The following is a 57,671-nucleotide window of genomic DNA, read 5'->3' as shown; positions in this document are numbered from 1 at the left end:
TCGTGACGATGTGGTGCACGTCGTCGATGGCGAAGCCGGAACCGGTCGCGCTCTTGCCGCCGCCCTCGACCATCACCGAGACCACCCCCGGCACCACCTGTGCGGCGGCCGCGACCAGGTCCGGCGGCACGGCGGCGGCGCTCGCCTTCCCCTGCCCGGCCGGCAACTCCCGGCTGGCGACGTAGCCGCCGGCGAGACCGCCGGAGGCGATGGAGAGCGCCACCACCGCGAGTGCGGCGAGCAGCGCGCGACGGCGACGCGACGCCCGGGTCAGGGTCGGCCCGCCCGGTACGCCGAGGACGTCGGGCCTGCCCGCCTCCAGGTCCGGTGAGATGAACCATGGGCCGCGCGGTTCACCCAGTCCGGTCTGCGTTGCCATAGTCCACTCCTCGTCGAATCGGGTCATCCCTCGTCAACGGGTCTGTCAGGGCAGGCGGGAGAACCACGCCATCGAGCCACCCGCCGCCGCCAGGGCCAGCAGCAGGCCGAAGCCGATGAACCTCGCGGAGATGTCCTGCTTCTCGGTGCGGTAGCCCACGGAGGTGCCGATGTTCTCGTAGACGTCCCGCAGCTCGGCGCTGGTGCCCGCCTCGTGGTAGCCGCCCCGGGTCTGTTCGGCGACCGCCCGCAGGGTCTGACCGTCCACCGGTACCCGGATCGGTCGACCGCCCCGGGCCACGTACCCGGAGGCGGTGCCGAACGAGATCGTGTGCACCGGCACGCCCACCTGCACCGCCTCGTCCGCCGCCGCCAGCGGATCCCGGCCGGAGGTGTTCGCCCCGTCGGAGAGCAGCACGATCCGGGCCGGCGGCGGGTCCTTCTGCGCCTGTACGTCGAAGGTCCGGATCGCCTCCAGCGAGGTGCCGATCGCCTCGCCGATCGCGGTCCCCTGCACCCCCGTGCTGCCCTCGGCAAGCCGCTTGATCCCGGAGTGCAGCACCGGCCGGTCGGTGCCCGGTGGGACCAGTACCGCGGCACTGCCGGCGAACGCGACCAGTCCGACGTTGAACTCGTCGGGCAGCGTGTCGACGAACTTGCGGGCCGCGGTCTTCGCCGCCGCCAACCGGTCCGGTTCCACGTCCGTGGCGAGCATCGAGGTGGAGACGTCCACCGCCACCATCACCGTGGCCCGTTCCCGGGGCACCCGGACCTCCGACTCGGGCCGGGCGAAGCCGACCACCAGCAGCGCCAGCATGCCCAGGAAGAGCCCGGCGGGCAGGTGCCGCCGCCAGGCCGGCCGCTCCGGCGCGACCCGGTCGAGCAGCCGCAGGTTCGTGAACCGTACGGCGTAGCGGCTGCGGCGCCGCTGCAGGAACAGGTAACCGATGCCGAGCGCCACCACGCCCAGCAGCAGCAACAGCCGCTCCGGAGACTGCCACGTCATGCCGTGCCTCCCCGTCTCGCCCCGGCGGGCACCCGCGCCGCCCCGGCCATGCGTCGCTGCATCCGTACGTGTCGCACGATGTCGGCGGTCCAGTCCCGGTCCGTACGCAGCGGCAGGTGCGCGGCACCACTGCGCCGCACCGCCTGCCGGACCAGCTCGCGCTGCCCGGCGGCGGCCGCGGCGAACCGCTCCCGCAGCCGACGGTCCCCTGTGGACACCTCGCGGCGGTGCCCGGTCTCCGGGTCGACCAGGGTGATCAGGCCGACGTCCGGCAGTTCCAGCTCCCGGGGGTCGACCACCTCGACGGCCAGCACCTGGTGCCGGACGGCCAGCCGACGCAACGGCTGCTCCCAGGCCGGCACGCCGGCATCCCCGTCGGGTAGCCCGTCGAGGAAGTCAGAGACGACCACCACCAGGCCCCGGTTGGGCGCGGCACGGTGCAGCGAGGTGACCGCCTCGGCGAGCGTCGGCGCGGCCCCGCCGACCGCGCCCCGGGGTGTCGCGAGCAGCGTACGCAGCAGCCCCAGCAGGTGGGTGCGCCCGCTACGGGCCGGGAACCGCCGGGTGCCGCCGGCGTCCACCAGGTACGCCCCCAGCCGGTTGCCGACCCCGGCGGTGAGGAAGCCGACGGCCGCCACCGCCGCCACGGCCAGTTCCCGCTTCTCCAGTTCGGCGGTGCCGAAGTCCATGCTCGGGGACGAATCGACCAGCAGCCACGTGGTCAGTTCCCGGTCGGCGTCCACCTCCCGCACGTGCGGCACCGTGGTACGCGCGGTGACCGCCCAGTCCATCCGGCGTACCTCGTCCTCGCCGGGCCGGTACTCCCGGCTGCCGGTGAACTCGCTGCCGGTTCCGGGGAGCAGGCCGAGGTACTGGCCGTGGAGCAGGCCGTCGAGTCGGCGGGTCACGACCAGCTCCAGCCGGCGCAACCGGTCTTCCGGCGCGAGCTGGCGCAGGGAGATGTCGCCCGGTCCCGGGCGTTCCTCGGGCCGGCTCACGCGACCGCCAGGCCGGCGCGGCGCTGCTGTTCGTCGCGGGAGGGCGCGATCCTCGGCGGCGGTACGGCGGCGACCAGCCGCGCCACGACGGACTCGGCCGGCACCCCGTCGGCGATGGCGTCGAACGAGAGCACCAGCCGGTGGGCGATCACGTCCGGCGCCAGCTCCCGGACGTCGTCGGGGAGCACGTAGTCCCGGCCGCGCAAAAGGGCCTGGGCCCGGGCCGCGGCGACCAGGCCGAGAGTGGCCCGCGGGCTCGCCCCGTACGCCAGCAGTGGAGCCACCTCCGGCAGCCCGAACCGGCCGGGATCCCGGGTGGCCAGGATCAGCCGCACGACGTACTCGGCGAGGGCGTGGTGCACGAAGACCCGGGAAGCCCGCTCCTGCAACGCGCGCAGCCGCTGCGGGTCGAGGATCTGCCGGACGCGGGGCCGTTCCGCGCTCATCCGGTAGAGGATGGCCAGTTCGTCGGCGTCGCTCGGGTAGTCCACCAGCACCTTCATCAGGAACCGGTCGCGCTGTGCCTCGGGGAGCTGGTACACGCCCTCGGACTCGATCGGGTTCTGGGTGGCCAGCACCATGAACGGCGCCGGGACCGGATAGCTGCGGCCGGCGATGGAGACCTGCCGCTCGGCCATCGCCTCCAGCAGCGCCGACTGCACCTTGGCCGGGGCACGGTTGATCTCGTCGGCCAGCACCAGGTTGGCCATCACCGGGCCCAGCTCCACATCGAAGTTCTCCTGCGAGGCCCGGTAGATCCGGGTGCCCACGATGTCGGAGGGCACCAGGTCCGGGGTGAACTGGATCCGGCTGAACTCGCCGCCGACGGTGGTGGCCAGGGTCTGCGCCGCCAGGGTCTTGGCGACCCCGGGAACTCCCTCCAGCAGGCAGTGGCCGTCGGCCAGCAACGCGGTGAAAAGCCGCTCGACCAGCCGGTCCTGCCCGACGATGACGCGTTTCACCTCGAAGAGCGCCTGCTCCAGCTCGGGGCGGGCCGACGAGGTGTCGGCCGGCCTGGGGCGGCTGGCCACGGTGTCCGAACTGTCCGTCACGTTGCGAACTTCCCGTGGTGGCCCCGAGCAAACCTCAGCTCCGCGCCGCACCCCACGGTCGCGGTGCCTGGCCCGCAAATCCCGCATCAGGGGACACGACGGGTATCCGAAATCCCAGTCGCCCCAATAAAATCGGCGCACCACAACCACCGGCCCGACGCGGTCGGACCGATCCGGGGGAGACAGACGGTGGCGCTGCGACGGTGGTTGGCGATTCTGGTGACGGCGGCGACGCTGGGCTACGCGACGCCGGCCGTCGCGGCCCCGGATCCGCTGCCCCCGCCGAGCTACGCGGCGTTCCGGCTCGTCAAGGCGATCCCCGGCGAACCCAGCACGCCGCAGGTCACCCTGCCCGCGGGTTACGAGTTCGTGCCGGGCGCCCAGCACCACGTGGCCAGTCGGGCGGAGTACTACTCCTTCGTGCAGGGCCCCCGCGGCGAGGGCGTGGCCGTCACGGTCCGCTGGCCGGGGGTGTGGATCGGCTCGGTCGTCGCCCACGACACCCGACTGGCGCTGCACCGGCACGCCGGCGACCCGTACCGGGTCAGCTTCGTGCTGCCGGTGCTGCGGGCGACGGTGAACGCCAACCAGCCGACGCTACAGGTGTGGAGCATGCTCAACGGCTCCACCGCGAGCGGGCTGCACTGGCGGATCGAACACAACGATCCGGACCGGGCGGCGGGGCCGTGGTTGACCGTGCCGTGGCCGGCCGTCCAGGCGGCGTCGGTGATCAACTATCTGGTCGCCTCCGAGGCGGTGCTGCGGGACTCGGGGCTGGTCGCGGAGGCGCGCCGCAAGGGCCACTTCTTCTCGCTGATGGGCTTCGAGACCAACAACACCCTGCACACGGACAACCCGCCGCACTGGCACCTGGCCTACTACCCCGGTGCCGACTACAGCGCGCCCGGGGCGCACGTGCCGCACTTCTGGGTCGACGCCCGGGGCGCCACCTACTACAACGGGATGGACATCCAGGGGCAGGGCCGCAGCCGCTTCTACCCCGGCGACCCGGCCCAGATCCACGATCCCGAGGGCAATCTCGTCGTCACCCTCACCATCCGCTCCGACGGCGGCCTGGACATCGACCCGCCGGCCGGTCCGCGCTACTCGATCGTCGCGCCCGACGGGGACTTCTCGCACGGCGTGCACGTCTCCCGGGCCGGCGTCCCGTGGCGCTCGGTCAGGAGCCAGGACCACGTCCGGATCGGGGTGCTGGTCACCCAGGTCCGCGACCTCGGTTCCACGGCACCCGACCGCACCACCGTCTACCGGTACGACGCGCTGACCGGGGTGCTCACCGACACCTGGCCCCCGGCGCGGTAACCCCGGGGGACGCGGTCGGTCCCCGCGTCCGGGTGGACACGGGGACCGACGACGAGGTGACGCCGCTCAGGGGAGCAGCACCCCGAGGTGGAAGCTCCGGTTGGCCGGCTGGCCGGACTGGTTCCAGGTCTGCACGAAGACCCCGTTGGCCAGGTTGGTCCGGCCGACCACCGAGATGAACCCGGTGGGCGAGACGCCGACGTTGCCGGTCAGACCGATCGTGCCGAGGTACGCGCCGGTGTTCACGGGCGCGTTGAAGACCACCTGGTACTGGCCGAGGCCCAGCAGGGCCACCGAGACGGCCCCCTCGCCCCGGACCAGCCCGCCGTTGGCGCTGACGACGGCGAAGAGCGCGGTGGCCTGGAGGACTCCGGCGTCGTCCGGTGCGGCCAGCGCCGCCTTGGCCTGCTCGATGTCGGCCTTGCTCACCGGTGGCTGCTCGACCAGCCGACCGTCCACCCGCACCGCGCCGGGGTCGACCCCCGGGCTCGGCGCGGCGATGGCAATGCCACCGCCGACGAGGCTCAGCGCGAGCGCTCCGACGGCGAGCAGCATTGTCTTGCGCCCAAAGATTTTGGCCATGACAACATCTCTTCTTTCTGCCTGACGGTGATGGTCTTACTAGGCCCCGCTGATCGCGACGTCCGTCCGGAAATGAAATCACCAACGCAATTCAAGAACGCGCCCGGCGGCGAGTCGCTCGTAAATCGGGGCTGAGTGGATTAGGTGTTGCAGCATGATCTGCCACCTGCGAGAGCGGGTCGATCGGCGCCGATCACATCCGCTCTCACCTACAAATACTACTTAGAGTGGCCACTCCGGAACCATGAGGGAACATAGCATTCGACAAAGCGCCAGGTCAATAGCGTCCTGGGCGGTCAGGCGTGGCCGCAGCCGCGTGTCGCGTCAGCGCCGAATGCCCGGCCGCTTCCGCGGATATGAATGTGCACGCCTTTCGGATCTCGCATTTTTCGGAATACCTGCCGACGCCGGGACACCTCCCGCCGGCCGGCAGTCGCGGAAATGCCGAAGCCCCGTCCACCGCGAGGCGCGGCAACGGGGCTTCGGCCCGACGCGAGGAGCGGCCCGGTCAGACCTCGGCCGGAGCGTGCGCCACGCCGTAGGTGAGGGCGTCGACGAGGGCGTGCCAGCTCGCCTCCACCACGTTGGGGTGCACCCCGACCGTGGTCCAGTCCCGGCCGGCGGAGTCCGTCGTCTCCACCAGCACCCGGGTGACGGCGCCGGTGCCGTGACTGCCCTCCAGGATCCGTACCTTGTAGTCGGCCAGCTCGAAGCCGCGCAGCTCCGGGTAGTGCCGCAGCAGCGCCACCCGCAGCGCCTCGTCCAGGGCGTTGACCGGGCCGTTCCCCTCGGCGGTGGCGATCACCCGCTCACCCCGTACCCGGATCTTGACGGTCGCCTCCGAGACCACCGCGCCGTCCTCGCGGTGCTCGACCTGCACCCGGTAGGACTCCAGGGAAAACGGCCGGGGCGCGCTCATGCCCGGCAGTTCGGCGCGGACCAGCAGCTCGAACGAGGCGTCCGCCGCCTCGAACGACCAGCCGCCGGCCTCCAGTTCCTTGACCCGCTTGGTGACCCGGGCGGCGGCGTCGGGATGGTCGGCCAGGTCCAGCCCGAGCTCGCGGCTCTTCAGCTCGATGCTGGCCCGGCCGGCCATCTCCGTCACCAGGATCCGCATGTCGTTGCCGACCACCGCCGGGTCGACGTGGTTGTAGAGCAGCGGGTCCACCTTGATCGCGCTCGCGTGCAGCCCCGCCTTGTGGGCGAAGGCGGCGGCCCCGACGTAGGCCTGGTGGGTGTCGGGGGCAATGTTGGCGATCTCCGCGATGGCGTGCGAGACGCGCACCATCTGTTCCAGGCACCGGTCCGGTAGGACGGGAAGCCCGAGCTTGAGTTGCAGGTTGCCGACGACGGCGAAGAGGTCCGCGTTGCCCGGCCGCTCGCCGTAGCCGTTCGCGGTGCCCTGGAAGTGCCGCACCCCGGCCTCGACCGCCGCGATGGTGTTCGCGACCGCGCAGCCGGTGTCGTTCTGGGTGTGGATGCCGAGCCGGGTCGGCGGGACGCCGAGCCGTCCGGTCAGGTCGCTGATCGCGGCGGTCACGTGGGACGGCAGCATCCCGCCGTTGGTGTCGCACATGACCACGATCTCCGCACCGGCCTCCAGCGCTGCCTGGACCACGGCCGAGGTGTACGCCGGGTCGTGCCGGAAGCCGTCGAAGAAGTGCTCGCAGTCCAGGAACACCCGCCGCCCCTCGGCGACGAGGTGCGCGACGCTGTCCCGGACCATCGCCAGGTTCTCCGCGCCGGTGGTGCGCAGCGCCCGTTCGACGTGCCGGATGTCGGACTTGGCGACCAGGCAGACCGCCGGCGTCTCGGCGTCGAGCAGGGCGCGCACCTGCGGGTCGGCGGCGACGGCGAGGCCGGCCTTGCGGGTGGCGCCGAAGGCGACCAGGATCGCGTGCCGGAGGTCGAGCTCGGTACGGGCCCGGCGGAAGAACTCGGTGTCCTTCGGCATCGCCCCCGGCCAGCCACCCTCGATGAAGCCGACGCCGAACTCGTCGAGCAGCCGGGCCACCGCCAGCTTGTCGACGACCGAGTAACTGATCCCCTCGCGCTGCGCCCCGTCGCGCAGCGTCGTGTCGTAGACCTGGTACGTCATCTGATTCCCCTTCGGAAGCGACACGGCCCGTGCTCCGCTGTCTCCCCTGGCCGGGCGAACACCGCCGGGCCCGACAAACAAAATGACCCCCCGCGGATGCGGGAGGTCTGCGCGCTCGGCCTGAGGGATGCCGGCGCGCTAGTTGCCAATAATGAGTACGGAGTGGGTCACAGACCGTACTGTGCCACCCCGGACCGCCTTGTGGGAGGAAAAATCCACATCTCGGGATCGGGTACCGCTCGGGGCAGCCGCAGGTGAGCGGCCCGTGACATGGCGTGAGGTCGATGGGGTGCCCCGGTGTAGGAGTCGACGGGGCCGGGTATGGCTCTGTGGGACAGCGGAGAACGCTCAGACGACAGCTGAGGCGGACATCTATGACCGTCACAACGAGCCGAGCGGAGAAGTGATGGCCGTGGACAGACTGGACCCCCAGAACACCCCGAGCCAGGAGCCGACGTCGGCGCTCGACGCCCGCGACGGAGCCTTCGAGCGGGGCGCCCTTTCGGGTGCCTTCGATCCCTGGCGTTACCGGGACGACGTCGCGGTGACCGGCGGCGACCTCGTCGGCTACAAGGTGGAGGCGAGCGACGGCGGCATCGGCAAGATCGACCGCGCCAGTTCCGACGTCGACGCCAGCTACCTGGTGGTCGACACGGGCCCGTGGATCTTCGGCAAGAAGGTCATGCTGCCGGCCGGCGTGGTGAACGACATCGACCACGACGAGCGCAAGGTGTACGTCGACCGGAACAAGGACCAGATCAAGGCCGCCCCGGAGTACGAGGACACCGTGCACGACGATCCGGCGTACCGGGAGCGGCTCGGTGGCTACTACGGCGGGACGTACGGCGCCACGGGGTGGGCGTCCCCGCCCGGCCGGGTGATGTAGCGCCGGGGCGAGTGGTACGGCCGGCGGGACACCTTCCCGCCGGCCGTCGCGGTGCACGCCGCTCACCGTGGGACATCGGACGGCTACTCTTGTCGGGTGGACGTGACCCCCCTGACCCGCCCGACCACCTTCACCACCCTCTTCAACTTCCGAGATGTCGGCGGCCACCCCGGCCTCGACGGCCGTACGGTCCGCCGGGGGCGCCTCTACCGCTCCGACTCCCTGCACCGGATCGACGGGGCCGACCTGGAGGCCTTCACCGCCCTCGGCATCCGCACCGTCGTCGACCTGCGCCGGCCCCACGAGGTGACCCGCGACGGCCGGGTCCCCGCTTACGAGGGCCTGATCTACCAGCACATCCACCCGGACCATGCGGAGTGGACCGAGGCCCGGGAGACCGAGGGCGGCCCGGCCCGCTACCTGGCCGACCGCTACCGCGACCTGGCCGAGACCGGAGCCGCCGGCCTGGCCGCCGCGATCGAGGTGATCGCCGACCCGGACGCCGCGCCGGTGGTGGTGCACTGCGTGGCCGGCAAGGACCGCACCGGGGTGGTCTGCGCGCTGACCCTCGCACTGCTCGGTGTGGCGGACGAGAGGATCGCCGAGGACTACGCGTTGAGCAGCGAGGGCTCGGCGCGGTTCAGCGCGTGGCTCCGGAGCACCCTGCCGGCGTCCGAGCCGCTGCCCCCGCCGTTCCTCACCTCCCCGGCGGAGGCGATGGCGCTGTTCCTCGCCGAACTGCGGGAGCGGCACGGCTCGGTGGAGCGCTACCTGACCGGGGCGGGCCTGCCGCCGGAGCGCGTCGACGCGCTCCGCGCCCACCTGCTGGGCTGAGCTGCCGCCCCGGCACCGCGACCCGTCCTCGGGCCGCGGCACCGGGGGCGGGTGTGCTCAGCCGATGCGGTGGATCCAGCCGTGGGCGTCGGCGACCCGGCCCCGCTGGATGTCGACCAGGTTCTGCCGCAGGCCCATCGTCACCTCGCCCGGGGCGCCGTCCGCGATCGTGAACTCCCCGTCCGGGGAGCGCACCTGCCCGATCGGGGTGATCACGGCGGCCGTACCGCAGGCGAAGACCTCGCGCAACCGACCGCTGGCCGCGTCGGTACGCCACTCGTCGAAGCTGACCGGACGCTCCAGCACGGTACGGCCGGCCTGCCGGGCCAGGGTCATCACCGACTCCCGGGTGATGCCGGGCAGGATCGTGCCGCCCAGCGGCGGGGTGACCAGCGACCCGTCGTCGTAGACGTAGAAGATGTTCATGCCGCCCAGCTCGTCGACGTAGCGGCGCTGCACGGCGTCCAGGAAGACCACCTGGTCGCAGCCGTGCTCGATCGCCTCCGCCTGGGCCGCCAGCGAGGCGGCGTAGTTCCCCCCGCACTTGGCCGCGCCGGTCCCGCCCGGGGCGGCCCGGGTGTAGGTCGGGGAGACCCAGACGTTCACCGGCTGGACGCCGCCGGAGAAGTACGACTCGACCGGCGAGGCGATCACCAGGTAGAGGTACTCGTTGGCGGGGCGCACGCCGAGGAAGACCTCGCTGGCGTACATGAAGGGGCGCAGGTAGAGGCTCCCCTCCGCGGTGGTGGGCAGCCAGGCCCGGTCGATCTCGATCAGGTGCCGCAGCGAGTCCAGGAAGGCCTGCTCGGGCAGGGCCGGCATGGCCATCCGCCGGGCCGACTCGGCGAACCGGGCGGCGTTGGCGTCCGGCCGGAACATCGTCACCGCGCCGTCGGTGGCGTGGTACGCCTTCAGCCCCTCGAAGATCTCCTGCGCGTAGTGCAGCACCGCGCTGGCCGGGTCCATCGGGATCGGCGCCCGCGCCTCCACCCGGGCGTCGTACCAGCCCTTCCCCTCGGCGTACCGGATCGTGACCATGTGGTCGGTGAAGACCCGGCCGAATCCGGGGTTGGCCAGCAGCGCCGCGCGGTCGGCGGCGGGTACCGGCTGGGGATTCGGACGAATCTCGAAGTCGAGCTTGTCACCACCGCTCATCGCGCTGGACCTCCGTGGGAGAAACCGGCACCCGGAGACGGGCGGCCGGGAGTGGAATCGTGCCTGAAAACTTACCCCGAACGGTCGTTCAACCTCGACCCTCCGGGTCACCGACAAAGCGCGCCACCCGCACGTTCGCGCAGATCCGACCCGGATCACGGCGAGCGGGCGTGCCGGGAACCGGCGCGGGACCACGGTCGGACCGGAGCTCGTCCGGACGGACCGGTCCGGCGGTGCCGCCGGAGCCGGTGGCGCGGCAGCGGTTCCCCACGCAGCCCCGGGCAGGGTGACCGGGACCGCTGCCGACCTGACCGGCCGGCGTCCATGCCGGGCGGGTGCGGCCGCGCCGGGCCGCGCCCGGGGCGTCACGGGCGTGGGCGGTCCGGCTCAGGCCGCCGCGTGGGCGGCGAGCCGGTCTCCGACGTCGGCGGTGCGCCGCGGCGTGCCCGAGGTGCGGGACGCCAGCTCCGCGGCGACCGCCTCGGTTACTCGGCGGGCGGCCTCGGGGTGCCCCAGATGGTCGAGCAGCAGTGCGGTGGAGAGCACCGCGGCGGCCGGATCCGCCAGACCCTGGCCGGCGATGTCCGGCGCGGACCCGTGCACCGGTTCGAACATCGAGGGATGGGTCCGCTCGGGGTTGATGCTGCCGCTGGCCGCGAGCCCGATCCCGCCGGTGACGGCGGCGGCGATGTCGGTGAGGATGTCGCCGAACAGGTTGTCGGTGACCACCACGTCGTACCGCTGGGGCTGGGTGACCAGGAACATCGCCGCGGCGTCGACGTGCTGGTACTCCGTCTCGATGTCCGGATGCTCGGCGGCGACCGCGGCGAAGGCCCGGGACCAGAGCGAGCCCGCGTGGGTCAGCACGTTGGTCTTGTGCACGAGGGTGACCTTGCGGCGTTCCCGGCGGCCGGCCCGGGCGAAGGCGTCCCGGATCACCCGCTCGACCCCGTGTCGGGTGTTCAGGCTCTCCTCGGTGGCCACCTCGGCGGGGGTGTCCCGGTGCAGCGCACCGCCGGCCCCGGCGTACAGGCCCTCGGTGCCCTCGCGGACCACGACCAGGTCGATCTCGCCCGGCTTCACGCTGGCCAGCGGGCCCGTGGTGCCCGGCCACAGCCGGGACGGCCGGAGGTTGACGTACTGGTCGAACTCGAAGCGCAGCTTCAGCAGCAGTCCGCGCTCCAGCACCCCCGGCGGGACGGTGGGATCGCCGACGGCGCCGAGCAGGATCGCGTCGTGGCCGGCCAGCTCGGCGAGGACGGAGTCGGGGAGCACCTCGCCGGTGCGGTGGTACCGCGCCGCGCCGAGGTCGTACTCGGTGGCCTCGATGCCGGGCAGTACGGCGTCGAGCACCTTGCGGGCCTGCGCGACCACCTCAGGTCCGATGCCGTCACCGGCCACCACCGCGATCCGCGCCACCGCCACGTCCAGCTCCCTTGCCTCGACCTGTCCTAGGGAACGTTAAGGGAGTGTCCCGCTGCCCGGTACGGCGCTCCCACATGTTGGAAAACCAACCGCACAGGAGCTTCTCAGGGAGCATTCATGGGGCAGCCATCTTCGCTGCTTATGGTGAGCCACGGTGGCCAGACCACCCCGCCGGCACGGTGGGGGCGAGGGGGCGGGGCGACGATGCGGATCCAGGGGGCGGGCATGTGGATCCAGGGGGGTTACCGGGGACGGGGCGGCCGGGGGCTGCGTCCGCCGCGCGGTGCCGGTCGGGGCCGGCCCGACCTGCGGCTCGGCGCCGGCTGGCGCAACGAGCGGCCGGGCACCGCCGCGCCGGACCGGGTGGTGGTGGGACACACCGTGCAGACCTCGATCGGCGACTACACGTTGCTGCTCAATGGGGCCGACCGGATCGGCTGGCGGGATGCCGGTAACGCGCTGCGGGACGCGGTCGCGGAACTGCGGGCGATCGACCTGACCTACAGCCCGGCCAGACCGGCCAGCCTGGTCTCCCGGCTGCGTCGCGCCGAGATCTCCGCCGACGCGTACCCGCCGCTGGCCGACATCGTGGCGCGCTGCGCGGCCATGCGGGCGGCCACGGACGGCTGGTTCGACGCCTGGGCGGTACCCGGCGGCTTCGACCCGGGCGGCCTGCTCGGCGGGTGGGCGGTCGAGCGGGCCGCGGCCCGGCTGCGCGCCGCCGGCATCGAGGACTACGCCGTGGTCAGCGGCGCGGACCTGGCGGTACGCGGGCACGCGCCGCACGGCGGGCCGTGGCGGATCGCGGTGCACCACCCGACGGACGGGCACCGCCCACCGATGCTGCTGGAGATGACGTCCGGAGCCATCGGCACCTCGGGCGTCGCCGGCCGGCGGGACCATGTGGTGGACCCGCACACCGGCGACCCCGCGGACCGGCTGTTGGCGGCCACGGTGACCGGCCCCGACCTCGCCGTCGCGGACGGGTACGCCACCGCGCTCTTCGCCGCCGGCCGGGTCGGCCTCGACTGGTTCCCCACCCGGGACGGGTACCGGGCGCTCTTCGCCGCGGCACGCTGACCAGGGATCGCCCTCGCCGGGCCGGAAAGCTCCACGATGGCCGGACGACGCGATCGACCCCCGCGGTCTCGGCAACGATCGCGGGGGTCGATCAGCGACGAGTGCGCGTGGCTCGCGCACACGGGGGTGCAGGTTACCCGGCCGGCGCGACGCCTCATCACCCGAAGACGAGCCCACGCCGAGGAACTCACCGGGTATCCGCGTCAATACGCTAGCGAGCCGACGTGAGTCCCCGCAAGAGCCGTCCGCCCGCGTGTCGTCCGGGGCATACGGCAAAAGGTGAACGACTGATGGCACCCTGTACCCCCGTGAGTTTCGATCTGGTCGTGTGGGCCCTGGGACAGGGCGCCACCTCAACGGACGTACGGGCCGCCCACGAGCGGTGCCGCCAGGGTGACCACGCCGCGGGTGAGCCGGTGCGACGGATCTCGTCGTTCTACCGGGCGGTCACCACCGAGTATCCGGACCGGCCCGGGCCGAACAGTCCGTGGGAGGTGGCTCCGTTGCACGTCGCCCGGGACCACGTCGAGATGCGACTCGACGAGGGTTGCGCCGACGAGGTCCTGCTGGCCATCGAACGGCTCGCCGCCGAACACGGGCTGCTGCTGCTGGATCCCCAGGACGGCTCCGTCTACCCGCCGCCCGCCCCGGTCACCGGTTGACCGGGGCGGGGCGGGGTGACCGACGGTCGACCCCGCCCGCCGTCCGGACGGGACCTCGGCCTCAGATCTCGTCGCGCAGGTCGGCCGTGCTCGCCGCCACCGCGCCGATCGAGCCCGCCGCCGAACCGAGCAGGTCCGCACTGATCGCCGAGTCCACGGTGAGGGTCATCAGCGCCTCGCCACCGGCCTCCCGGCGTGCCACCTGCATCGCCGCGATGTTGACGCCCGCCTCGCCGAGGATCGAGCCGACGGTGCCGACCATGCCCGGCCGGTCCGCGTAGCGGAAGAAGAGCAGGATGCCGTCCGCGCCGAGTTCCAGGTCGAAGCCGTCCACCTCGGTCAGCTTGATGACGTCGCGCGCTCCACTGTGTACGACGCTGCCGGAGACGCGTACCGTCCGGCCGTCCGGCAGCGCCCCGTGCACGGTCACCAGGTTGGGGTGGTCGATGGTCTCCGCGTGGGTGGTCAACTCCACCGTCACGCCCCGGTCGGCGGCGAGCAGCGGCGCGTTGACGTAGCTCACCTGCTCCTCGACCACGGAGGTGAACAGACCCTTGGTCGCGGCGAGCTTGAGCACCGAGACGTCGTTGGCCACGATCTCACCGCGTACCTCGACGGTGACGCTGGCGGCCACCCCGCCGGCCACGGCGGTGAAGACCTTGCCCAGCTTCTCGGCGAGCGGCAGCAGCGGCCGGACGTCCTCGGCGACCACCCCGCCGGCCTGCACGTTGACCGCGTCCGGCACGAACTCGCCCTGCAGCGCCAGCTTGACGCTGCGGGCCACCGCGAGGCCGGCCTTGTCCTGCGCCTCGGCGGTGGAGGCACCCAGGTGCGGGGTGGCCACCACGTTGTCGAAGGCGAACAGCGGCGAGGCGGTGCAGGGCTCCTTGGCGTACACGTCCACGCCCGCGCCGGCGACCCGTCCCTCGGCGATCGCGTCGGCGAGGGCCTGCTCGTCCACCAGGCCGCCGCGCGCGGCGTTGACGATCCGTACGCCCGGCTTGACGAGCGCCAGCTCCTTCTCGCCGATCAGCCCGACCGTCTCCGGCGTCTTGGGCAGGTGGATCGAGATGAAGTCGCTCTCCCGCAGCAGCTCCTCCAGCCCGACGAGCCGCACCCCGAGCTGGGCCGCGCGGGCCGGCTGGACGTACGGGTCGTAGGCGATCAGCCGGGTGCCGAAGGCGGCGATGCGCTGGGCGAAGAGGACGCCGATCCGGCCGAGCCCGACCACCCCGACGGTCTTGCCCTGGATCTCCACCCCGGTGTACTTCGACCGCTTCCACTCCCCCGCCTTCAGCGCGGCGCTGGCGCTGGCGGTGTTGCGCGCCACCGCGAGCAGCAGGGCGAGCGCCTGCTCGGCCGCGGAGACGATGTTGGACGTCGGCGCGTTGACCACCATCACGCCACGGGCGGTGGCCGCGGAGACCTCGACGTTGTCCAGCCCGATACCGGCCCGCGCGACCACCTTGAGCCGCGGGGCGGCGGCGATGGCCTCGGCGTCGACCTGGGTGGCGCTGCGCACGATGATCGCGTCGGCCTCGGCGAGCGCGGCGAGCAGGGCGGGCCGGTCGGTGCCGTCGACGTGGCGTACGTCGAAGTCGTGCGCGAGTACGTCGATGGCGGCGGGAGCGAGCTCTTCAGCGATGAGTACGACGGGAGTCATTGATCCTCGTATGTGTCGTCGGGGCGAGGTCTGCGGCGAGTGGACGCCGCTCTGCGTCCCGCGCTCCACCACTCGGTCGTCCCCATGGTCGACTTTCCATGGGTGCGGACGCACCTACCCGCGATGGTAGGCGCCCCGCTCCGTACGGTGGGCCCGCGGCGCGCGTGAGCGCCCTCACAAACCCGACCTAATGCCCCTCACCGGCGCGGACCCGACCGGTGAGTACGCTCACGGCCGGCCACGCCCACCCGACGTCGGCGCCCTCACGGCCCGGTCGAGTTCAGCACCTCCGGGGTCACCTGGCGGGGCAGCAGCTGGCCGACCTGCGCCGGGGTGCCGAGCTGGCGGAACGTGCCCGCCTCGGCCTCCAGTACGTCCCGGAGCAGGTCCAGGGCCAGCGACCCGACGGGCGGGTAGATGCGCTCGCGGGGCGGCTCCTCGCCCGGGGCGAGCGCCTTCTGCGCCACCATGAACTCGAGGATCGCCTCCCGGACCGCCGGCAGCGACACCGGCGAGTGGTAGAGCACGTTCAGCGCCTGCATCCGCATGCCCTGCACGTGGTCCTCGCCCTTGTTGTCGTGGAAGTGCGGGTTACGGGTCTCGATCTGCAGCACCGGCACCGAACTGGCCATCACCTCGGGGTGGATGGTCTCCAGCACCCCGCCGAACTGCTCGAACAGCTCGACGAACTCGAACGGCTCCACGGCGAACCCGCCGGCGAGCCGCATCCGCAGTCCCAGGTCGAGGCTGAGCGCGTGCTCGCCGGCGTTGCCGGTGGCGATCACCTCGGTGCCGAAGCCGGAGTACTCCGCCACCAGCCGGTTCAGGAACTCGTTGGTGATCTCCGAACTGCGGCCCCGCCGGCTGAAGAAGAGCCGGCCGTCGCGCAGCTTCGGCTTGGAGTGCCAGGAGATCCGGACCATCGCGTACGGGTTGGCCGCGAGGTGCAGGCCGGCGGCGTAGACCTTGACGTACTCGTGCACGGCCCCCGGCACGTAGTTGTCGGCGTCGATGTAGCCGAGGTACTTCCGCCCGGTCAGCGCGGCCACCGCCATGCCGATCAGCATCGCCTCGCCCTTGCCGGTCCGGACCAGCCCGTCGTCGCCGGTCAGCTCGGGCATGCCGGCCGCCTTGAACGCGGCGGCGAGGCCCGGGTCGCGCTGGTGCACCACGATGGCCGGCCGCTCGGCCGCCCGGCAGTGCTGTTCCAGCGTCTGCACCTCGATCTCGTAGCGGTCGACCGGATGTCGGGCGCTGTTCGAGACGAGCACGATCAGACAGTCGTGCGGAATCCCCGAGAGCACGCCTTCGATTACTCTGCGTGTCTCGTTCATGCAGGGAATGACGATGACCATCTCGCGCTCGATGGCCCGCATCGCCTCCGCCGAGACGATGCCCTCGCCGGTCGCCCCGGTGGCATCTCCCGAGTCCAGCTGTATGACACGCTGAAGTTCGTGGATGCGAACGGCGCCGAAACGCTCGGTGCGGTGCGATTGCTCCAGTCGCATGCGGCGACAGTACCCGAGCCAGCGCATTAACCACGCGTAACCGCCGGCCAATTCATGGTGGCGAGATCCGACACCCGGATTCGACGCCGAATGGCAATCCCGGGGTAACGCGATGATCGTCTGTCGGCGGCGACGCCCCGGACCGGACCACCGGCCCGATCGGGGACGTCGCCGCCGTGACGGGTGCGACCGCACCCGTGGCCCCCGCAGGAGCCGCGACGCCTCGCTCAGGCGGTCTCGGTGATGGGCCGATCGACCCAGCTCATCATGCCGCGCAGCTGCTTGCCGGTCTCCTCGATCGGGTGCGCCGCGCCCTCGGCCCGCCACTTGGTGAAGTTCGGCCGGCCCGCGTCGTCCTCGGCGATCCACTCCCGGGCGAACTCCCCGGACTGGATCTCCGACAGGATCTTGCGCATCTCGTCCTTCACCCGGGCGTCGACCACCCGCGGGCCGCGCGAGTAGTCGCCGTACTCGGCGGTGTCGGAGACGCTGTAGCGCATCCGGGCGATGCCGCCCTCGTACATCAGGTCGACGATGAGCTTCAGCTCGTGCAGGCACTCGAAGTAGGCGATCTCGGGGGCGTACCCCGCCTCGGTCAGCACTTCGAAGCCGGTCTGCACCAGCGCCGACGCGCCGCCGCAGAGCACCGCCTGCTCACCGAAGAGGTCGGTCTCGGTCTCCTCCTTGAAGGTGGTCCGGATCGCCCCGGCCCGGGTGCCGCCGATCGCCTTGGTGTAGGCCAGCGCCAGCGGGAAGGCCGACCCGGTGGCGTCCTGCTCCACGGCGACCAGACAGGGCACGCCCTTGCCGTCGACGTACTGCCGGCGGACCAGGTGACCCGGGCCCTTCGGCGCGACCATCGCCACGTCCACGTCCTCCGGCGGGGTGATGAACCCGTACCGGATGTTGAGGCCGTGGCCGAAGAGCAGCGCCTTGCCGGCGGTCAGGTTCGGCGCGATCGCCTCGGCGTAGAGCGAGCGCTGGGCGGTGTCCGGCGCCAGCACCATGATCACGTCGGCCTCGGCCGACGCCTCGGCCGGGGTGAGCACCCGCAGCCCCTGTTCCTGTGCCTTGGCACGGCTCTTCGATCCCTCCGGGAGACCGATCACCACGTCGACGCCCGAGTCGCGCAGCGACAGCGCGTGGGCGTGGCCCTGGCTGCCGTAACCGAGCACGGCGACCTTCTTGCCCTGGATGAGGCCCAGGTCGGCGTCGTCGTCGTAGAACACCTCAGCGGTCATGACTTTCCTTCTCTCCTGCGGCGCCCGTGCGGGCCACCGTTGACATCGGGCCTGCGCCCGCCGTGTTCAGGCGGCACGCAGCGCCGAGCCGGCGGTGATCGACCGGGAGCCCCGGCCGATGGCCACCAGGCCCGACTGCACCATTTCCTTGATTCCGAACGGTTCGAGGTCGCGCAGCAGCGCGTCCAGCTTGTCGGCCGTGCCGGTCGCCTCGATGGTGAGGGTGTCCGGCGCCACGTCGACGACCCGGGCCCGGAACAGGTTTACCGTCTCCAGCACCTGGGCCCGCTGGGCCCGGTCGGCCCGGACCTTGACCAGCAGCAGTTCCCGGGCCACCGAGACGGCCGGGTCCAGCTCGACGATCTTCAGCACGTTGACCAGCTTGTTGAGCTGCTTCGTGACCTGCTCCAGCGGTGACGTCTCGGCGTTGACCACGATGGTGATCCGGGAGACCTCCGGGTTCTCGGTCTCCCCGACGGCGAGCGAGTCGATGTTGAATCCGCGGCGGGAGAAGAGCCCACCCACCCGGGCCAGGACGCCGGGCTTGTTCTCCACCAGCACGGAAAGCGTGTGCGTGCTCATCTGCGCAGGACCCTCACAGCTCGTCTTCGTCGAAGGCCGGGCGAACTCCCCGGGCGAACATGATCTCGTCGTTGCTGGTGCCGGCGGCGACCATCGGCCAGACCATGGCGTCCTTGCCGACCACGAAGTCGATCACCACCGGGGCGTCGTTGATCGCCATCGCCGCCTCGATGGTGGCGTCCACGTCGTCCCTGCTCTCACAGCGCAGCCCGATGCAGCCGAGCGCCTCGGCGAGCTTGACGAAGTCCGGGATGCGGTGCTTGTGCGTGCCCAGGTCGGTGTTGGAGTAGCGCTCGCCGTAGAAGAGCGTCTGCCACTGCCGCACCATACCGAGGTTGCCATTGTTGATCACGGCCACCTTGATCGGGATCCCCTCCAGGGCGCAGGTCGCCAGCTCCTGGTTGGTCATCTGGAAGCAGCCGTCGCCGTCGATCGCCCAGACCGTCGTCTCCGGCATGCCGACCTTGGCCCCCATCGCCGCCGGCACCGCGTAGCCCATGGTGCCGAGACCGCCGGAGTTGAGCCAGGTGTACGGCTTCTCGTACGAGACGAACTGGGAGGCCCACATCTGGTGCTGGCCGACACCGGCCACGTAGACCGCGTCCGGACCGACGATCGCGCCCAGCCGCTCGATCACGTACTGCGGGGCGAGGGTGCCGTCGGTCGGCTCGTCGAAGCCGAGCGGGTACCGCTCCCGCAGGTCGTCGAGCTGCGCCCACCAGTCGGTCCGGTCGACCGGGTCGCCGGACTGACCGGCCAGCGCCGCCCGCACCGCCTCGATCAGCTCGTCGATCACGTACCGGGCGTCGCCGACGATCGGCACGTCCGCGGCGCGGTTCTTGCCGATCTCCGCCGGGTCGATGTCGGCGTGCACGATCGCCGCGCCCGGGGCGAACGAGTCCAGCTGGCCGGTGACCCGGTCGTCGAAACGGGCCCCCAGGGCCACGATCAGGTCCGACTTCTGCAGCGCGTAGACCGCCGCCACCGTGCCGTGCATCCCCGGCATGCCGAGGTGCTGCGGGTGCGAGTCCGGGAAGGCGCCCCGGGCCATCAGGGTGGTCACCACCGGGATGCCGGTCAGCTCGGCCAGCTTGCGCAGCCCCTCGGTGGCCCGGGCCTTGAGCACGCCGCCGCCGACGTAGAGCACCGGCCGGCGGGAACCGGTCATCAGCCGGGCCGCCTCCCGGATCTGCTTGCCGTGCGGGTGCAGGGTGGGCCGGTAGCCGGGCAGGTCCAGCGTCGGCGGCCAGCTGAAGGTGGTCTGCGCCTGGAGGACGTCCTTGGGGATGTCGACCAGCACCGGGCCGGGGCGGCCGGTGGAGGCCAGGTGGAAGGCCTCGGCCAGCACCTGCGGGATCTCCTCCGCGGTCTGGATCAGGAAGTTGTGCTTGGTGATCGGCAGGGTGATCCCCTGGATGTCCGCCTCCTGGAAGGCGTCCGTGCCGATCGACGGCCGCGCCACCTGGCCGGTGATCGCGACCATCGCGACCGAGTCCATGTACGCGTCGGCGATCGGGGTCACCAGGTTGGTCGCGCCCGGACCCGAGGTGGCGATGCAGACCCCGACCCGGCCGGTCGCCTGCGCGTAGCCGGTCGCCGCGTGCCCCGCACCCTGCTCGTGCCGGACCAGGATGTGCCGCACCGACGAGTCGTAGAGCGGGTCGTACGCCGGCAGGATCGCGCCGCCGGGAATGCCGAACGCGACCTCGACCCCGAGCGCCTCCAGGGACTTGACCAGCGAACCGGCGCCGGAGACCTGGACCGGCACCACCACCCGACCGGCCGGCGCCGCGGCGCGGGCCGGCTCGGCGAGCTGGCCGCCGGCGGCGGGTGTGGCCGCGCCGGGCCGGACGCGGCGGGGGAACTGGTCCACGGAGTCGTTCGCGCCCTCGGCGGCGGGCCGGTGCCGGCGCGCGCTGTTGGCGAGGGTCTCTGGCGTGGGTCTCGTCATGACGATTCAGGCCTTTGGCTCGGAGCAGTGTCTTTCACGAACGGGGAGGGGCGGTGCCGCCGGGCGCCGCACCCGGCGGACCGGCTGGCGTACGGACGGGCGGGGGCGGAGCGCGGATTTCCGGTGGCCCGCCCTGCCAACGACGTACGCGGCCAATAAAAACGGCCCACGTGCTGATGCACGGGGCCTGCGCACTCTCGGCGAGGAGAGTGCGCTCAGATAAGTACTCGGAAGGACCTGGTCGGCGACATGGGGCTAAGCCTGACGCATCTCACGCGATGAGTCAACTGATCCCACATTCTGGGCCGGCCCCTGACGGGGACCGGGCGTGACCCGGGCTCCGGGCGAGGTGGCGGCCTCCAGCATCGCCTCCAGGTGCTCGGCCGGCACCCCCCAGCCGAAGAGCTGGCCCTGCCCGAACCGGCACCCCGCCTCGACCACCGCGGCCAGCTCGGTCGGGTTGGTCACCCCCTCGGCGATGACCTCCAGCCCGAGCTGGTGACCGAGCCGCATCACCACGTCGACCATCGGCGCGGAGACCCGGCCGGCCCGATCCGCCGACCGGCCCGGCTCCGGCTCGGAGACCAGGCTGTGGTCGATCTTGAGAATGTCGATCGGCAACCGGCGGAGCTGCCCGAGCGAGGAGTAGCCGGCGCCGAAGTCGTCGAGGGCGATCCGTACCCCGGTCAGCCGCAGCGCCTTGAGCCGCCGGATCAGCTCGTCGAGGTCGGTCGCCACGGCGTGCTCGGTCACCTCCAGCACCAGCCGCTGCGGCGGCACCCGGTGCGCGCGCAGCGCGTCGGCGACCTGGACGACGTACTCCGGGGCGTGCAGTTCCCTGGGCGAGACGTTGACCGACACCCAGACGTCGTGCCCCTCGGCCAGCCAGATGGAGAGCTGGTGGCACGCCTGGTGCAGCACCCAGGCACCGAGCTTGGCGATCATCCCGCACTCCTCGGCGAGCGGGATGAACTCGTCGGGGCGTACCGCCCCCAGCTCGGGGTGGTGCCAGCGGAGCAGCGCCTCCGCGCCGACCGGCCGCACCGAGGGCACCGACACCACCGGCTGGAAGGCCAGGCTCAACTCGTCGCGTTCGATCGCCCCGCGCATCTCGTGCTCCAGCGTGGTACGCCGGCGCAGCAGGTGGTCGTAGGCCACGTCGTACCGCTCGACGCGGTTCTTGCCGCGCTGCTTGGCGTAGCGCAGGGCCAGGTCGGCGTTGCGCAGCATCGCCTCCACGTCCGGCGCGCTGCCGTGGTCGGCCACCCCGATGCTGACGGACAGGAAGACCTGGCGGCTCTCCTCCCCGTACGGCGAGCCGACGACCCCGAGCAGCCGCTCGGCGACCCGCTGCGCCTCGGCCGCGCGGGCCCGCATCAGCACGGCGAACTCGTCGCCGCCCAGCCGCGCCGCCACGTCACCGGGGCGCAGGTTGGTCCGGAGCCGCTGCCCCACCTCGACCAGCACCGCGTCGCCCACGTCGTGCCCGCGCATGTCGTTGACGTTCTTGAAACCGTCGAGATCCAGGCCGAGCAGCACCCACGGCGCACCGGAGGCGGCCTGGGCGTGCATGGCCCGCAGCAGGCCGCGCCGGTTGGCCAGCCCGGTCAACGGGTCGGTGTGGGCCAGCTCGCGGAAGTGCGCCTCCCGCTCGGCGAGCCGGCTGGCGTAGCCGCGTACGTCGTTGAGCGCCAGGTACTGGCGGGCCACCAGGCCGAACCCGTTGACGATGCCGGCCACCACGGCGAGGATGTCGAACCCGCCACCGACGACCAGGTGGTAGACGGCGGAGCCGGCCATCGCCAGCATCGGCAGGAACGCGTAGCCGGTGCCGCGCCGGATCACGTCCGCGTCCGGTTCGCCACCGCCGTCGGCCGCCTGGGCGGCGAGCGCGACCGTCAGCAGCCCGAAGGGAAGCAGCCCGGCGCCGACCAGCGCCACCCCGGGGCCCGCCTGGCAGACCCCGGTGGAGATCGCGAGCCCGGAGCCGGTCACCAGGCTCACGCCGACACCGGCCAGCACCAGCGCGCGGCGCGGCGAGCGGGAGCGCACCGCCACGATGAAGGTCAGCCCGATCGCCACCGCCGACGTCACGGTCGCGACCAGGATCGCCAGGCAACCGGTCGGGGTGGCCTCGCCCAGCAGCCGGGTCGGCTCGGCGAGCAGCACCCAGCCGACGAACCAGAGCCCGGCGGCGATCACCAGCCCGTCCAGGACCAGCCGGAGCGCCGCCGCCGGGTTCCGGGCGGCGCCGGGCAGCCGGAGCAGGCCGGCGCAGAGCAGCACCCCGCTCAGTCCCATGCCGGCCGCGATCAGGGTGGCCAGCCCGATCCGCTGCGGCTGCCTGTGGTCCCAGTGCTCGGCCATGGAGAGGATCCCGAACAGGCCGACGGCGGCGCTGAGCGCGGCCAGCGCGCCCCCCAGGGCGAGCAGCCAGAGCCCCAACCGGCGGGCACCGGCGTGTCGCTGGGCGGCGAGGCCCAGCAGGACCGGGCCGCAGCCGGACGCGAGACCGCTCACCACGGCGAGGACCGGCACACCGGAGGGGAGTTGCACACGTTTACTCTGCCGGATCGATCCGGTTCCATGGGGGATGGCGGACGTGATCCTCGTCGTCAGGCACAGACCGCCGATTCGGGCATGGCGGGGACGCCGGCCCGGACGGGGGCCGGCCGCGCGTCCCGCGTGGTGGACCGGACGGGCGGCGGGCGAGGCGGTACGGCCTCGTTGGTGCCACACTGGTCGGATGCCTGACCTGCGGTCGAAGACCTCCACCCATGGCCGGACCATGGCCGGCGCCCGCGCGCTGTGGCGGGCCACCGGGATGACCGACGACGATTTCGGCAAGCCGATCGTCGCGATCGCCAACAGTTTCACCCAGTTCGTGCCCGGCCACGTACACCTCAAGGATCTCGGCGGGCTGGTCGCCGACTCGATCGCCGAGGCCGGCGGGGTCGGCCGGGAGTTCAACACCATCGCGGTCGACGACGGGATCGCCATGGGGCACGGCGGGATGCTCTACTCCCTGCCCAGCCGGGAGCTGATCGCCGACGCGGTCGAATACATGGTCAACGCCCACTGCGCGGACGCGCTGGTCTGCATCTCCAACTGCGACAAGATCACGCCGGGCATGCTCCTCGCCGCGCTGCGGCTGAACATCCCCACCGTCTTCGTCTCCGGCGGCCCGATGGAGGCCGGCAAGACGGTGGCGATCGAGGGCATCGTGCACGACAAGATCGACCTGATCGACGCGATGATCGCCTCGTCGAACGACGCGGTCACCGACGACCAGCTCGGCGAGATCGAGCGGTCGGCCTGCCCGACCTGCGGCTCCTGCTCCGGCATGTTCACCGCCAACTCGATGAACTGCCTGGCCGAGGCGATCGGCCTCGCCCTGCCCGGCAACGGCTCGACGCTGGCCACCCACGCTGCCCGCAGGGCGCTGTTCGAGCGGGCCGGCCGGGTCGTGGTCGAGATCGCCAAGCGCTGGTACGACGGCGACGACGCCTCGGTGCTGCCCCGCGCGGTGGCCTCCCGACCCGCCTTCGAGAACGCGGTCGCGCTGGACGTGGCGATGGGTGGCTCCACCAACACCGTGCTGCACCTGCTCGCCGCCGCCCGCGAGGCCGAGCTGGACTTCACCGTGGCCGACATCGACGAGATCTCCCGCCGGGTGCCCTGCCTGGCCAAGGTCGCCCCCAACTCCCCCAAGTACCACATGGAGGACGTGCACCGGGCCGGCGGCATCCCGGCCATCCTCGGCGAGCTGGACCGGGCCGGGCTGCTCCGCCGGGACGTGCACGCGGTGCACGCGCCCGACCTGGACCGCTGGCTCGCCGACTGGGATATCCGGGGCGGCAGCCCCACCCCGGAGGCGGTCGAGCTGTTCCACGCCGCGCCGGGCGGGGTGCGCACCACCCAGCCGTTCTCCACCGACAACCGCTGGTCCAAACTGGACACCGACCCGGTCGAGGGCTGCATCCGGGACCGGGAGCACGCCTACACCGCCGACGGCGGGCTGGCCATCCTGCACGGCAACCTGGCCCCGGAGGGCGCCGTGGTCAAGACCGCGGGCGTGCCGGCCGACCGGCTCACCTTCCGGGGGCCGGCCAAGGTGTACGAGTCGCAGGAGGCGGCCGTGGAGGCCATCCTCGGCAAGCAGGTCGTCGCCGGTGACGTCGTGGTGATCCGGTACGAGGGCCCGAAGGGCGGGCCGGGCATGCAGGAGATGCTCTACCCCACCTCGTTCCTCAAGGGGCGGGGCCTGGGCCGGGACTGCGCGCTGATCACCGACGGGCGGTTCTCCGGCGGCACCTCCGGGCTCTCCATCGGCCACGTCTCGCCGGAGGCGGCCGGCGGCGGACTGATCGCCCTGGTCGAGCCCGGTGACGAGATCGTCATCGACATCCCGAGCCGCTCGATCGCGCTCGCCGTCGCCCCCGAGGTGCTGGAGGCGCGGCGGATCGACCAGGAGAAGCGGGAGCGGCCGTACACCCCGGTGGACCGGGAGCGGCCGGTCTCCGCCGCGCTGCGCGCGTACGCCTCGATGGCGACCTCGGCCAGCGACGGCGCCTACCGGCGCGTCCCGGAGTAACCGGCGGCGCCGATCGCGCCGGCCACCGCCGACGGTGGCCGGCGTGCGGCGAGCACCGTGCCGACCACCACCACGGCGAGCAGGCCGAGCCGGAGCAGGTGCCCCCACCAGTGCCGGGTCAGCGGATCCGGCAGGGCGGTGAAGCAGAGGGCCACGCTGAAGCCGACCAGCCACCACCGCCCCCGGGAGCTGGCCATGGCCGCGACAAGGGCCAGCCCCCAGGTGGCGTACCAGGCGTGCACGGTCGGGGCGGCGAGAGCGAGGACCAGCAGCGCGCCACCGAGCAGCGCTCCCCCGGCCAGCGCCGGCACACCGCCGGCCAGCATCGGGCTTCCCGGCGCACCGCCGGCCAGCGCGGCGCCCGGCACCGGCAGATTCGGTCCGGCGGATCCCGGGGTGGTCGCCCGCCAGACCAGCACGAGCACCGCCACCGCCCCGACCAGCATCGCGATGCCCCGGCCGGTCTCCACCGCGGCGGGGAACGCCACCGGCGGCCCGACCACCCGGGTGGTCAGGTGCACGAGCCAGCCGAGCAGGGTCGCCGGGTCGTAGTGGTGGCGGACCCGGCCGGGCACGTCGAGCGCGCCCAGCCACCCCCAGCCGTTCGGCACGAGCAGCGCGCACGCGCCGGCGGTCGCGGCCACCACACCGGCCGTGCCGGCGTACCGGCCGACCGCGGCGGCGTCCCGCCAGCCCCGGGGACGCCACAGCCCGTCGGCGCGGGCCTGGCCGAGCAGCACGTAACCGACCAGCACCAGGCCGGGGAGCTTCACGGCGAACGCGGTCGTCGCGGCCAGCGCCGCCGTGAGCCACCAGCGCCGGCGTACCGCCAGCACGGTGCCGGCGGCGAGGACGGCCAGCAGCGCGTCCAGGTGCACCCCGCCGACGCAGTGCAGCAGCACCAGGGGGTTGGCCGCGACCAGCGCCAGCGCCGCCGGCCGCCGGGCCGGCTCGGTCAGCCGTACGGTCACCGCCGCGGTCGCGACGACCGCCAGTACGGCGACGAGGCGCAGCAGGTACACGGTGCCCGGCAGGTTGTTCCCGCCGACCTGGGCGGCCAGTCGCAGCCCGGCCAGTGCCAACGGGCCGTACGGTGCCGGGGTGTCCCGCCAGACCGGCGCGACCGCGTCCAGCACCGGCCCGGCGCCGAGCGCGGCGGGGCCGGTGAGGTACGGGTCGAACCCGGCCAGCAGCATCCGCCCCTGGGCGATGTACGAGTACGCGTCCAGGCTCAGCAGCGGCGGCCCGAGCAGGACCGGTACGCCCCAGAGCGCGGCGGTCCGGGCCACCGCCGCGACGCCGAGTTCACCCCGGGCGGCCCGGCGGTAGCAGGCGACGAAGAGCACCGCCAGTGCCCCGACGGCGACGGTGGCGAGCGCGGCGAACCAGCCGCGTCCCTCGGAGACGGCCCGCCACAGGCCGAACGGGCCCGGTGGAGCCGCCACCCCGGTCGGCCAGCCGGCCCGGGCCGCCCCGACGACGAGTGCCGTCGAGGCGGCCAGTCCGGCGAGGCCGAGAAGGCGGGGGTGCGCCCACCGCGCCGCCGCCACGTCCGGGATCCGCATGGGGCCACGGTCGTGCAGGTCCCCGCCGCCGGGGCCACGGCAGCGTGACGGGCGGGCGAAATGTCGGCGACGGGCGGGAGGCGGCGTGCCGACGCCCTCCGGCGGGCGGCTACGTGCCGGGCGGGCGGGGTCGGGACGCGGCCCCGGCCAGGAAGTCCGCGACGATCCCGGCGAGTTCGCCGGGCCGCTCGGCGAGCATCGCGTGGCTGGCCCCGTCGAGGTGGACGACGCGCAGTGCCGGGTTGTCCCGGACGCTGTCCAGCCGTTGCGCGATCCCCCGCCGGTGTGCGGCGTACAGGTCGGCGAAGGGGCGCTGCTCCGGCATGTCCTCGGTGGCGAGGACCAGCAGGAGCGGCGAGCGGACCGCCCGGTAGGCCGGCAACAGGTCCAGCGACGCCATGGCCACCCGCAGCTGCTCGGTCAGTTCGGGGCCGGGCCGCAGCCGGGTCAGCCCCTCGACGGTCACGAGATTGCGGTGGAACGCCATCACCCAGTCGTCGGGGACGGAGTCGTACCGCTGGGCCAGCGCCCGCTGTCCGGCGACGGCCGCGGTCACCTCGTCCGGGCTCAGCGGCCGGGCGAGTGCGGCGGACATCCCGGCGAAGACCTCCCGCAGCCGGGCCAGTTCGACGGCGGCCCGCTCCGGCTCCATGCCGGCGAGGTCCTCCGGCCGGGCCGGGGTGGGATTGCCGTCGAGGCTGACCGCCCCCGGGCAGTCGGGATGGCGCGCGGCCCAGAGCGTCGCGAGCATCCCGCCCAGGGACATCCCGACCACGGCGGGACGCTCCAGCCCGAGTTCGTCGGCGACGGCGGCGAGGTCGTCGAGCACCGCGTCCCAGTGCCACGGGCCGTCGCCGGAGCGCCCGTGCCCGCGCAGGTCCACGCTGACCACCCGGTGGCCGGGCCGCAGCGCCCGGGCCAGGGCGGCCACGTTGGCCAGGTTGCCGCCGGCGCCGTGCAGGAGCAGCAGCGGTACGCCGGGGCCGCCGGAGTCGTGCGCCGCGATGGGCACCTCGGCGGATCGGATCATGACGTCAGGCACCGGTGGGCCGTCCCTCCTGTTGGTGTAGCCGGTCGCGGACAGAGGAGGGCAGCACCCCGCCCTCGGGGTGCCGAATCAGCTTCCCGCGGCTGACCAGGTCATGCACGCCCTGGCGGCTGATCCCGAGCATCGCGCCGGCCACCGCGTACGAGATCGAGGGGGCCGTCGGGTGTCCGACCCGGCGTACCACGACCTGGCCGAGCGGGCTCCGCCACCAGTCGAGCGGCGGCTCGAACGGCCCGTCGTCGGGGTGCAGTGTCGAGACGATCCGCAGCACGGTGCCAAGCGCCGTCTCGTCGTCGCCGTCGAGCAGCCGTTGTGCCCAGGAGCCGGCGCGGATCCGGACGACGGTACGCAGCGCCTCGACCGCGTCGTGGCCGTCGAGCAGGATCTCCAGCGGGTCGAGCAGCCGGATGTCGATCGTCCGGACCAGCTGCTCGACCAGTTGACCGTGGGTGGGTGGCATCGCACCTCCTCCTCGTGCTTGACATCTACTGTCAAGCACTTGACGGCAGGTGTCAAGTAGCGCCCGGGTCAGCCCGGGACCGGCGGTTCGTGCGGCCGGCCCTTGAGTTCGTGGAAGCCCGGCACCCCGGCCACCAGCAGCGTGCCGTCCCAGAGCCGGCCGGCCTCCTCGCCGTGCGGCACCCGGGAGATCACCGGTCCGAAGCAGGCGATCCGCCGCCCCCCGGGCAGCTCGGCGGCGACGATCGGGGTCCCGACGTGCGGGCCGACCAGGCTGATCCCCGCCTCGTGCGACTCCCGCACCAGGCCGTCGTACCCGGTCGACTCCATCACCTCGACGAGCCGGCCGGGCAGGCCGGCCTCGACCAGGATCGCGGCGACGTCCGGCCAGCCGCCGCCGGTGCCGTGCACCGACGTGCCGTAGGTGGCGTAGAGCCGGGCGAGCGCGTCCTGCCCGTACCGCTGGGCCACCACGGCGAAGAGCCGCACCGGGCCCCAGAGATAGCCCTCGGGATCACCCTCCGGGTCGTCGTCGCGCCCCTCGTTGAGCACCGACAGGCTCATCACGTGCCAGCGGACCCGGACCGGCCGGACCCGCTCGACCTCCCGGAGCCACCGCGCGGTGATCCAGGTGTACGGGCAGCTCGGGTCGAACCAGAAGTCCACCGCGCCAACCTCATCCGCTCCGGCCATGGGCGGCACGCTATCCGACCCGACCCACCTCCGCTCGCCTCGTATTTACACCTGCACACGCCTCGATTAGCATGATCAGCATCTGAGCACCGTTGGGTGGCGCCCCCGACACAGGACGTGACCGTCCCGGCCGTACGGCGAGACGGTCACCGACGTGACGACAGGAGATCTTCCGTGGGCTCCGAGACCAACCAACCCCCGACCGGCCAACCCGGGATCTGCGCGCCCGACACCCCGCCGTCCCACCCGCACGGCACGTACCGGCGACTCCTGCGGCGCGCGAAGCGCCCCGCCTCGACCCTGCTGACCCTGACCGCGGGCGCGGCCCTCGCCATCGCCGGCACGCCGCTCTGGTCGGGCGGCGCGGCCCCGCTCGACGGCGCGGAACTCTCCGCCGCCCGGACGTACACCATCGGCCGGCAACCGGCGCAGGACCCGGGACCCTTCCCCGGCAGCGTGACCCCGACGACCCCGACGATCACCATCGCCGGGGAACGGGACGGGGAGAGCGAGTTCGACGTCGTCCGGTACCCCCAGGTGCAGCCGAAGCAGCCCGGGCAGATGGACTTCGCGCACTTCCACACCGGCATCGAGATCCAGTGGTGGCTGAAGAAGTGGGCGCACGAGCACCCCGACATCGTCGACCTCTACATCGTCGGGGAGAGCTTCGGCGGCCAGCCGATCTACCAGCTCACCATCACGGACAAGTCCACCGGCGCGGACACCGCCAAGCCAGCCGCCTTCTTCGAGGGCAACCGGCACTCCGGCGAGGTCTCCTCGGCCGAGAGCTCGCTCTGGCTGGCCCACCACCTCATCAGCAGGTCGGGCCGGGACCGGCAGGTCGACGAGCTGCTCGACGAGAAGGCCGTCTACATCCGGCCGGTCAACAACCCCGACGGGCACGACCTCTACCTCTACACCGCCCAGACGAACCGCTCGACGGTACGGCCGTACGACAACGACGTCGACGGGAAGCTCGACGAGGACCCGGGCGAGGACCTGAACGGCGACGGCTACCTGAGCCAGTTCCGCCGGCACGTCGGTGCCGGCAAGGGCACCCACGTGGTGGACGAGCGGGACCCGGCGGGCAACGCCATGCGCAGCGTCGGTGCCGGCAACGGTGACTACCTGGTCGTCTCCGAGGGGGTGGACAACGACGGCGACGGCCGGGACAACGAGGACGGTGTCGGCGGTCTCGACCTGCACCGCAACTACCCGTACAACTGGCACGTGATGGCGGAGGCGGACGCCACCGGACGGAACCTGACCCAGGTCGGGGCCGGCGAGTACCCGCTGTCGGAGCCGGAGACCAAACACGTCTACACCTGGCTGATGTCGCACACCAACATCGGCGTGGTGAACAGCATGGACACCCGGGTCCCGATGCACCTGCGGGGACCGTCCACCTGCGACCCCGTCGAGTGCATGTACACCAGCGACCGCAAGCTGTACGAGCACTTCGACCGGGCCGGGGTCGGCTTCACCGGCTACCGGTACGCGGGCAGCGTCTACATCGACTACGCCACCCGCAACGGCGGCGAGCCCGAGCCACTGTTCGGGCACGGCCCCGACTTCGGTTACTTCCAGTACGGCGCCATCTGGTACGGCGACGAGATCTGGAACGGCGGCGACTTCGTCGACTACGACGGCGACGACCGGTTCGCCGACTGGGAGCGGTCGCGCTGGTGCGCCGAGAACGGTCGCACCAACTGCTTCCTGCCCTGGACGAAGACGCAGCACCCGACGCTGGGCGAGGTCGAGGTCGGCGGCATCAACCCGAAGTTCTGGGCACAGAACCCGTCGCCGGACCTGATCGGGCGGTGGGCCGCCAACCAGGCGAAGTTCAACATCTACCTCACCGGCTCGCTGCCCCAGGTGGAGCTGTCGCAGGTGCAGGCCCGCAGGCTGGGCGGCGGGCAGGCCGACGGCGCGACGCACGAGATCACCGCCACCGTCACGAACACCGGCCGGATCCCCACCGCCCTGGAGCAGGCGAAGGAGGTCAAGATCGTCGCGCCGGACACCGTACGGGTGACGGGGGCGGACGTGGTCGGTGCCGCGCCGCAGTTCTACCTGGACGCCGGCCACAAGCAGCGGGTGACGCTCCGGGTGACCGGGGCGGACGCCGGCACGGTGACCGTCGAGGCGGTCAGCGTGCGGGGTGGACTCGACTCCGCCCCGGTCCGCCTTCGTTGACCCACTGACCTGACCCACTGACCCGCTGTCCCCGCTCCGGGCACCCTGCCGGGGCGGGGACACGTACGTCCGGCCGACGACGACGCCCCAGCGGCGCCAAGATCAGCAGAGTTAACCGCTGTGTCAACTACTTGACTACCCCCCGTATCCTGAGGCGCGTAGCTCCTCTCCCCTTCACGGTCGAACGAGATCGAAGGAGATCGCGCTGAGATGGCGGATCACTATTCTCGACGATCCTTCCTGAGCGGCGTGCTGGCCTGCGGGACGCTCTCCGCCAGCGCCATCTACCTGCTCCCGGGCGGCCGGTCGCTTCCCTCGGTCGAGCTTCGCCTGATCACCGGTGTCGACCCGACCGGCGCCCGCGATCTGCTGATCAACATGTGGAACCGGGCCAACCCCCGGACCACCGTACGGGCGATCAACCCGATCGCCAGCGGCTCCGGCGACGAGCGGACGAGCATGCTGAGCCACGTCGAGGACGGTGGCGCCGACATCCTCAACCTCGATATCATCGACATCCCGGAGTTCGCCGACAACGACCTCATCACGCCGATTCCGCTGCTGGGCAGGCTGGAGTTCGTCGAGCCGGCTCGGCGGACCAGCCAGCTGCGCGACGAGCCCGACCTGTACTGGGCCGCGCCGTTCAACACCGACGTCGGGATGCTGTTCCGGCGCCGGGCCGACGAGCGGGACACCACCCGGCGCCGCGGCCTGGCGGAGGTGCTCGACAACGACGTGCCGGTGGAGTCCGGGCAGTTCGTCGGCCAGTTGCAGCCCAACGCGTCGACCTACGACGAGGCGTTCGTGGTCAACGTCCTGGAGCACGCCCTGTCCCGGGACGAGACGATCCTGGCCGAGGACGGCACCGTCTCCGAGGACCTGGAGCGCTGGCAGGCCGCGCTGGGGCCGCTGAAGGCGGCCATCGACGACCGGCGGATACGGCTCACCGGCGACGAGAACGAGAGCCGGCGGGTCTTCACCATGGAGAAGCGGCGCTACATGCGGAACTGGCCGGTGGAGTACCGCGAGCTCCAGCAGGACGGCGACCTCGACGTCGGCATGGGGCGGATCGAGGTGGACCCGCTGCCGATCGGCATCCTCGGCGGCCAGAGCCTGGCCCTGGTCAAGGGGTCGTCGCACGCCGAGCGGGTCCGGGAGTTCATCGACTTCATGACCGACGAGCCGGCGCAGAAGATCCTGGCCGCGCACGGGCTGGCGCCGGCCCGGATCAGCGCCTACGGCGACGACAACCTCCAGGCGGTGATCCCGCACCTGCTCAAGGTCCGGCAGGCGGTCGAACGGGCCCGCCTGCGTCCGATCCACGTCAACTACCGCCGGTTCGCCGAGGTGGTCCGGACGCACGTGGGCGGGCTGCTGCACGAGCAGCGGCGGTTGTCGGCGCAGTTCGTGGTGGAGATGACCCAGGCGCTCTCCTAGCCGGTCCCCCGGCTGGCCGAGGAAGGAGCAGGCATGCGGATCGAGCCGTGGCAGGTGCCGGTGCTGGTGATGGCCGCGATCATCCTGGTGGAGCTCGCGGTCGGCGCCGCACTGCGCAACTGGCCGGACAGCGCGGCCAAGACCCGGGCCCGTACCGTCGCGCTCGGGCTGCTGGCCGTGCTCGTCCTCATGGTGCTGGTGGCCGCGATCGGGCCGTCCCTGGCCGACCAGCTCGCCAGTGTGGCCGCATCGGTGGCCGGGATCGCCGCGCTCTGGCTGACCTACCGGTCGTACCGGATGTCGGAGCCGTCCCCGCGCGGCGCCCCGCCGACCGATGCCGCGACCGCCGGCGAGACCGCCGAGGTGGCGGACCCGCCCGGCGCCGACGAGGCGGACGACGGGGATCGACGGTCGCGGTCCGCGATCGGTTGACAGCGCATCGACGCTCGGCCAAGATCTACTTTGTGCGGAGCGCCTATCTGACCAAGCGAGGTCACATCGACCTTTTGCGCGTCGCCAGCGCCGCCTGTCGACCCTCCGACTGACGCCGGGCTCCACTTTCTTTCCGCCCCGGTGAGGGCGCTTCCCGATCCGCAGGTCTGGCGGCCCTGCGGTGGCGTCTGCCCGCGGGCACCCCCCTCGTTGACAGGAGACCACTCCTTCATGTCCAGGACACTCCAGTCGAGACTCGCCGCCGCCGCGGTGACCGTCTCGCTGCTCGGAACGGCGGTCTGGAGCGGACCGGTGAACGCATCCGCGTTGCCGGCCGTACCGCCACGGCACACCGGTCAGGCCGACATCACCGGCTTCCCCCGGCAGAACGTCCTGCCGGTCTGGCCGGACAACCCCGCCGACGCCTCGATCGCGATCGGCGTCATCGCGTACGACGACATCGCGCCGAAGCTGAACGCGCTGCAGAAGGCGAGCGACCGGGTCTCGGCGCGGATCGCCGGGAAGTCCGCCGGCGGCTACGACCTCTACGCGGTCACGCTCACCGCGCCGGAGTCCCGGGCGCAGGCCCGGCAGCAGGAGGCGTGGAAGCGGCTCATCGAGGACGAGCCGGCGAAGGCGCAGCGCGACCGGCGGCTGCTCGCCGGCTACAAGACCCCGCTCTTCGTCAACGCCAACATCCACGGCAACGAGTGGGAGGGCACCGACGCCGCGCTGCGGGTCATCGAGGAGTTCGCCACCAGCACCGACCCCGGGGTGGCGACGCTGCTGGAGCGCAACCGGCTGGTCTTCAACATCACCTCGAACCCGGACGGCCGGGTCGCCGGTACCCGGGCCAACTCCGCCGGCTACGACCTCAACCGGGACCTGACCATCGTCTCCCAGCCGGAGACGAACCTGATCCGTGAGCTGGTCATCGACACCAAGCCGATCATCACGCTCGACCTGCACGGCTACGTCAACCCGACCCTGCTGCACCCGAGCACCCCGCCGCACAACGTCAACAACGAGTACGACCTCTACATCAAGCACGGCCTGCCGAACGCGCTGGCGATCGAGGAGGACCTGCGCGGGCTGGGCCACCCCGAGACGTCCCGGGCCCGGATCCCGTTCCGGGACGACGAGCCGGGCGTCTGGGACGACTTCCCGCCGATCTACGTACCGTCGTTCGCGATGTTGCAGAGCAGCATCCCGTACACGATCGAGGCGCCGCTCAACCCGCGCGGCGATCTCACCCCGGCGGAGAAGGTACGCCGCTCCGGCATCAACACCGACGTGCACGAGGTGGCGATCAAGACCTCGCTGCGCTACATCCAGGAGCACCGGGCCGAGGTGCTGCACGACCAGGCCGAGGTCTACCGCCGGGGCTGGGCGGGCGAGCCGCTGCGCGACATCCCGGACGGCTACGTGCCGGGTTGGGGCCCGGAGGACGACTACCGCACCACCTTCCCGCGCGCGTACGTCATCCCGACCGGTCCGGGGCAGCACTCGGAGACCGCCGCCGCCCGCCTGGTGGACCTGCTGGTCGGCAGCGACGGCCGGGTGTGGCGGGCCAAGCGGGACTTCCGGGCCGGCGGACGGTACTACCGGGCCGGCTCGTACGTGATCGACATGCACCAGCCCAAGCGCGGCCTGGTCAACTCGCTGCTCGAACCGGGCATCGACATCACCGAGCGGGTGGGTGACCTCTACGCCGGCCCGGCGGCCTGGAGTCAGGGGCTGACCTGGGGCGCCACCGTCGACCCGCTCTGGCGGGACCTGCCCGACGTACGCCTGGAGCGGACCTACGACGGTACGGCCGACGGCGACCTGCCGGGCGGCGACACCGACCTGCGCCTGGACCTCCAGGACGCCGCCGACCTGCTCGCGGTCAACTCCCTGCTGGACCACGGCGTCCGGGTCCACCGGCTCGCCGACGGGTCCGTGGTGGTCCCGCACTCGCCGACCAACCGGCGACTCGCCGCCGCCGAGGTGCGCGAGCACGACGTCACCTTCGAACGCGCCCCGGCCCGCTGGCAGGGGACGCCGCTCGACGAGATCGTGGTCGGCTACCTGGGCGCCGCCGAGGAGCGGGACACGCTGCGCGAGATCGGCTTCGAGGCCCGGGCCGTCACCGCCGAGACGCTGGCGGCGACGCTCACCGACGACGTGGACGTGCTGCTCGTCGGCGCCAACCTCGACCTGGCGGGCCTGACCGCCGAGAACCGCGCCGCCCTGGACGCCTTCCTGGCCCGCGACGGCGGCGTCGTCGGGCTGGGCACCGCCGGGGCCGGCTTCAGCAACGCGGCCGCGCTGCTGAGCGTCACGGCCACCGCCGGCCCCGGCCTGGCCAGCGGGGTGGCCAACATCGTCAACCGGGGCGGCCCGGTCACCGCCGGCGCCATCCCGCACTCCTTCATCAACCAGCCCGTCTGGTTCACCGGCCTGGGCGCCGGCGTCACGGTCGAGCAGTCGTACGCCGCGGATCCGCTGCTCTCCGGCTGGTGGGCGACGAACGAGGCCGGCACCGACGGCCAGGCGGCGGCGGCCGGTCAGGCCAGCATCGTCCGGGGGGTGAGCGCTGCCGGCAACGGCGTGGTCCTCTTCGGTACGGACCCGGCGTTCCGGCTGCATCCGAAGGGGCTGCAACCGCAGCTCGGCCGGGCCGTGCTCTGGGCGGCGCAGCGCTGACCGCGCCACGTTGAGCGGTTGGTGACGGGCCCGGGGGTGACGCTCCCGGGCCCGTCCCGTCGCTGCGGCCGGTCCGGGCGCCTGTCGGTGCCCACGCCTAACATCCCGTCCGTGAGCAGAGACATCGCCCGCCGGCGGCTGCGCAACCTGCGCCTGACCGGCGCGCCGCTACCGGGCGTCCCCGACGTGGTGCACCGGCTGGGCGCCGTCCAGTCGCAGGACTACGGGCCGGCGAAGTGGTCCGTCGGAGAACGCACCAGCGGGGTGGGTGACGCCGACCTGGACCGGGCGTTCAACGACGGCGTGCTGCTGCGTACCCATCTCCTCCGGCCGACCTGGCACTTCGTGCTCCCCGCCGACATCGGATGGCTGCTGGACCTGACCGCGCCCCGGGTGCGGGCCCAGTGCGCGTACCAGTACCGGCAGCTCGGTCTCGACCTTGACGTACGGGAACGGGCCACGCGGCTGATCGCCGACGTCCTCCAGGGCGGCAACCACCTGACCCGCCGGGAGCTGGCCGGGCCCCTGGAGCGGGAGGGACTGCGCACCGAGGACTTCCGACTGGGACACCTGATGCTGCACGCCGAGCTGGAAGGCGTGATCTGCAGCGGGCCGCTCAGGGGCCGCCAGCACACGTACGCGCTGCTGGCGGAGCGCGCACCCGACACCCGCCGGCTCGGCGCCGACGAGGCCCTGGCGGAGCTGGTGCTGCGCTACTTCACCGGGCACGGCCCGGCGACCATCAAGGACCTGCGCTGGTGGTCCAGCCTGCCGGTCGGCGAGATCAACCGGGGTCTGGAGATGGCCGGCGACAGACTCGACCGTGAGGTGGTCGACGGGGTCACCTACTGGTCCGCCGACTCCGGGCCGGCACCGGAGACCGGCGAACCGCGCGCCCACCTGCTCCAGGCCTACGACGAGTACATCGTGGGCTACCGCGACAGCCGCGACGTGAACGACCTGGCGGGACGCCGTCGATCGCTGCCGCCGGGCACCCTGCTGCCCAATGGGGTCGCCGTGTTCGACAGCCAGGTCTGCGGTCACTGGCGACGTACCGTCAGGCGCGGATCCGTGCTGGTCGAGGTCGCCCTCTACGAGCCGCCGGACGATGTGCGGCTGGCGGCGCTGCGGGCCGCCGCGCAGCGACAGGGCGAATTCCTCGGGGTCGAGGCGAGGCTGGAGACGAGCGTCATCTGACGCGTCGTCGTACGGTCGCCCGCCCCGGTCCGGCGCACGATGAACGTGATCGACTCCCCCGACAACAGGGTCACCATGGCCTCGTTGACCACCGCCGCCGGGGCGGCGCGGTGGGATCCCGACAAGCCGAAGTGCTATCCCCAGAGCCGGCGGGTTAACAACTTCGATGGGATCCGCGCCCGTCGGGCGAACGCCTTTGCCTGGTGCAGCCAGGGACGGAAGCCAGTTGATGCCCAGTCCAGAGTAGAGCGCCAGGTCGCGGGCGCGGACCGGAACGGGGTCCGGATCCGCAGGTACGGCCCACGGAAAATGCCCTGCTCCGGCTGGGTGCGAAAGGCTTCCAGCCACGACTAAGCCCTATTCAATCTGTCCTGATGCTGTCTACGGTAGACGGACAAACGGCGACACGTTAACCGGAGTGCGGACCAGTCAAGATCGGTACCGCATCGGTTGCGAAAGAGGCTCCGGCCTGGGGGGCAGGGTTAGCCACCCGAGGAGCGCCCGGAGCCAGTAGGCTCCCAGCGTGGCCGTCAAGCGTCCTCCGTACCTGCTCAGGCTCAAGGTGAGCAACTTCCGGAGCCTCCGCGACGTGGAGGTACGGCTGGGTGCGCTAAACGTGCTGGTCGGCCCCAACGGCGCCGGCAAGTCCAACCTGCTCGACGTCATCGCCTTCCTGGGCGACGCGACCCGGGAAGACCTCGGACCGGCACTCGACCGCCGGGGCGGATTCGACCGCGTCTTGTTCAGGGGAGAGGACGACAGCAGCAGCATCAACATCGAAGTCGAGGCCGCCGTCACGAAACACAACAGCGCGCGGGCGTCGGATAGCTACTCGTTGGAAATCTCACTCGCACCCCTCTTTCAGAGAGGGCCACGTCCCCGGAATCCTCGCACCCTGAAGGAAGTCATTCTCACCCGCGCAGAATCCTTCATGTTCAAACGCGTGGCCGGTCCGGGACGACGGATCGAGATCATGGGTAGCGAGATAATCTTCGACGTCGACGGCGAGGAAAGCAGCGGGAGCCTGCGGGAGGGCTCACTCGGGCTCTCCACGCTGCCGAAGTTGAGCCCCGAAGAGGGTGGCGAGCAGGTAGAGGCGTTGGCGGACCTGTTCGCCAGCTTCCGAGTTTTTGATGTCGACGTCACCGCCGCGCGACGCCCGGCCGCACAGCGGCTGAGCCGGCGGTTCGACAACAACGCCGCCAACCTGGCGGCTTTCCTCGCCTACATCGCGGACGCTCACCCCGACAGGTTCGACGCCCTGGTGGAGGATGCCCGGAAGTTCATCCCTGGACTGGAGAAGCTGGCCTTCGAGACGATCGGTGGAGCCGGTGAAGGCACCGTGCTCACCCTGATCGAACGAGGTCTGCCCGGCTCGACAACCCTGCAGGAGGCGTCGTACGGCTCGATCCGGGCCCTTGCCCTCCTCGCCCTGCTCTACGATCCCGCACCGCCGCGCCTGACCTGCATCGAAGAGATCGACCACGGGCTGCATCCGCACGTACTCGACCGACTAGTGGAACTGCTGCGAGAAGCGTCAGAGCGTACGCAGTTCCTGATCGCCACCCACTCCCCCGCGCTGGTCAACCGACTGAGACCTGCTGAACTGATCGTCTGTGAACGCGGTGAGGACGCCGCCTCCCGCATTCCCGCCATCGAGCCCGAACTCGTCCGGCGGATGGAGGCGGAGTTACATGGAGAGATTGGGCTCGGCGAACTCTGGTTCACTGGCGCGCTGGGAGGATGCCCTGAATGACGGGCAAGCGCAGGGGATCACAGCGGGTAGTGGTGATCCTCGGCGAAGACGAGAATGATCGACAAACAATCAAGATTCTGATCGGGGCGCTCCGCCCCGATATCGCCCCTGGCGCCCAGACTCTGCGTAAGCCGATGGCTCTGGTCAAGCACGTTCCACCCCACCGGTTGCCGAGCAAGGTGGGCCGTGACATGGCGCTGCTCCGCGCCGTCAACGTACGGCAGCCGATCAGGTGCGTCTTCATGCACGAGGACGCCGATGCGGTCGAGCCCGCACACGAGGATCTGATCACGAAGATCGAGCAGTGCTACTCCTCGCTCCCGTGGCCAGTCCACGCCGTCGTACCAGCCTGGGAGACCGAGACCTGGTGGTTCCTCTTCCCCCACGCGGTAGGGGCGGTACGACCTTCCTGGCGCCTACCCGACACTACGCCGGCCGTGACGTCGGCAAGATCCGGAATGCCAAGGAAGCACTGATGAGGGCGGTGCGCCCGCCAGGGGCCAAAGCGTCGTCCTTCAAGCCGTACAGCGAGGCTGACAGCATCGACATCGCGCGTCAGATCGTGGCGATGAAGCTGCTCTCACCGCCGTGGTTCGCCAAGAGCGCGAGTTGGATGGCGTTCATCGAGAAGGTGGCGAGGGCATAACGGATCAGCGGTCCTGGCAGCGAAGGTGGACATACCAGATGCATGGTCTCTTGCGGGCGGTATCCGGCGAACGACTCGCCCTTGCCGTGACGCTCGTGGTGACGGTGGTCGCGGCACGCCGCCGCAGAACATAACCGAGTCGGTCGGCGGCGGAGCGGCGGTCGGCGCGGCGCCCGTCCGCCGGGCAGTTCCTGGTGACGCTCGCGCAGGCGCACATTGTGGGGCCGGGTTCTTCTCCGACCTGGACCGATGCGTGGGTAGTGGCTACGCCACACCGAGCTTCCTTGGGTCGTCAGGACGCCCGGCCGCAGCACTTCTTGTACTTCGTCCCTGAGCCGCACCAGCAGGGGGTGTTGCGCGACGGCGGCCAGGCGATCACGTCCTGCTCGGCGACCGTTTCGCTGTACCGGGTCTTCACCGCCGAGTCGAGCGGCGACTCTCCGATCCGCTCCGCGAACTCACAGAGCCCCGCCACGGTAGCGGGAACCACCCGGATCGACGGCACGCCCTGGGCGGCCAGCCCCCGCCAGCGGCGCTCGGCCGCCGCGTAGTACTCCTCGTCGGCTGCGTCGTAGGCGTCCGGCCACCGCCGGCATGCTTCGGCCCGCTCCGCGCGCTGGAAGACCAGCATCCGGGCCTGGCGCGGCACCCGCCCGGACTCCACGGCGTCGCTCAGCTCGGCTAGGTGGACGACGCTGTCCCGTGGGTCGGGCAGGCCGACAGCACGGCGCCTTCGCCGGTCGGCGCCGATGGCGAGTTCGTCCGTCGCGTCCGGTGGTAGTCCCAGCTGTTGCCGGACGTGCATACGACCGCGGAGCGTGGTCAGCGACACGCGCAGCCAGCCGTCCGGTCTCCCCAGCTCCTCCAGCTCATCGGCGGACAGCCGGACGACCGCGCGGTCGTACCACCGCAGCGCTCCTTCGAGATCTTCACGCTCGGCGAGCAACTCGGCGACCAGACCGCAGTGTCCGTCGTGCAGAGCGGCGTCGCGGGCCAGCCGGTCCAGCTCGGCGTACGCCTCAGCGGCAGCACCCTCGGTGAACCGGTCCTCGGCGAGCTGCATCCGGGCGTAGCAGCCGTCCTCGCCGCCATCGACGATCAGCCGTCCCAGCGCGGCGTCCGCCCGATCCGGCCGACCCGCCTCACGCCACGCCTTGGCCGCCTCCAGCAGGATCTCGCCACGCTCGTCTGGATATTCCTCCACCTCAGCCTCAAGCGCCTCGGCCTCGTTCATCGCACCCAGAGCCACGCCGACGAACCTATCCCTGTCGCCCGCCAAGCAAGCGCACGCCACGGTGGGAAGCCGGACATCACCTGGGAATGAACGCCCGCGCGGCTGAGGCCGGGATAGTGGCAGCTCATACACCGCCAGCCTGCCCGTAGGCGAGACGACCGTGCGGCGGCGCCCCGGGGCGGGGAGGATCGGTCAGAGGCCGAGGGCGCCGATGGCGGCGGGCAGGGTGGGTGCGGTGGCGAGCTGGCGTACGTCGCCGCGCTCGCGAAGCCACACCCGGCAGGTGACGCCGTCGTAGTGGACGGCGACGGGCTGCCCGGGGTGGTGGCGGGCGAGTCGGCGCAGCAGGGGTACGGGGTCGTCGACCACGATCGGGGTCGGAGTCTGCGGCACCGGGATCGGCTCGCTCGGATCGGCGGGAACGTTGCCGGCGACAGCGAGTTCGAGGAATTCGAGGCAGTATGCGACCGCGGCTTCCGGGGTGGACCGGCTGGGCAGCTCGGCCGGGGCGGGCAGTTGGTCGGGGCGGTTGACGGTGACGTCCCAGCCCTCGCCCTGAACGAGCCGGAGGTCGCCGGCATTGTGGCGGTGGTCGGTGAGGGTGATCGTGACCGTCAGGCGCAGCCCGAGGACGAGCCGGACCAGCTCGGCCAGGGGCGGTGCGTCGGGCCGGCGGGCCAGCACGAACAGCCGGCCGCCGGGTCGGCCCCGGGCAGCCCAGCGCAGATACTCGGTCAGCGGGTCGGCATCGGACCGGTGCAGGGTGACGGTGCCGTCCCGGAGGTTGTGGTCGAGGCTGCCACCGCCGTCGAGTTCGACCAGGTCCTCCGGGCGTACGCCGAAGTGGTCGGCCCAGCTGGCGAGCCGGAACTGCTCGGGAAGCTGGTGCAGGGGTTTGCCGGCGGGGTGGGTTGCCACGTGCGGTGCCGGCACCCGGTGGCCGGACCGCCAGGTCTCCTCACCCGCCTGCCCGTCGCCCTGGCCGACACGATCGGCCTGCCGGCCGGCGGGGTCGTCCTGCCAGGCGTGTTCGCCGGTGCGCCAGCCGGACGCGTCGGTACGCCAACTGAGGTGCACGACCCGGCCGGCCAGATCGGTGATCGAGACGGCCGCCTCGGAGTGGACCCGGCGGGTGCCCCGGCAGGTGTGACAGCGCAGCAGTGACGGGCTACGACCGGAGCCGGCACATCTCGGACACTCGACGTCGACCCGTCCGGTGGCCAGTTGGCAGTCACAACGTTGGAGGCGGCTGTCCGGGTCGCAGTCGGGGCAGTCGACGTACGCGACAGGTGTGTCCTGCCACGACGGTGCCGGCGGCTGCCAACCTCGGCGCAGGATGGTCGTCGGCCGGCGGTAGATCTGCCCGGTCGACCACTCGGTGAGGATTTCCGTCGTCCCGGCGTCGCGCAGGCTGGTGTGCCACCAGTGGCCGTCCCGCCAGATCGCCTGCGCCCCGGCGGTCGGGCTGCCGGTGGCGAGGTCGAGACAGTCGGCGAGGATCCGCCGTTCGAGCTGGTCCAAGTCGATCGGCGGTGGGCCGGGCGGCGGCTGGCCGATGGTCAGGTGGTGGGCGGGGGCGGTCAGGCCGCGTTCCTCCAGCCCGTAGCAGGCGTCGAGGTCGGTCGTGGTGGTGATCGCGGTGGTCAGGTCGTCGGCGTAGCCCCGGGCCTCGGCCGGCACCGGCCCACCCGGCACCTCGAACCGGATCGCCCAGGTCAGCCGGGCCGTGGCGACCGGGCGGCGGGCCTCGACCACCAGGTCGAGGCAGAGCAGATCCGCCAACCGACAGAGCCGGCCCAGCTCGGCCGCCGCCTCCCGGGGCGGCGCGACCGCTGCCCGGCCGAGGTAGAGCCGCCACGCGTCGTTGCTCTCCCCCGCGATCGCCTCGGCTTCCAGCCCCTCCCGGGCCGACGCGGGATGCTCCGGCCGCCAGGCGCGCGGCAGGAAGAGGAGCGGCCCGTCCGGCTCACCGGGCTGACGAACATCCGTCCACGAGCCGGCGCCGACGGCGGCGGCCAGGTCGCGGAGCAGCGGGGCGAGCGGCAGATACCAACTCGCACCGCCGTCGTCCGGCCACGGCGCGGGCTCTACCACCCCGGGTACGACGTTCGCCGAGGCCACCGCCCCGGTGTCCAGGTTCGCCATCGTCAGTACGAGTTGGGCGCGGCGCCGCCCGGTCTGCCGGCAGTCGTGGCAGGGCTGGCCGACCGTGCCGACCCCCTGACACTCCCGGCAGTCCTGGTACGCCTCCCCGGCCTGCCGGCTCTCATCGTCGGCGCTGACCAGGAGCCGGTTGCCGCCGTAGGTGCAGCGGCACGGGTCGAGGGTGAAGGAGAGCCCGTCACACGACCGGCACCGAACCACCGGCGGCCCGGCCATCAGCGCCGCGCCAACTCGTACGCCGTCGGCACCTGCTGGGACTGCCACCGCCGTAACGCGGTCTTGATCCGGGCGTTCTGCTCCCGGACACCGGCCAATTCGGCGTACGCCCTGGCCAGGTCACCCGCGACCTGCTCCAGGAACTCGGTCACCTCGTCCGGATCGACCCCCCGTCGACCGAAGCCGACCGGGGTGAACCGACGCAGCCGCACCTGCGACGGCAACAACGGCCGGTACACCGCCGACCGGTACGCCGACCCAAGCCGCCGTACCGGCCGCCCGTCCCGCTCGAACAACCACCGAAGCAAGGCACGCACAACCTCTCACCAGCCTCTCGATCACAGGACGTGGATGGGTGGCCCCGGGCCGAATCGCCGGCACGCTCACCCCGGACCGGGGCCACCCCGCCCTACCGCCGCAGCCACGAGCAGCACGTACGGCAGCAGGGCGTGACTCAGGGGCCGGGACGGACAACCCGTACAGGCTGACCGTCCCGACCGCTCCCGGACAGGTGAAGTGACTCCAAAGTCGACCCGGTACCTCCTGGGCGACTTGTGTGACGACGTCGTCACTAACCTGTAGTGACTAGGATTGAGGATGATCGCGTTGATATCAAGAGGATGACCCCAAGATATTTTCTGCGTACTATCTGCCATCATCGTTGTCGACAGGAGGAGTCGTGATGAGCGCCGGGTCGTCTGGAGTGTCAAGGTCGCGTCGGTCGAAGCCGAGGCCGGTGGAGTCGCCGACCGTGCAGGCGTGGGAGCTTGGCCTCCGGTTGCGCGAACGACGCGAGGAGTTGGGCATGACCGCCGTCGCGGCTGGTCGCGCCACCGGCATCGCCCAGGCGTACGTGTCGGGCGTGGAAGCGGGCAAGGTCAAGCTGCCCGCTGACCGCCTGGCCCAGTTCGTGCAGGTCTATGAGATCGAGCCCGACGACGCGGCAGAGCTTGAGCAGCTACGGGAATCGTCGACCAAGCGTGCCTGGTGGCACCAGTACTCCCAGCTCTTCCCCGCCGAGTTTCTCCGATTCCTCGGCTACGAAGCCGGCGCCGACCACATCCGCAGCTACGACAGCGAGTTGCTACACGGGTTGTTGCAGACCGAGGCGTACGCCCGAGCGGTCATGCGGGGCGGCAACACCTACGTTCGGCTCACCGAGGTCAACCGGCGAATCGCGGTCCGGATGGCTCGGCAGGCGCGACTGATCGGCGACAACCCGATCAAGTTCACCACCGTGCTCGGCGAGGGTGCGCTTCGGCAGCAGGTTGGCGGACCGGCCGTGATGCGGGACCAACTCCAACACCTCGCCACGCTGGTCACCAAGCGGCCGGAGCAGATACAGATCAGGGTCGTGCCGTTCACCGCAGGCGCCTATCCCGCGCTGGGTGGACCGTTCCAGATCCTCTCCTTCCCCTCGCCTCGGCTGCCTGAGCTTGTCTGGCAGGAGATCCTGACCTCCAGCGACATCATCGATCAGTCGGGCCGGGTAGCCGACTATGTCATCACCTTCGAAGAGACCCTGGAACGCGCGTTAGGCTCGGACGAGTCGCTGGCGCTGATCCGGCGGATCGCCAAGGAGATGACGTGACCCTCATCGAGCACACCCCTGAGCGGGACTGGTTCAAGTCGTCCCGCAGCTCCAACAACGCCGCCTGCGTCGAGGTGCGGTACGCGGGCGGGGCTGTGGCCGTACGCGACTCAAAGGACCTCGGCGGGCCGATCCTCGCCTTCACCGGCCCGGCCTGGTCCGGCTTCGTCGCGACCCTCCAGACCGACCCGAGCTGACCCAGCTCCGACCGGGCGCCCAACCCCCGGGGTAGGTGCGTCCGTCGCGTTCTACGGCAGCCACTCAACGAACAGCTCGGCCAGCCGCGCTTCCGTCTGCTCGTTGAGAACGTGATGTACGTCTTCGCCGAGCGGCTTCAGAGCATACCTGCGTACCTCAGGGTGCTTGCTGGGCTCGGGACAGATGAAGACGGCCAGGATCCTTAGCGCGCGCAGTGCCTCTTCGTTCGTGAGGAGGTCAAGCAGCGGTATCCCGCCGAACGTGGTTGCCTTGAAGGCCCGCCACACCTCGCCCACCACGAGGTCCACGACGGGTTCGGAGACGTGTGGACGTCCACCCTGCATGGATGACGTCAGGATGGCGTCCTTGATCAGAGTGGCAGGCATCTCGGCGAGCTTGTTGAGCGGTCCATTGACCAGTTCAATCGTCCAAATCATCCCGACCAGCAGGTCACACCAGCCGTGTTTGGCCAACTCTCCCCGTACGACTGTCGGATGTGGCGTAACCCGGTCGAGCTCCCCAGTGATCCTTGGCCAGGTTCCGGTGGTCATTGCCTCGGCGATGAGAGATACCTGGTCGGCCGGTCGGACCCGGTCCTCGACCTCGCGCTCTCCGTTGGACTGTTGCCCAGGTCCCGGCCCCGCCCGATCCGGTGTGCCATCCTGTGCCGAACTGGCCAGCCAGTCCACCGCGTCCAGTCGCGCCAGATGGGCGACGATGGATCGGATCTTGTTGTTCGGCCACCGTGAGCCCGGCTTCGCCCGCAACTCCTCCTCGTACACCTCGCGGCGCCGCAGGCGGTCGTCGGGGTTGCCGTTCACTAGATCCAGTGAGCCGCCCCAGCCGTGCTGGGATCCTCCGCAACCGGTACAGCGGCAACCGTCCTTGAGCGCCCTCTCACAAGGAACGCTGTGCTTCCTGTCGTGCATGCGGCGACCACCTCACGGATTCGTTCCTGACGATCGCGAGTGAACCGAGTGATCCGCACATACCTTTCGGTATGCAAGTGAACACGTTACGTGATCTCAGGAGCGATGTCGACATGCTTCTATCTCTTGGGATATCGAGGCCAGAAGCCGCTGTTTGCCGAGCTACGGCGCCTCGGCGTCTTCGCAGTCCAGGCCGGATGCGACCCGATGTCGGGGCTACGTCCTTCGACCATCTCGGATAGTGTTCGGTCGGCCACGCAGGAGTGACACCCAGCGGCTTCCGTCCGCGCTGGCTCACGTCCAAGGTTGTAGGCAGCCGGCTATCGGGAGGATCGCATGGCCAGCATCGAGGAAGTCAAGGCCGCACTCGTACAGGCCGCCGAGCAGGGCAACGCAACACTCAACCAGATCCGGTCAGCCGCCGAGCAGACCGAGCAGGTTCTCACCCGTCTCCGCGGTGTCGCCGCCGGCACCAACCACGGCAAGGTCCTTGAGGCCATCCAACGCGCTGAGCAGAGCAGGCAGCGTCTCCACGAGGCGGCCACCCTCATCCAGGGCAGCGCCACCGCCGCCCGCGAGTACGCCGGCATCCTCGGCTGAGCGGCTTCGAGGACACGTCCGGTGGACATCACCCAGGTGAAGGCGACCATCAGCCGAGGCAGCCAGGCAGCCAAGGACGGGAGCGTCCTGATGCAGGGGGTCCGGGACCGAGCCGAGCAGGCTCAGACATCAGCTGCCGCAACGGCCCATGACAGCACGCACGACGAGGTCGAAGCAGGCATGAAGAAGCTGAAGGAGGCGGTGAAAGAAGCGTCGCGGGTCGTTGAACTGCTTCGCTCTGGTGCCGCCGCCGCCAGCGAATACGCTTCGAGGATCTGATGGCCAACACCTCCGTGGGCGACGTTGTGGCTCAGTTCCGCACGGTGCTGGGCCTAATCGACCAGACCGCAGTGACCGCCAAACATGCTCAGGAGCAGGCCCAACAGTCCTTTGCCGCCTACAACGAAGCGTCCCGGGGTACGGCAGACAGGTCGATGCGTACGGCAGTAGTCGACTCCCGTACCGCCGGGGAGAAGGCAGGGAAAACCGCCCGCCTGCTCGCCGAAGCTGCCGAGCACTTCACCACCTACATCAACGTCATCGCGCCCGGCACTGTCCCACCTCGCTCCTCAGCCCCAGAGGCCGACACCCCTGGCGAACAGGTTCTCGCCGCCGCAGCCGGACAGGGTCCCCTGTCCTCGAAGCTGCTCGGGCGTACGGCAGCTGTCCGTAACGCGGATGACGGGTTACAGCACGCCAAGAAGATCGCCACCGCCATCAAGGACGCGACAGGCTCCGGCGGGGTTGCGGTCGCCAAGTCACCCCAGCCTGCGATCACGGCCGCCAGGGCCCCGGACGCGTCGGCCGGAGACGCCCTCCTCGCCGCGTTCACTGTCGCGCTCTTGGGGATCAAGGGCGCCGAGGTAGCCGCCAGGATTCGCAGTAAAGCCAGAACGAAGAGCGCGCAGCGTAAAGAACAGAAGGGCGACGATGGTGGACGACAACACGAGGTTTCTTAAGTCAATGCTCCAGCAGGATTGGGGCGCATACGATGCACTCCTGGCGGAGTTCGAGAGCCGGGGCAAGGGAACCCCGACTGCAATAATCGGCTTCGCCTTCAACATCGCAGTTCAGCGGCGATTCGGGCAGCGGAGGGACATAGACGAGATCATCCAGTTCGTCGCAGACGCTCGCACCTTCCTGTCCGAAGGCCGCGACCTCCCGGCAGAGGACGCTGAGGCACTGATCTGCGCCACACTTGACCTGGATGTTCCGGGTGTCGCGGCGACCATCGACCGACTCGACATCGGCACGATCACCGAGATCGAGGGACAACTCCTGTTCAAGCTCATCGCAGACGAAGGTCTGTCCGAGCAGCAACTTGACGACTTCTTGGCACAGGCAGAAGATCTCGCCGCACGATGGCAGAACAGCGCCACGTCCTGACCGACAGCCGAAAGAATCTGCTCAACAAGCCAATGTGGCTGGGTGACCAACAAACGCCACTTTGCCTGCATTACCGGCCAGCTCGCTGAGAAAATTCTCTAGCCGCTTGCTCTGATGATGTAAGCACGGCCGGTCCTCGGGTGCGGTGTTCGACCACGACCTGTCGGCGAGCTGTTCCGGTCGGTAGAGCCGCCGCCGATCAGCGAGCTACTCCGCTGGTGTACGACATCAGCCCCTCGTAGACCGCACCGAGCTGCTTGATCCCGAACTGGGCGTACGAGATGAAGCCGCCCCGCCATGGATAGGAGATCCGGTGGTCGGGTCGAGCCTTCTCAGTCGCGCTCCACCAGGTCGTTGACGCAGCGCAGCACCGGACGACTGGTCAACGCCGCCGGGTCCAGCGACACCGCCGAGCGGACGGTGAAGGTGGTTGACTCGCCGGGCAGCAGGGTGACCATCGCCTGGTCCACCTCCGCGGCCGGGTCGAGCCGGTCCGGCGCGAGCACCAGGTCCCGGAGCACGGTCCGGGCGGTCACCCGGACCTGTACGCCGCCGGGCGCCGGCTCGACCGTGGCGTCGTACCCGGCCGGTGGGTAGGCCAGGTCGCGGTCCTCGGCGAAGAACCAGAACGCGCGCTCCCCCGGGCCGCCACCGGAATCGGCGAGCAGCAGCTCCCGGCGGGGCTCGTCGGAGCGGGCGAGATCCGCCGGCAGCGGAAAGGTCGCCGCCGAGCGGGCCGGCACGGACAGCTCCACCGAGGTCTTCGCCCTCGGCTCCCCGGTCAGGGTCAGCCGGGTCACCTCGACCGGGCCGGTCCACGGGTCGGCACCGTCGTTGTCGGCGACCAGGACCAGGCCGTCGCCGCGCGGCTGCACGGTCAGCAGCCGGTCGGCGTACGAGCGGCGCAGCGCGTACCACAGTGGCTTGCGCCGGCCGTCGCCGTCGACGGCCGCCCAGGAGGTGACCGGCCAGCAGTCGTTGAGCTGCCAGATGACGCTGCCCATGCAGACCGGCCGGTGTGAGCGGAAGTGCTCCACCCCGAGCGTGGTGGCCCGGGCCTGGTTGACCTGCGTCAGGTAGTGCCAGTCGTCGAAGTCGCGCGGCGCCGGCAGGTGCGCGTCCAGGCCCCGGGCCAGCTTCAGGTCGCCGTCGCCCGCCTTCTGCCGGTGCGCCATCGCGGCCGAGTCCGCCGCCAGCACCTCGTCCGGCAGCGCCCGGCGGATGGTGGCGTACGAGGCCGGGCCCTGGTAGCCGAACTCGGCCACGAACCGGGGCAGGTAGTCCCGGTAGTGGGTGTAGTCGATCTGGTTCCACACGTCCCAGATGTGCGTGCTGCCGTGCGACGGGTCGTTGGGGTGGATGTCCTGCCGGCCGGACCACGGACTCCCCGGCCAGTACGGCCGGGTCGGGTCGAGGTCGGCCAGGATGCCGGGCAGCAGTTCGAAGTAGTAGCCGGCGCCCCAGGTGCGTCCGGCCAGCGGCTCCTGCCAGTCCCAGTCGTGCCAGCCCCAGATGTTCTCGTTGTTGCCCATCCAGAGCACCAGGCTCGGGTGGCTGGCCAGCCGTACGACCTGCTCGGCCGCTTCGGCGCGCACCTCGCCGAGGATCGGCTCCTCCTCCGGGTACGCCGCGCAGGCGAAGAGGAAGTCCTGGGCGACCAGCAGGCCCCGCTCGTCGGCGAGGTCGTAGAACTCCTCCGACTCGTACCGGCCGCCGCCCCAGATCCGCACGAAGTTGACGTTCGCCGCGCAGGCCTGGTCGAGCCGTTCGGCGTAGCGCTGCCGCGTCACCCGGTGCGGGAAGCAGTCGTCGGGGATCCAGTTGACGCCCTTGGCGAAGACCGGTACGTCGTTGACGACCACGGTGAACGCGGAGCCGTGCTCGTCGGCCGCGGTGTCCAGGCGTACCGAACGGAAGCCGATCCGGCGTTGCCAGGAGTCCAGCTCCTGACCACCGGCGTGCAGGCTCACCGTCAGCGGGTAGCGCGGCTGTCCGCCGTACCCCCGGGGCCACCACAGCTCGGGGTCGGCGACGGTGACGACCAGTTCGGCGCCGCGCTGGCCGGTGACGACCTCGGCCACCGATCCGGCGACCTCCGCCCGGACCGTGAGCGAGGCGTCCCCGGCCGACTCGTCGGCCCGGTCGACCTCGACCCGCACCTCGACCCGGCCCTCGGCGTCGGCGACGGTGACCAGCGGTCGGACCTCGGCGAGCCGGGCCGTCCGCCAGGTGCGCAGCCCGATCTCCTGCCAGATGCCGGCGGTGACCAGCGACGGGCCCCAGTCCCAGCCGAAGTTGCAGGCCATCTTGCGGATGAAGTTGAACGGGTCCTGGTAGGCCATGGGGCGGTCGCCGAGCCGGTCCCGCAGCTCCTGCGCGTAGCGGAAGGCCGAGTCGAACCTGACCCGCAGCACGTTGGGCCCGACCCGCAGCGCGTCCCGGACGTCGAAGCGGTAGCCGCGGTGCATGTTGGCGGTGCGACCGAGGTCGACGTCGTTGAGGGTGACGGTCGCGACGGTGTCCAGGCCCGCGCAGACCAGGTCCACGCGCTCGGCGTCGGCGTCCGCCGGCCACTCGAAGGTGGTCTCGTAACACCAGTCGGTGCGTCCGATCCAGCCCAGCTTGCGCTCGTTGTCGTCCAGGTAGGGATCCGGGATCAGACCGGCGGCGAGGAGGTCGGTGTGCACGCAGCCGGGCACGGTGGCCGGGACCCGCGCGGCGGCGACGTGCTCGGGAACCTCCGGCCCGGAGGCCATGGTCAGGATCCAACCCTCGTGCAGGCTGTGCCAGGACGTCACGGGCACCTCAGCTCGCTCGGGTCGCGACGTACCATGACCTCACCGCGCCTTCCATCACCGACCGCGCCACCACCAGGCGCCCGGCGGCGGAAAGCGGCCCCGAGACATCGAAAGATGTCGACTGAACCGGATAAGTAAAATCACCGTACGGGCGGCCCCGGGTCGTGTCAATGGGCGCGAATTCGCCCCGGAATGGACAACATCGATCGCCGAAGCGCACCGGTGGACCAAGATGGAAGCGCTCCCAGAACCGGATGGCGCGCGGCGACCGGGGTGGCTCCGGCGTGGTCAGGGGTCCCGGGCAGATAGCCCGGTCGCTATGCTTAACCGGAAAAGTTCGCTTTCCGTGTCCCGCGCGGGCGGTCCGTCCCCGGAGGACATCACGCCGACGCGCCGCAGGTGCCCGGGCCGGTCCCCGACCGGGGTCGACCAGACGAGGAGCGCCGGTGAAACGGCCGACGATCGCGGACGTGGCCCGCCGGGCCGGCGTCTCCAAGGGCGCCGTCTCGTACGCCCTGAACGGGCAGCCCGGCGTCTCCGAGGCGACCCGGCAACGCATCCTGGCGATCGCCCGGGAAATCGGGTTCAACCCCAACAGCGCGGCCCGGGCACTCTCCGGCGCCAGCGCCAACGCGGTCGGACTGGCCCTCTGCCGACCCGCCCGGATCCTCGGGCTCGAACCGTTCTACATGGAGCTGATCAGCGGCGTCGAGGCCGAACTCTCCGCCCGCTCGTACGCGCTGACCCTCCAGGTCGTGGCGAGCCCGGACGCCGAGATCGCGGTCTACCGGCGCTGGTGGGGCGAGCGGCGGGTGGACGGGGTCTTCGTCTGCGACCTGCGGGTCGACGACCGTCGGGTCCCGGTGCTGGAGGAGCTCCACCTGCCCGCCGTGGTGATCGGCGGACCCGGCCACGCCGGTCGGCTGGCCCATGTCTGGTCCGACGACGCGGCGGCCCTCACCGAGGCGGTCGAATACCTGGTCGCGCTGGGCCACCGGCGGATCGCCCGGGTCGGCGGGCTGCCCGGCCTGCTGCACACCGAGACCCGCACCGAGGCGTTCGCCACCGTCTGCCGGCGACTCGGCCTGGAGCGCGCGCTGACCGTCACCGCCGACTACAGCGGCGAGGAGGGGGCCCGGGCCACCCGCCGGCTGCTCAGCGCCGCCGACCGGCCCACCGCCGTGGTCTACGACAACGACGTGATGGCGATCGCCGGGCTGGCGGTGGCCCAGGAGATGGGGCTGAGCGTGCCGGGTGAGGTCTCCATCGTCGCCTGGGACGACTCGCCGCTGTGCCAACTCGTGCATCCGGCGCTGACCGCGCTCAGCCGGGACATCCCGGCGTACGGCTCGCACGCCGCCCGCCGGCTGCTCACCGCCATCGCCGGCGAACCCGTCGGCGGCTACCAGGACGAGACGGCGCACCTCATCCCGCGCGGCAGCACCGCACCGCCCCGGCAGCCCTGACCGGGCGGCGGGCGCCGGTGCGGCACCGGTGCGCCGTCCGGCCGCCGGTGCCGCACCGGATAGCATCGCCCTCGCAGGCGTGACCAGCCCAGCCAGGAGGACCAGCAGCCGTGCACGTACCACCGATCCCCAGCCTGACCGCCGCCGACCCGGAACTGGGTGGGCTGATCGAGGCCGAGGCGCAGCGCCAGCACGACAAGCTGCGGATGATCGCCTCGGAGAACTACGTCTCCACGGCGGTGCTGGAGGCCAGCGGCACGGTGCTGACCAACAAGTACTCGGAGGGCTACCCGGGCCGCCGGTACTACGAGGGTCAGCAGTACATCGACCCGATCGAGACGCTCGCGGTGACCCGGGCCCGGGACCTGTTCGGGGTCGAGCACGCCAACGTCCAGCCCTACTCGGGTTCGCCCGCCAACCTCGCCGTCTACCTGGCGTTCCTCTCGCCCGGCGACACGGTGATGGGGATGGCGCTGCCGATGGGCGGGCACCTCACCCACGGCTGGTCCGTCTCGGCCACCGGCAGGTGGTTCAACCCGGTCCGCTACCACGTCTCCCGGGAGACCGGCCGGATCGACCTCGACGAGGTCCGCGACCTGGCCCGCCGGGAACGGCCGAAGCTGATCTTCTGCGGTGGCACCGCCGTGCCCCGGACGATCGACTTCCCCGGCTTCGCCGAGATCGCCCGCGAGGTCGGCGCGGTGCTGGTGGCGGACATCGCGCACATCGCCGGCCTGGTCGCCGGTGCCGCGCACCCCTCCCCGGTCGGCCACGCCGACGTGATCACCACCACCACGCACAAGACCCTGCGCGGCCCGCGCGGCGCCATGATCATGACGACCGCCGAGCACGCCGCCGCCGTCGACAAGGCCGTCTTCCCCGGCCTGCAGGGCGGCCCGCACAACCACACCACCGCCGGCATCGCGGTGGCGCTGCGGGAGGCGGGCACCGAGCAGTTCCGGCGGTACGCCCACCAGGTGGTCGCCAACGCCAAGGCGCTCGCCGCCGCCCTGGTCGAGCGGGACTTCACCCTCTCCTCCGGCGGCACCGACAACCACCTGATCCTGGCCGACCTGACCGGCAAGGGCATCGGCGGCAAGCCGGCGGCGCAGGCGCTGGACCGGGCCGGCGTCGAGCTGAACTACAACACCGTGCCGTACGACACCCGCAAGCCGTTCGACCCGTCCGGGATCCGGCTCGGCACCGCCGCGCTGACCACCCGGGGACTGACCGAGGAGCAGATGCCGCAGGTGGCGGCCTGGATCGACGAGGCGGTCGGCGCGGCGGTCAAGGACGACGAGGCGACGCTGGAACGGATCGCGGGCGAGGTCCGGGAACTGCTCGCGGCGTACCCGATGCCGGGCTTCGCGGCCGCCTGACCCCGGCCGGGGCCGACGCACGCCGGCCGGGACGGATCCTGCCCCATCCGGCCGGGCCGGTCAGCGGGACGGGCCGGTCAGCGGGACGGGCTGGGGAACTCCTCCAGGTAGGCCTCGACCCGCTCGGCCGGGGCCGGGCGGGACACCGCGTAACCCTGACCGAACCGGCAACCCGCCGCCCGCGCCTGCTCGACCTGTCCGACCGACTCCAGCCCCTCGGCGATGATCTCCAGGCCGAACCGCCGGCCCAGGCCGACCACCACGTCGATGAAGGGCTTGCTGTCCCCGTCCCGGCTGTGCCGCTCGGTGACCAGACTCCGGTCGACCTTGAGGAAGTCCACCGGCAGCCGGCGCAGCTGGGCCAGGGACGCCTGACCGGTGCCGAAGTCGTCCAGCGCGATCCGTACGCCCAGCGCCCGCAGCCCGGCGAGCTGGGTGACCACCGTGGAGACGTCGGCCCCGCTGCGCGGTTCGGCGATCTCCAGCACCAGCCGGTCCGGCGCCACCTTGTGCTCGGCCAGCGCCTCCGCCACCCGGTCGACGATCTCGACGGCGGCCAGCTCCCGCGGTGAGATGTTGATCGACATCCAGAGCGGCCGGGACCGCCCCGACCAGGCCGCGATCTGCCGGCACGCCTCACCCAGCACCCAGCGGCCCAGTTGGTCGAGGAGCTTGAGATCCTCGGCCACCGGCAGCAGTTCGGCCGGCAGCACCGTGCCCAGCGCCGGGCTGCGCCACCGCACCAGCGCCTCGGTGCCCACCGGCTGCTGGTCGTGCAGGTCGAGCACCGGCTGGTAGACCAGGTCCAGCTCGCCGCGCTGCACCGCCCCGGGCAGCTCCCGCTCCAGGTCCAGCCGGCGGGTGAACTGCTCCTCCAACTGGTCGTCGTACCACTCGACGCGGTCGCGGCCGAGCTGCCGGGCCCGCAACCGGGCGAGGTCCGCGCGGCGCAGGACATCGTCCACGCCGTCCCCGCCGGAGAGGTCGGCGAGCCCGATGCTGGCGTTGAGCCGCACCACCACGCCGGGCAGCTGGTACGGCTCGCTGAGCGCGGTCAGCAACCGGGTGCCCATCGCGTACGCGAGCACCGGCCGGTCCACCGTCACCACCGCGAACTCGTCACCGCCCAGCCGGGCCACCACGTCGTCGCTGCCGGCGCCGGTGCTCAGCCGCCGGCCGACCTCGGCCAGCACCGTGTCGCCTACCTGCCGCCCGTGCACCTCGTTGACCCCGGCCATCCCGTGCAGGTCGACCACCAGCAGCGCTCCGGTGTGCCCCGGTACGGCGCGCTGCGTGACGATCATCCGCATCAGCTCGCGCCGGTTGGCCAGCCCGGTGAGCTGGTCGGTGAAGGCCAGCTCGTGCAGGGTGCGCTCCAGCCGCTGTCGCTCGCTGACGTCCCGGACGTGCACCACCAGCGCGTCCACCTCGGGCACGCTGCGCTGGTCGCTCACCGTGGACTCGGTGTCCCGCCACGCGCCGTGCCCGTCCCGCAGCCGCGCCGTGACCAGCGGCGGGCGCCCGGACGGGACCTGGTTTCCGGTGATCACCGTGGCGAGCACGGCAGTGACGTCGGCGGCGTCGTCGGGATGCATCAGGTCCGGGAACGGCCGGCCGACCACCTCGGCGTCGGAGAGGCCGAAGAGCCGTGCGGCGGCCGGCGACTGCCACCGGACCAGCAGGTCCTCGCCGACCACCAGGGTCAGGTCGTTGGCGCCCGAGACCAGCGAGCGGAAGTGCGCCTCCTGCTCCGCCAGCCGCCGCGCGAAGCGCCGGATGTCGAGCATCGCCAACACCTCGCGGATCGCCAGGGTCGGCATGATCGTCAGTCCGAGCAGGATGGTCCCCCGGTCGAACTCGCCGACGTGGATCAGGTGGTAGAACGCCGAGAGCGTGGCGACGATCGCCGGAATGGTGAGCAACGGGTAGGCGGAGAGGTTGGTCTCCGGCTCGCCCGACGCCGCCTGCGCCACCGGATTGGCCCGACGGGCACCGGCGGCGACGAGGGCCGGCCCGGCGACCAGCGGGATCGCCACGATCGGCAGGGCGGCCGACGGCGCCCCGTAGTCGATCAGGACGGCGAGCAGCGACAGACCGAAGACGGCGGATCCGGCGCCCAACCCGCAGAGCGCGGCGGAGCGGCGGTGCCCGTACGCGCGCAGCGTGGCGATCGTGATGACCGGCAGGCCGGTCGCGGCGAGCAGGGCGGCGACCAGCGCGAGCGGTGGCAGGCCACCGGCGGGCGGGATCACCAGCGCCGAGAACGCCAGGCTGATGGCCAGGCTCAGGCCGTCGAACCCGCGCCGCAGCCGCACCGGCACGCTGCTGGCGGCACCGGGCAGCAGCAGCATGCCGGACACGTACAGGCCGAGGGCCAGCACGAGACCGCCGAGAGCCACCCAGCGCCGGGCGTCGACCGGAACCAGGGCCAGGGCCACCGCGGTCAGACCGGTCGCGATCAGGCCGAAGCCGAGGAAGCCGGCACCCCGGCACGGCCCGAAGCCACGGTGCGCGACATGCAGCCGGATCGCGAGCCGGACCAGCCGGGAGGCGGCCGTCGCGGCCACGATCCCGACAGCGACGGCGATGACGAGGTACGGGGGCAGCGGTCCGACGGAGCCGAGCAGCAGGATGCCCACGGCCAGCAGCGGGACACCGATCTCCGGGACCGAGGCGGCGAGCCGGCGGGCTCGACCACTTGCGGGTTGCGCCACGAGCATGGCGGATTGCCTTCGCAGAGGGGGCACGGGCGTGGTACCAGTTTGGCCCGAATGACAGGCTGGACCATTCCTATCAACCCCCAACGATCCGTGGGGGGCATGGGTTACGTTCGAGTACGGATCTTTTGTCGTTCTTCTGTCTCAGGCCCGTTCCGCTGCCCGGCGGTCGCCGCCGGCGTTGCCCGGGGCGCGGACCGGGCCGACGGCCGGGAGTGCGAAAATCTGCGGGTGAGCGATGACCGGAAGACCGACGGCGGAGCGGGCGGGGACGGGATCCGCGCCAAGGGTACGCTCCGGTTCCGGCACAGCCAGGCGATCTGGGTGGCGGCGATGATCGCCTTCCTGGGCGCCCTCCCCCTGGCCAGCTCCCGCTGGTTCCTGACCCCGCTGTTGCTCGTCCCGCTCGCGGTCGGGGTCTGGGCGTGGCGGGCCGGCACCGACGCCGACGCGGCCGGGCTGCGGGTACGCGCCCTCTTCGGGCAGCGGCGGATCCCCTGGGCCGAGGTGGCCGAGCTGGCCACCGACGCGCGCGGGCAGGCCGTCGTGCGGCTCCGGGACGGCCGGCTGGCGGCGCTGCCCGCGGTCCGCTCCGTGGACCTGCCGGACCTGGTCGCCGCGAGCGGACACCCACTCACCGACCCACGGCGCCGCGCGGACTGACCCGGTCGACGGCCGTCAGTAGCCGTTCGCCACCTCGTTCACCAGCGGCTCTCCGGCGACGACCCGGCGCAGCTGCTCCCCGGCGAGTCGGTACGCCCGGGGCAGCAGCCCGCGTACCGAGCCGCCGACATGGGGCGTCAGCAGCACGTTGGGCAGGTCCCAGAGGGGATGGCCGGCGGGCAACGGCTCCGGGTCGGTGACGTCCAGGGCCGCCGCGATCCGGCCGGTGGAGAGCTCGGCGACCAGCGCCCCGGTGTCGGCCACCGGCCCCCGGGCCGCGTTCACCAGCAGGGCACCGTCCGGCATGGCCGCGAGGAACCGGGCGTCGACCAGTCCCCGGGTCTGGTCGGTGAGCGGAATCAGCAGCACCACCACGTCGGACTCCGGCAGCAGCTCCGGCAGCTCCGCGACGCCGTGGACGCCCTCCTCCGGACGGGCCGTCCGGGCGACGAGGGTCAGGGTCACCTCGAACGGGGTCAGCCGGGCCGCCAGCGCGGCACCGATCGAGCCGGCGCCGACGATCAGCACCCGCTTGCCGGCGAGCTCGTCCGTGGGGGTCGTCCGGGCGTACGCCCACTCGTGCCGGGGCTGCGCGCGGGCGAACGTCGGGAACGCCCGCAGGTGCGCCAGGATCGCCGCCACCACCCACTCGGCGGTCGGCGAGTCGTGCACACCGCGCGCGTCGCAGAGCGTCACCCCCGCCGGCAGCCGCCCCACCCAGGTGTCCGCACCCGCCGACAGGAGCTGCACCACCCGCAGGTCGGGCAGTTTCGCCGCCATCGGCACCGCCTCGGCCTGGGCGAGGAACGGCGGTACCCAGAACCGGACCCCGGCGGGGTCGGACGGCAGCCGGTCCGGGGCGGGGGCGATCTCCACGGTCACTCCGTCGGGGATGTCGCCGAGCAGCGCACGTCCCTCCGGGTGCGGAATCCATGCCTTCACGGACGCCGACGATAGCCGCACCCACCCGCCGGGGAACCGCCCGGGACCGTCGCGGCTCACAGAGCGGACGGATGAGGCGCGACCGCTCCAGGGGAGGCCAGCATGACCGGGAAGAACGCGCGGTGCGGCGGAACGGGCGACCGGTGAGGCGGGAGGCGGACCGGAGCCGGGCGCAGGCGGTCGCCGGAGCGGCGCGATGACCCGACGAACCGCCGGTGCGCGCCGGGATCCGGCTACGCTGGGCCGGGTGAGCT

General features: G+C 71.8%; 49 protein-coding genes (2 of these 49 running past the window's edge). 23 read left to right on the top strand and 26 right to left on the bottom strand.

Annotated features, from left to right (window positions below; translation table 11 throughout):
• The 4 genes in view from ACQEUR_RS11560 to ACQEUR_RS11545 are tightly spaced (at most 45 nt apart) and all read right to left on the bottom strand, a layout consistent with a single transcriptional unit that may run on beyond the window.
• Positions 1–379 carry the 5' end (the start) of a S1C family serine protease gene (locus ACQEUR_RS11560; protein ID WP_433029297.1) on the bottom strand. 494 nt of this gene lie to the left of the window's left edge, so only the first 379 of its 873 coding nucleotides appear in the window; its start codon is at positions 377–379; the stop codon falls past the left edge of the window.
• A gap of 45 nt (positions 380–424) precedes the next feature.
• Entirely contained in the window at positions 425–1,384 is a 960-nt protein-coding gene (locus tag ACQEUR_RS11555) for a VWA domain-containing protein (RefSeq protein ID WP_433029295.1), read from the bottom strand.
• Entirely contained in the window at positions 1,381–2,382 is a 1,002-nt protein-coding gene (locus tag ACQEUR_RS11550) for a DUF58 domain-containing protein (RefSeq protein ID WP_433029293.1), read from the bottom strand. The genes ACQEUR_RS11555 and ACQEUR_RS11550 overlap by 4 nt, the downstream gene beginning before the upstream one ends.
• Positions 2,379–3,434, bottom strand: coding sequence for an AAA family ATPase (locus ACQEUR_RS11545; RefSeq protein ID WP_433029291.1), 1,056 nt, complete (start codon positions 3,432–3,434; stop codon positions 2,379–2,381). Before ACQEUR_RS11545 ends, ACQEUR_RS11550 begins: the two co-directional genes overlap by 4 nt.
• Positions 3,435–3,623: 189 nt before the next feature.
• Between ACQEUR_RS11545 and ACQEUR_RS11540 the strand changes: the two genes are divergently transcribed.
• Positions 3,624–4,757 carry a hypothetical protein gene (locus ACQEUR_RS11540; protein ID WP_433029289.1) on the top strand — a complete coding sequence of 378 codons (1,134 nt, stop codon included), beginning with the start codon at positions 3,624–3,626 and terminating at the stop codon, positions 4,755–4,757.
• Between the two features lie 66 nt (positions 4,758–4,823).
• Here ACQEUR_RS11540 and ACQEUR_RS11535 read toward each other — a convergent pair whose 3' ends face one another.
• Positions 4,824–5,339: a hypothetical protein gene (locus ACQEUR_RS11535; RefSeq protein ID WP_433029287.1), complete on the bottom strand. Its 516-nt coding sequence runs from the start codon at positions 5,337–5,339 to the stop codon at positions 4,824–4,826.
• Positions 5,340–5,847: 508 nt separating this feature from the next.
• A complete protein-coding gene (cimA, locus tag ACQEUR_RS11530; RefSeq protein ID WP_433029285.1) occupies positions 5,848–7,437 on the bottom strand; it encodes a citramalate synthase in 1,590 nt (529 codons plus the stop codon).
• Positions 7,438–7,849: 412 nt separating this feature from the next.
• Between cimA and ACQEUR_RS11525 the strand changes: the two genes are divergently transcribed.
• Together ACQEUR_RS11525 and ACQEUR_RS11520 are read left to right on the top strand one after the other, a co-directional pair.
• On the top strand, positions 7,850–8,323 hold the full coding sequence (locus ACQEUR_RS11525; RefSeq protein ID WP_433029529.1) for a PRC-barrel domain-containing protein: 474 nt from the start codon (positions 7,850–7,852) through the stop codon (positions 8,321–8,323).
• 96 nt (positions 8,324–8,419) lie between these two features.
• Positions 8,420–9,157 (top strand): tyrosine-protein phosphatase, encoded by a 738-nt coding sequence (locus tag ACQEUR_RS11520; RefSeq protein ID WP_433029283.1) that lies wholly within the window; start codon positions 8,420–8,422, stop codon positions 9,155–9,157.
• A gap of 57 nt (positions 9,158–9,214) precedes the next feature.
• On the opposite strand, the gene ACQEUR_RS11515 is transcribed toward ACQEUR_RS11520, so the two are convergent.
• Positions 9,215–10,312, bottom strand: coding sequence for a branched-chain amino acid aminotransferase (locus ACQEUR_RS11515; RefSeq protein WP_433029281.1), 1,098 nt, complete (start codon positions 10,310–10,312; stop codon positions 9,215–9,217).
• A 387-nt stretch (positions 10,313–10,699) separates the two neighbouring features.
• Positions 10,700–11,731, bottom strand: a complete 1,032-nt coding sequence (locus ACQEUR_RS11510; RefSeq protein ID WP_433029527.1) for a 3-isopropylmalate dehydrogenase — start codon at positions 11,729–11,731, stop codon at positions 10,700–10,702.
• A 231-nt stretch (positions 11,732–11,962) separates the two neighbouring features.
• Here ACQEUR_RS11510 and ACQEUR_RS11505 point away from each other — a divergent pair, with 231 nt between their 5' ends.
• Positions 11,963–12,817 carry an FAD:protein FMN transferase gene (locus ACQEUR_RS11505; RefSeq protein ID WP_433029525.1) on the top strand — a complete coding sequence of 285 codons (855 nt, stop codon included), beginning with the start codon at positions 11,963–11,965 and terminating at the stop codon, positions 12,815–12,817.
• A gap of 308 nt (positions 12,818–13,125) precedes the next feature.
• Complete coding sequence (locus ACQEUR_RS11500) at positions 13,126–13,479, top strand: hypothetical protein (protein WP_433029279.1); 354 nt, start codon at positions 13,126–13,128, stop codon at positions 13,477–13,479.
• A 61-nt stretch (positions 13,480–13,540) separates the two neighbouring features.
• On the opposite strand, the gene serA is transcribed toward ACQEUR_RS11500, so the two are convergent.
• The 6 genes from serA to ACQEUR_RS11470 form a co-directional block, all read right to left on the bottom strand.
• Positions 13,541–15,142: a phosphoglycerate dehydrogenase gene (serA, locus tag ACQEUR_RS11495; protein WP_433029277.1), complete on the bottom strand. Its 1,602-nt coding sequence runs from the start codon at positions 15,140–15,142 to the stop codon at positions 13,541–13,543.
• 263 nt (positions 15,143–15,405) lie between these two features.
• Entirely contained in the window at positions 15,406–16,650 is a 1,245-nt protein-coding gene (gene mpgS, locus ACQEUR_RS11490) for a mannosyl-3-phosphoglycerate synthase (protein ID WP_433029275.1), read from the bottom strand.
• A 227-nt stretch (positions 16,651–16,877) separates the two neighbouring features.
• A complete protein-coding gene (ilvC, locus tag ACQEUR_RS11485) occupies positions 16,878–17,891 on the bottom strand; it encodes a ketol-acid reductoisomerase (protein WP_433029273.1) in 1,014 nt (337 codons plus the stop codon).
• Positions 17,892–17,957: 66 nt separating this feature from the next.
• Entirely contained in the window at positions 17,958–18,473 is a 516-nt protein-coding gene (gene ilvN, locus ACQEUR_RS11480; protein WP_433029271.1) for an acetolactate synthase small subunit, read from the bottom strand.
• A gap of 13 nt (positions 18,474–18,486) precedes the next feature.
• Positions 18,487–20,424 (bottom strand): acetolactate synthase large subunit, encoded by a 1,938-nt coding sequence (locus tag ACQEUR_RS11475; protein WP_433029269.1) that lies wholly within the window; start codon positions 20,422–20,424, stop codon positions 18,487–18,489.
• Between the two features lie 255 nt (positions 20,425–20,679).
• Positions 20,680–22,980: a putative bifunctional diguanylate cyclase/phosphodiesterase gene (locus ACQEUR_RS11470; RefSeq protein WP_433029267.1), complete on the bottom strand. Its 2,301-nt coding sequence runs from the start codon at positions 22,978–22,980 to the stop codon at positions 20,680–20,682.
• A 190-nt stretch (positions 22,981–23,170) separates the two neighbouring features.
• Between ACQEUR_RS11470 and ilvD the strand changes: the two genes are divergently transcribed.
• Positions 23,171–25,018 (top strand): dihydroxy-acid dehydratase, encoded by a 1,848-nt coding sequence (gene ilvD / locus ACQEUR_RS11465; protein ID WP_433029265.1) that lies wholly within the window; start codon positions 23,171–23,173, stop codon positions 25,016–25,018.
• Here ilvD and mptB read toward each other — a convergent pair.
• The 4 genes from mptB to ACQEUR_RS11445 all read right to left on the bottom strand — a co-directional run bounded on the left by mptB (position 24,997) and on the right by ACQEUR_RS11445 (position 28,783).
• Positions 24,997–26,583, bottom strand: coding sequence for a polyprenol phosphomannose-dependent alpha 1,6 mannosyltransferase MptB (gene mptB, locus ACQEUR_RS11460; protein WP_433029263.1), 1,587 nt, complete (start codon positions 26,581–26,583; stop codon positions 24,997–24,999). The two genes, ilvD and mptB, sit on opposite strands and share 22 nt — an antisense overlap.
• A gap of 109 nt (positions 26,584–26,692) precedes the next feature.
• On the bottom strand, positions 26,693–27,625 hold the full coding sequence (locus ACQEUR_RS11455) for an alpha/beta fold hydrolase (RefSeq protein ID WP_433029261.1): 933 nt from the start codon (positions 27,623–27,625) through the stop codon (positions 26,693–26,695).
• On the bottom strand, positions 27,618–28,091 hold the full coding sequence (locus ACQEUR_RS11450) for a hypothetical protein (RefSeq protein ID WP_433029259.1): 474 nt from the start codon (positions 28,089–28,091) through the stop codon (positions 27,618–27,620). Before ACQEUR_RS11450 ends, ACQEUR_RS11455 begins: the two co-directional genes overlap by 8 nt.
• Positions 28,092–28,159: 68 nt before the next feature.
• Positions 28,160–28,783 (bottom strand): mycothiol-dependent nitroreductase Rv2466c family protein, encoded by a 624-nt coding sequence (locus ACQEUR_RS11445; RefSeq protein ID WP_433029257.1) that lies wholly within the window; start codon positions 28,781–28,783, stop codon positions 28,160–28,162.
• A gap of 174 nt (positions 28,784–28,957) precedes the next feature.
• On the opposite strand from ACQEUR_RS11445, the gene ACQEUR_RS11440 reads away from it, so the two are divergent.
• From ACQEUR_RS11440 to ACQEUR_RS11415, 6 genes are all read left to right on the top strand, one after another.
• Positions 28,958–30,979, top strand: coding sequence for a M14 family metallopeptidase (locus ACQEUR_RS11440; protein WP_433029255.1), 2,022 nt, complete (start codon positions 28,958–28,960; stop codon positions 30,977–30,979).
• Positions 30,980–31,189: 210 nt separating this feature from the next.
• Entirely contained in the window at positions 31,190–32,416 is a 1,227-nt protein-coding gene (locus tag ACQEUR_RS11435; RefSeq protein WP_433029253.1) for an extracellular solute-binding protein, read from the top strand.
• Positions 32,417–32,449: 33 nt separating this feature from the next.
• Positions 32,450–32,848 carry a hypothetical protein gene (locus tag ACQEUR_RS11430; protein WP_433029251.1) on the top strand — a complete coding sequence of 133 codons (399 nt, stop codon included), beginning with the start codon at positions 32,450–32,452 and terminating at the stop codon, positions 32,846–32,848.
• 231 nt (positions 32,849–33,079) lie between these two features.
• Positions 33,080–35,536, top strand: coding sequence for a M14 family zinc carboxypeptidase (locus tag ACQEUR_RS11425; protein ID WP_433029249.1), 2,457 nt, complete (start codon positions 33,080–33,082; stop codon positions 35,534–35,536).
• Positions 35,537–35,647: 111 nt separating this feature from the next.
• Positions 35,648–36,733 (top strand): winged helix DNA-binding domain-containing protein, encoded by a 1,086-nt coding sequence (locus ACQEUR_RS11420; protein WP_433029247.1) that lies wholly within the window; start codon positions 35,648–35,650, stop codon positions 36,731–36,733.
• Between the two features lie 523 nt (positions 36,734–37,256).
• Complete coding sequence (locus tag ACQEUR_RS11415; protein ID WP_433029245.1) at positions 37,257–38,489, top strand: AAA family ATPase; 1,233 nt, start codon at positions 37,257–37,259, stop codon at positions 38,487–38,489.
• 17 nt (positions 38,490–38,506) lie between these two features.
• On the opposite strand, the gene ACQEUR_RS11410 is transcribed toward ACQEUR_RS11415, so the two are convergent.
• Entirely contained in the window at positions 38,507–38,824 is a 318-nt protein-coding gene (locus tag ACQEUR_RS11410) for a hypothetical protein (RefSeq protein WP_433029243.1), read from the bottom strand.
• 140 nt (positions 38,825–38,964) lie between these two features.
• Here ACQEUR_RS11410 and ACQEUR_RS11405 point away from each other — a divergent pair, with 140 nt between their 5' ends.
• Positions 38,965–39,135: a hypothetical protein gene (locus tag ACQEUR_RS11405; RefSeq protein WP_433029241.1), complete on the top strand. Its 171-nt coding sequence runs from the start codon at positions 38,965–38,967 to the stop codon at positions 39,133–39,135.
• A gap of 292 nt (positions 39,136–39,427) precedes the next feature.
• Here the strand turns inward: ACQEUR_RS11405 and ACQEUR_RS11400 are convergent, their stop codons facing one another.
• The 3 genes from ACQEUR_RS11400 to ACQEUR_RS11390 form a co-directional block, all read right to left on the bottom strand.
• A complete protein-coding gene (locus tag ACQEUR_RS11400; protein WP_433029239.1) occupies positions 39,428–40,384 on the bottom strand; it encodes an SEC-C domain-containing protein in 957 nt (318 codons plus the stop codon).
• A gap of 177 nt (positions 40,385–40,561) precedes the next feature.
• On the bottom strand, positions 40,562–42,796 hold the full coding sequence (locus ACQEUR_RS11395; protein WP_433029237.1) for a hypothetical protein: 2,235 nt from the start codon (positions 42,794–42,796) through the stop codon (positions 40,562–40,564).
• Positions 42,748–43,056 carry a DivIVA domain-containing protein gene (locus ACQEUR_RS11390; RefSeq protein ID WP_433029235.1) on the bottom strand — a complete coding sequence of 103 codons (309 nt, stop codon included), beginning with the start codon at positions 43,054–43,056 and terminating at the stop codon, positions 42,748–42,750. Before ACQEUR_RS11390 ends, ACQEUR_RS11395 begins: the two co-directional genes overlap by 49 nt.
• 374 nt (positions 43,057–43,430) lie before the next feature.
• Here ACQEUR_RS11390 and ACQEUR_RS11385 point away from each other — a divergent pair, with 374 nt between their 5' ends.
• Both ACQEUR_RS11385 and ACQEUR_RS11380 read left to right on the top strand, forming a co-directional pair.
• Positions 43,431–44,339, top strand: a complete 909-nt coding sequence (locus tag ACQEUR_RS11385) for a helix-turn-helix domain-containing protein (protein ID WP_433029233.1) — start codon at positions 43,431–43,433, stop codon at positions 44,337–44,339.
• Positions 44,336–44,536 (top strand): DUF397 domain-containing protein, encoded by a 201-nt coding sequence (locus ACQEUR_RS11380; protein ID WP_433029231.1) that lies wholly within the window; start codon positions 44,336–44,338, stop codon positions 44,534–44,536. The genes ACQEUR_RS11385 and ACQEUR_RS11380 overlap by 4 nt, the downstream gene beginning before the upstream one ends.
• A gap of 51 nt (positions 44,537–44,587) precedes the next feature.
• Here the strand turns inward: ACQEUR_RS11380 and ACQEUR_RS11375 are convergent, their stop codons facing one another.
• Positions 44,588–45,358: a hypothetical protein gene (locus ACQEUR_RS11375; RefSeq protein ID WP_433029229.1), complete on the bottom strand. Its 771-nt coding sequence runs from the start codon at positions 45,356–45,358 to the stop codon at positions 44,588–44,590.
• Between the two features lie 444 nt (positions 45,359–45,802).
• Between ACQEUR_RS11375 and ACQEUR_RS11370 the strand changes: the two genes are divergently transcribed.
• From ACQEUR_RS11370 to ACQEUR_RS11355, 4 genes are read left to right on the top strand one after another with little or no spacing between them, the layout of a single operon-like run.
• Entirely contained in the window at positions 45,803–46,066 is a 264-nt protein-coding gene (locus ACQEUR_RS11370) for a hypothetical protein (protein ID WP_433029227.1), read from the top strand.
• A gap of 21 nt (positions 46,067–46,087) precedes the next feature.
• The gene (locus ACQEUR_RS11365; RefSeq protein WP_433029225.1) at positions 46,088–46,345 is read left to right on the top strand and encodes a hypothetical protein; all 258 of its coding nucleotides are present in this window, start codon (positions 46,088–46,090) and stop codon (positions 46,343–46,345) included.
• The gene (locus ACQEUR_RS11360) at positions 46,345–47,025 is read left to right on the top strand and encodes a hypothetical protein (protein ID WP_433029223.1); all 681 of its coding nucleotides are present in this window, start codon (positions 46,345–46,347) and stop codon (positions 47,023–47,025) included. Before ACQEUR_RS11365 ends, ACQEUR_RS11360 begins: the two co-directional genes overlap by 1 nt.
• Positions 46,997–47,452: a hypothetical protein gene (locus ACQEUR_RS11355; RefSeq protein WP_433029221.1), complete on the top strand. Its 456-nt coding sequence runs from the start codon at positions 46,997–46,999 to the stop codon at positions 47,450–47,452. The genes ACQEUR_RS11360 and ACQEUR_RS11355 overlap by 29 nt, the downstream gene beginning before the upstream one ends.
• Positions 47,453–47,784: 332 nt before the next feature.
• Here ACQEUR_RS11355 and ACQEUR_RS11350 read toward each other — a convergent pair whose 3' ends face one another.
• Positions 47,785–50,208 (bottom strand): glycoside hydrolase family 2 protein, encoded by a 2,424-nt coding sequence (locus ACQEUR_RS11350; RefSeq protein WP_433029523.1) that lies wholly within the window; start codon positions 50,206–50,208, stop codon positions 47,785–47,787.
• A gap of 488 nt (positions 50,209–50,696) precedes the next feature.
• Between ACQEUR_RS11350 and ACQEUR_RS11345 the strand changes: the two genes are divergently transcribed.
• Together ACQEUR_RS11345 and glyA are read left to right on the top strand one after the other, a co-directional pair.
• Positions 50,697–51,716 carry a LacI family DNA-binding transcriptional regulator gene (locus ACQEUR_RS11345; protein ID WP_433029220.1) on the top strand — a complete coding sequence of 340 codons (1,020 nt, stop codon included), beginning with the start codon at positions 50,697–50,699 and terminating at the stop codon, positions 51,714–51,716.
• 110 nt (positions 51,717–51,826) lie between these two features.
• Positions 51,827–53,095, top strand: coding sequence for a serine hydroxymethyltransferase (glyA, locus tag ACQEUR_RS11340; RefSeq protein WP_433029218.1), 1,269 nt, complete (start codon positions 51,827–51,829; stop codon positions 53,093–53,095).
• Between the two features lie 77 nt (positions 53,096–53,172).
• Here glyA and ACQEUR_RS11335 read toward each other — a convergent pair whose 3' ends face one another.
• Positions 53,173–55,815, bottom strand: coding sequence for a putative bifunctional diguanylate cyclase/phosphodiesterase (locus ACQEUR_RS11335; protein WP_433029216.1), 2,643 nt, complete (start codon positions 55,813–55,815; stop codon positions 53,173–53,175).
• A gap of 330 nt (positions 55,816–56,145) precedes the next feature.
• Between ACQEUR_RS11335 and ACQEUR_RS11330 the strand changes: the two genes are divergently transcribed.
• Complete coding sequence (locus tag ACQEUR_RS11330) at positions 56,146–56,475, top strand: PH domain-containing protein (RefSeq protein WP_433029521.1); 330 nt, start codon at positions 56,146–56,148, stop codon at positions 56,473–56,475.
• Between the two features lie 15 nt (positions 56,476–56,490).
• Here ACQEUR_RS11330 and ACQEUR_RS11325 read toward each other — a convergent pair whose 3' ends face one another.
• Positions 56,491–57,417 (bottom strand): 2-hydroxyacid dehydrogenase, encoded by a 927-nt coding sequence (locus ACQEUR_RS11325; protein WP_433029214.1) that lies wholly within the window; start codon positions 57,415–57,417, stop codon positions 56,491–56,493.
• A 247-nt stretch (positions 57,418–57,664) separates the two neighbouring features.
• Here ACQEUR_RS11325 and ACQEUR_RS11320 point away from each other — a divergent pair, with 247 nt between their 5' ends.
• Positions 57,665–57,671: the beginning of a PQQ-dependent sugar dehydrogenase gene (locus ACQEUR_RS11320; protein ID WP_433029212.1), read on the top strand. Its footprint extends 1,172 nt past the window's final position; only the first 7 of its 1,179 coding nucleotides appear in the window; its start codon is at positions 57,665–57,667; its stop codon lies beyond the right edge, outside the window.

The organism is Plantactinospora sp. CA-290183, from assembly GCF_050936375.1.
GTDB lineage: Bacteria > Actinomycetota > Actinomycetes > Mycobacteriales > Micromonosporaceae > Plantactinospora.
This window is presented reverse-complemented; position numbering and strand designations above follow the sequence as displayed.

Excerpts from the sequence above, each read along its gene's own strand:
- ACQEUR_RS11555 (WP_433029295.1), bottom strand. The coding sequence starts at position 1,384 with ATGACGTGGCAGTCTCCGGAGCGGCTGTTGCTGCTGCTGGGCGTGGTG.
- ACQEUR_RS11535 (WP_433029287.1), bottom strand. The coding sequence starts at position 5,339 with ATGGCCAAAATCTTTGGGCGCAAGACAATGCTGCTCGCCGTCGGAGCG.
- cimA (WP_433029285.1), bottom strand. The coding sequence starts at position 7,437 with ATGACGTACCAGGTCTACGACACGACGCTGCGCGACGGGGCGCAGCGC.
- ACQEUR_RS11515 (WP_433029281.1), bottom strand. The coding sequence starts at position 10,312 with ATGAGCGGTGGTGACAAGCTCGACTTCGAGATTCGTCCGAATCCCCAG.
- ACQEUR_RS11505 (WP_433029525.1), top strand. The coding sequence starts at position 11,963 with ATGTGGATCCAGGGGGGTTACCGGGGACGGGGCGGCCGGGGGCTGCGT.
- serA (WP_433029277.1), bottom strand. The coding sequence starts at position 15,142 with ATGACTCCCGTCGTACTCATCGCTGAAGAGCTCGCTCCCGCCGCCATC.
- mpgS (WP_433029275.1), bottom strand. The coding sequence starts at position 16,650 with ATGCGACTGGAGCAATCGCACCGCACCGAGCGTTTCGGCGCCGTTCGC.
- ilvC (WP_433029273.1), bottom strand. The coding sequence starts at position 17,891 with ATGACCGCTGAGGTGTTCTACGACGACGACGCCGACCTGGGCCTCATC.
- ilvN (WP_433029271.1), bottom strand. The coding sequence starts at position 18,473 with ATGAGCACGCACACGCTTTCCGTGCTGGTGGAGAACAAGCCCGGCGTC.
- ACQEUR_RS11475 (WP_433029269.1), bottom strand. The coding sequence starts at position 20,424 with ATGACGAGACCCACGCCAGAGACCCTCGCCAACAGCGCGCGCCGGCAC.
- ilvD (WP_433029265.1), top strand. The coding sequence starts at position 23,171 with ATGCCTGACCTGCGGTCGAAGACCTCCACCCATGGCCGGACCATGGCC.
- mptB (WP_433029263.1), bottom strand. The coding sequence starts at position 26,583 with ATGCGGATCCCGGACGTGGCGGCGGCGCGGTGGGCGCACCCCCGCCTT.
- ACQEUR_RS11450 (WP_433029259.1), bottom strand. The coding sequence starts at position 28,091 with ATGCCACCCACCCACGGTCAACTGGTCGAGCAGCTGGTCCGGACGATC.
- ACQEUR_RS11445 (WP_433029257.1), bottom strand. The coding sequence starts at position 28,783 with ATGGCCGGAGCGGATGAGGTTGGCGCGGTGGACTTCTGGTTCGACCCG.
- ACQEUR_RS11435 (WP_433029253.1), top strand. The coding sequence starts at position 31,190 with ATGGCGGATCACTATTCTCGACGATCCTTCCTGAGCGGCGTGCTGGCC.
- ACQEUR_RS11430 (WP_433029251.1), top strand. The coding sequence starts at position 32,450 with ATGCGGATCGAGCCGTGGCAGGTGCCGGTGCTGGTGATGGCCGCGATC.
- ACQEUR_RS11425 (WP_433029249.1), top strand. The coding sequence starts at position 33,080 with ATGTCCAGGACACTCCAGTCGAGACTCGCCGCCGCCGCGGTGACCGTC.
- ACQEUR_RS11405 (WP_433029241.1), top strand. The coding sequence starts at position 38,965 with ATGAGGGCGGTGCGCCCGCCAGGGGCCAAAGCGTCGTCCTTCAAGCCG.
- ACQEUR_RS11385 (WP_433029233.1), top strand. The coding sequence starts at position 43,431 with ATGAGCGCCGGGTCGTCTGGAGTGTCAAGGTCGCGTCGGTCGAAGCCG.
- ACQEUR_RS11370 (WP_433029227.1), top strand. The coding sequence starts at position 45,803 with ATGGCCAGCATCGAGGAAGTCAAGGCCGCACTCGTACAGGCCGCCGAG.
- ACQEUR_RS11360 (WP_433029223.1), top strand. The coding sequence starts at position 46,345 with ATGGCCAACACCTCCGTGGGCGACGTTGTGGCTCAGTTCCGCACGGTG.
- ACQEUR_RS11355 (WP_433029221.1), top strand. The coding sequence starts at position 46,997 with ATGGTGGACGACAACACGAGGTTTCTTAAGTCAATGCTCCAGCAGGAT.
- ACQEUR_RS11350 (WP_433029523.1), bottom strand. The coding sequence starts at position 50,208 with ATGGCCTCCGGGCCGGAGGTTCCCGAGCACGTCGCCGCCGCGCGGGTC.
- ACQEUR_RS11335 (WP_433029216.1), bottom strand. The coding sequence starts at position 55,815 with ATGCTCGTGGCGCAACCCGCAAGTGGTCGAGCCCGCCGGCTCGCCGCC.
- ACQEUR_RS11330 (WP_433029521.1), top strand. The coding sequence starts at position 56,146 with ATGATCGCCTTCCTGGGCGCCCTCCCCCTGGCCAGCTCCCGCTGGTTC.